This is a genomic window from Paenibacillus sp. Root52, assembly GCF_001426865.1.
In the GTDB taxonomy this organism is placed as follows: domain Bacteria; phylum Bacillota; class Bacilli; order Paenibacillales; family Paenibacillaceae; genus Paenibacillus.
The window spans coordinates 115,344-173,014 of the sequence record NZ_LMFO01000034.1; the positions used below are offsets into that span (position 1 = coordinate 115,344).

The following is a 57,671-nucleotide window of genomic DNA, read 5'->3' on the forward strand; positions in this document are numbered from 1 at the left end:
CGGACGAAGGGATACTGCCTTTGATCACTTCTGCCAATATTGCCTGTGGATTTCATGCCGGCGATCCGGGAACGATGAGACGTACTGTAGAGCTTGCCATGGAACATCATGTCGCTATTGGTGCCCATCCGGGTCTACCTGATCTGCAAGGGTTTGGCAGAAGACGCATGGAGATCACGCCACGAGAAGCCTATGATATGGTGGTTTATCAAATGGGTGCTTTGGATGCATTTGTCCGTGCCCAAGGGGGGAAGATGCATCATGTGAAGCCGCATGGAGCTCTGTACAATATGGCAGCCGTAGATGCTAACTTGGCAGAGGCGATTGCTGAGGCTATCTATCAGGTTCAGCCTGAACTGTATCTATACGGTTTGGCAGGCAGCGCCATGATCGATGCAGCGGATCACATGGGTTTGCGGAGTGTGAGCGAGGTATTTGCAGACCGAACCTATGGAGCAGATGGTATGTTAACCCCGCGCAGTCAGGTTGGAGCGCTAATTCAGCATACAGAACAATCGCTTGCTCAGGTACTCCGTATGGTGAAGGAAGGGCTTGTTGATACTACTGCAGGAACGAGCGTACCTATTAAAGCGGAGACGATATGTATACATGGTGACGGGGCACATGCCCTTACGTTTGCACGCCAGATTCGTGCTATGCTTGAGACCGAGGGGATTACCCTGTCTGCAATAGGAACAAATGGATGAGTAGGAGAGATAAACATGACTAAACCGATACGTAATTCAGCGAAAGCTGTGATTGTACAGGATGGACGATTGCTCGTGATTCGTGTGGAGGATCAGTATGGTACAGCTTATATTTTCCCTGGTGGGGGACAAGACAAATATGAGGAGTTGAAGGACACCGTACTGCGGGAATGTCTCGAAGAGATTGGACAGGCAGTTACGGTGGGTGATCTGATGCACATTCGGGAGTATATCGGTAAAAATCACGAGTTCGCCGAGTGGGATGCGGATTACCATCAGGTCGAATTTTATTTTGCATGCAGTTTAAACGATCCGACAGCTACGAACTATGAAGGTTCTAATCCGGACAACCATCAGGTGGGTGTGGAGTGGATCGCGTTTGAAGACTTGTCTAAGGTTCGTTTATATCCAAAAAAAATCGGAGAGATGCTGCTCGCACAGGATTCCTCCAAGATCTATCTTGGCGATCTGAATTAACAGTAGCTAATCGAATAGATGCGCCCGTATTGATATGTAAACATTTTTATAAATAAAATTTCCAGTATTGTCACGTTTGCAATCCGGTTCATGGATTCACCAATGATGAGGTGGGTACACTATAAGTACAGGCTTATATACAACTATATCGTTATAAGCGGTACTTCAATTGAGGAAGAATTACTAAAGTGCTTGGGTTCTGATATGTCTTTTCTTAGTGATGACGCATTGTTTCACTTGCACTTTATATTCAATCCCCCAGTTGAAGAACTCTGAAAGTAGTGAAGGGAACGGAATCGATTCTGAAGAAGCGAAGCGCTCGCCTTTGTTTCTGAATTTTATACCGATAAAAACTTTAAATGAAAAATTCAGAAGCAACAGCGATCGGAAGAACGATCCGTAACCGTAACGGCCACAAGAGGTTGTACAACTCCCCAAACCCGAAAGGAGCAACTCCCATGAACCGGACTGAATTGGAAGAGAACATTGTAAAGGCATTAGAAAACAATCCGTTTTGCAGCTTCTCAACGGTGGAAAATGGCAAACCTAAATCTCGTTACATGGCTCTGTTTAACGATGGAATGAACATTCATCTCGCAACGAATCGTCGTACACATAAGGTAGAAGAACTGGAGAACAATCCGAATGTAAGCCTTCTACTTGGTTATGAGTCGGGTGGCTCCAAAGAAGTCGTAGAGGTTGAAGGAACGTGTGAAATCACGAAGAATGAAGCTTTGCGTGAGCAGGTGTGGAATGATGAATTGAAGGCATGGTTTGACGGTCCTCAGGATCCGAATTATGTCATTCTGGACATTACGCCAACGCGGATTGAATATACAGGGAAAGATCATGAACATCAAGTGTGGGAACAATAAGATTCGTACTTATGAATCACCTTTTGCGAACGATGCTTCAATGCACTGTTTCGGAAGAGGTTTTAACCGTGAGGCCATGTGGCTTCGCGGTTTTTTGAGGTTAGACATAATCGTTCTAAAATGGATATACATGTAAGATAGGTGTAATATACGTATTTGGCACGGTAAGTAAACTGTTTTTACATAAAAACGCGAGAAATTTGTCGAAATTACGCATGATTATGTAAAGTGATGCAGGTATGTGCGGATAACGTAAAAAAATAAAGCTTTTCAATGACTTCACATTGCGGTATTATTTGGAATGTAAACGACACGCACAGATATGAATAGATGTTCATGTGAGATAAACTAACCTGAGGTTTTGATGGGTTCATCAGAAGCTCAGCACGCACAACCCATGGAATCTATCTTGGTCTGCGCTTGTTCGTTTGCGTACTAATGCATGATTAATGTACATAACCGGGAGGGGTTATTTTGAAAAAGAGTAAGAAAGTATTATCAAGCCTGACTGCCGCTTTGATTGCATTTAACGTGCTTGCGGTATTTCCAGTACCTGTATCGGCTGCAGACGCTGCCAAAGTTAAATTGCGGATTATGGAAACGACAGATATTCACGTCAATCTGCACAACTACGACTATTATTCTGACAAGGAAACCGATCAGTATGGACTGGCTAAGACAGCAACCCTGATCAAAAATGCACGTGAAGAAGTGAAGAATAGCCTGTTGTTTGACAATGGTGACTTGATTCAAGGGAACCCACTGGGGGATTATGTTGCCAAGATTGATCCGCTGAAAAAGGGTGAAACTCACCCTGCTTTCAAAGCCATGAATCTGCTTGATTATGATGCAGGAACCTTAGGGAATCATGAATTTAACTACGGTTTAGATTTCTTGGATAACACACTGGAAGGTGCTAACTTTCCAATAGTAAATGCAAACGTTTATGTTGATGATGGGGATGATGATGAGACGAATGATAAAAACTACTTCACCCCTTATCAAATTATGGATAAAAAAGTAACGGATGAAAACGGTAAGGAACAAACAATCAAAGTGGGCGTTATCGGATTCGTGACACCACAGATTATGCAATGGGACAGCGCTCATCTTGAAGGTGAAGTCATTGCTAAAGATGTCGTTGAGACCGCCAAAAAATTCATTCCTCAAATGAAGGCTGAAGGCGCCGATGTAATCGTTGCGCTAGCACATACTGGATATGAAGATGCTCCGCAAACGGAAGGTATGGAAAATTCAGTGTTGTATCTGAGCGAGATTGAGGGTATTGATGCAATCCTGTTTGGACATGCTCATAAAGTTTTCCCGGGTGCTGAGTTTGCTGGTAAAAAAGGTGTAGACTCAGAAAAAGGTACGATTAATGGTGTACCATCTGTTGAACCAGGATTCTGGGGAGATCATCTCGGAATCATTGATTTGAACCTTGAGCAAGTAGATGGCAAATGGAAAGTGGTTGACTCCACAGTAGAAGCACGTCCAATCTACGATGCAGCGAACAAAAAGTCTTTGGTAGAAGCTGATAAGGAAATCATTGATGCAGTGAAAGAAGCTCACGAAGGTACGCTTGAATATGTTCGTGGTCCGGTTGGTGAGACAACTGCACCAATTAACAGCTACTTCGCACTGGTTCAGGATGATCCATCCATTCAGATCGTAACCAATGCACAGAAATGGTATGTGGAGAAGCAAATGAAAGGAACGGAATACGCTGATATTCCTGTGTTGTCAGCTGGAGCACCATTCAAAGCAGGCGGCCGTTCAGGTGCTTCGTACTACACGAACATTCCTGCAGGAACAATTGCTATCAAGAACGTAGCGGATCTGTACGTGTATCCAAATACGGTACATGCCGTTGAGATCAACGGCGCTGAACTTAAAGAATGGCTCGAATGGTCTGCGGGACAATTCAATCAGATCGACCCTGCCAAAGGTGGACAACAGCAATTGATCAATATGGACTTCCCAACGTATAACTTTGACGTTATTGATGGGGTGACGTATCAGATCGATGTGACACAACCGGCGAAATACGATGCCAAAGCAACAGTTATTAATGAATCTGCAAGCCGGATTAAAGACCTGAGTTTTGAAGGGAAACCGGTTGATCCAGCGCAAAAATTCATTGTAGCTACCAATAACTATCGTGCTTCTTCATCTAAACTAGCAAATCCAGATGGTAAACGCATCGTTCTGGCTGCACCGGATGAGAACCGTCAAGTGATTATTGATTATATCCGTGAGAACAAAACGATCAACCCAACAGCTGATGGGAACTGGTCTTTGGCTCCAATCAAACCATCAGCAGGTGTGACTGCAGCAGCATTGAATGACCTTGAAGTGGTATTTGCTTCTTCTCCAGATGCAAAAGCTCTGGTTGAAGCTAATCCAGCGATGTCTTTCATCGGCACGAACGAAGATGGTTTTGCTGAGTATGGTTTGAAATTGACGGGTGACGCTGCAACGACTCCTGGAACAGGAGTTGAACCTGCTATAACGCCATCACCAACGCCAACGCCTACTCCGGCTCCAACACCTAAGCCACAACCTGAAAAACCTGCTAAGGACAACGTTGTATATGTGGTGAAAAAAGGAGATAACCTGTACCGCATCGGTTTGAAATATGGTGTGGACTGGCGCAAACTCGTAACGGCAAATGCAATTAAAGATGTGCACAATTTGAAAGTTGGACAGAAAATCATAATTCCTGCTTCCTAATATGCAGCATTACGACCGACAGTCTTGAGACTGTCGGTCTTTCTGATTGCTCGTAAGTTCAATTCCCGTCATAGAGGAAGTCACCAAAACAGTAGAGATTAATTTCAACACCCGTGCTATAATATTTACAAACTTTGGGTATATACTAATAACATTAATGAATGGCAAGGGGGTCCTACATGAATTGCAGTGGCTGCAGTCCAATTTATCCGATTGAGGATCAAGGTACTCTGTATCTGCGTCCGTTTTCCCCCATGTTGCTGGAAGCGCTGCAAACGCAGGGGATGAGTATCGAGCATTCAGACCACTATATCTGGGTGCATTTTGACAATCTTGATATGCTGCAGAGTGATCTGGAGAAGATCGGGAGGCTGGATTCATCCGTATTGGAGGCTATTTCGTTTCAAGTAAGAGCGATGCAAGAGCAGGCAGACCTGGAAGACTGGATTAGTCTGGGGCTGCTGGAGAATCGGTTCAAGCATGCAGATATGGTTTCCGTTATTTTAGAGAAAAAATTCAGTAGCCACATGCAGCCCATTGTGGATGCTTCACAGCAAATTATTGGATATGAATTCCTCCTTCGTCCTGCTGAGAATGGAAGATCATTTAATGCCTATGAATTGTTTGAGATTGCTCGGGATACGGGCTTGCACTCCTTTCTAGACCGGACAGCACGGATCTCCGCCATCGAGACGAGTTCCGTTTTTTTGCCACAAGGAATTAAGCGCTTTGTTAACTTCTTGCCTTCCTCTATATACAACCCCGAATACTGCTTGACACATACATTTGAAGTGATTGAACGATTAGGACTTGACCCTAAGGACTTTGTCTTTGAAGTTGTCGAAACCGAGCCGATTAAGCATATGGATGCCTTACAACATATTTTTCAGGTATATCGGAATCATGGGATGTCTGTAGCGCTGGATGATGTGGGAGCCGGGTTTTCGACGATCGAGCTGATGAATCGATTGGAACCGGATTTTGTCAAAATTGATCGGAGTCTCATTGATCATTGTGACGATGATCCTGTGAAACAGCAGAAGATCATACATATTGTCGAAATGTCTCGTCGATTTGGCGGCCAAGTGCTTGCTGAAGGCGTTGAACGTATCGAAGAGTTTGATTTTTGTCGTTCTGCCGGTATAGAGCTGGCACAGGGATATTATTTTGGGAAACCTTCGGCACAGCCTCCAACCTATTCGAATTGAAAATATGATCAATACTCAATATGGCCTTACACCTCGAACAAGTCACTTCGTCTAGAAGCTGGCTTGTTTGGCATGTAACGTCCATTTATATATCAAATAATTACCCCCATCTAGCCGATATATAATATAGGCCTTTAAGAGTAGTCCATACATAAAAGAGAATGAGGGCAATTCAGATATTTGAGGGGGAGAAACGTGATGAGCCAGGATCAAAAGCAAACCAAAGCGGCTAAACCGGCCAAACCAAAAAATAGTAAAAAGAAGACTAAAAAGAAAGGCTTTGTCTGGAACATAAGGAACAAACTATTGGTTTCGTTCTTGGCGGTTCTGATTCTGCCTAGTATAGCGATCGGCTTCGTGACGTTAATTATTGCTGAGGACAGCGTGCAAGAACAAATGATGGATAGTGCTGTGCAAAGTGTGAGTACAGCGAATTCCATCGTGGAGAGCCAAGTGAGTTATAAAATCAACGACATTAATTATTTTGCCGATTCTCTTGATTCAAGCCTTATTAAGGGAGAGAACGATAGCACTGAGCTTCAGGCGAAGCTGGAACAATACCTGGGTTTACACCCGGATGCAAATAATATTTTTGTAGGTACGACAGAGGGAGTCATGGTTCGGGGAATACCGACGGAAAGTAGCTTGCGGGGCGATGCCTACGATCCAAGGGAACGGGAGTGGTACAAGCTTGCGATGGCGAAGCCAGGCACTGCCGCTGTATCGAATGTGTCCCTTAATACGGATGGAAAAGCTGTTGTATTTATCTCCAAAACGTTGAGCGATCAATCTGCTGTAATTGGTCTCTCCATGGACCTGACGGATCTACGTGAACAGGCATCCATCAGGGTAGGTAAAGAAGGCTATGTCATTATTATGGATGCCAACAAAAATTATGTCGTTTCTCCAGTTGTGGAAGCTGGAACGCAGGAGGAAAGCGACACCTTAAATGAGATGTACGAGAAGCAAGAAGGACAGTTCGATTACGTTTACAATGATCAGTCGAAAATGATGATATTCTCAACTAATGAAGCAACAGGCTGGAAAATTGCCGGCACGATGTTTAAAAGTGAGATCACCGAAGCAAGTAAAGATATTCGCATGGCAACATTTATTGTCATTCTGGCAGCAACCTTCCTTACCCTGATCTTTATTATTTGGTTTACGCGCTCCATGTTGCGTCCAATCAAACGACTGCAAGAATCAGCTAGAGCGGTAAGTAAGGGTGATCTGACTGTCAAAATGGAAACAGGTCGCAAAGATGAAGTGGGTGACTTGGCGAAGTACTTTGAACGGATGGTTGATAACCTGCGCATGATGATTCTTGGTGTACAAGAAACGACAGAGCAAGTATCAGCTTCTTCACAGGAGTTATCCGCTAGTGCAGAACAAACAACCAAAGCGATTGAGCACTCTACGCTGGCGGTACAGGAGCTTGCCGAAGGTGCAGAGCAGCAAGTGAAGAGTGTCAAAGAAGGTTCAGGCCAAATGAGCCGTATGGCGGAAGACGTACGTCTTATGTCTGAGCGTGTACAATCCATTACTACGAACATGCGTCATACTTCGGGTGCAGCTCAATCAGGCAACGAGGCAGCAAGCCAAGCGATGGAACAGATGAATAGCATTCAGGAAACGGTGGAACAACTGGCGACGGTAGTACAATCCTTGAATGCTCGCTCCGTAGAGATCGGCAGCATGGTCGATGTCATTGCATCTATCTCGAAACAAACCAACTTACTGGCGTTGAATGCGTCCATTGAAGCGGCAAGAGCGGGTGATGCAGGTCGAGGCTTCGCGGTTGTAGCTGGAGAAGTGCGTAAGCTTGCTGAGGAATCCGGAAGCTCTGCGGCACAGATCGGGGAATTGGTTCATAACATCCGAACGGATATGGATGCAGCCCTTCATGCGATGAATGCAGCTCAGACTCGTGTAGGCGATGGTATTCAAGCGGTAAATACATCAGGGCAATCATTTGCTCAGATTCGCACTGCCGTAGAAGACGTTGTTCATACACTTGATGATCTATCCGAAACAACGAAACAGATGGAGCACGGTGCATCTCAAGTAGCGCAAGCGATGAATGATATTTCCATCGTAACGCAAGAATCGGCGGCGAACACCGAATCCGTATCGGCTTCGTCTCAAGAACAATTAGCATCTGTTGAAGAGATAGCATCATCTTCTGCACATTTGAACAGCATGGCTGAACAGCTCCAAGGACTCTTGGGAATGTTCAAAATGGTAGAAGATACGCCGAAGAAAAGCGACAAATCCTAAGTGATAACGGATTAATGTTCTAAACCATTTACTGCAAGAAAATAAAGATAGACAATCCTCTTGTTGCCCTGTATAACTAGATCGTCTGGTTATTCCGTACCGGTTGCGGTGTAATCGTATAATAGAAGAATTTAGGGGCGCAGGAGGATTCATGACATATATAGCCATCTTAATATTTATTTTAACCATTACACTGGTTATCTGGCAGCCGCGAGGGCTGGGGATTGGTTGGTCTGCTATGGGTGGAGCGATCCTAGCGCTGCTCTGCGGTGTTGTCAGCTTAAATGATGCATCGGATGTCGCTTCCATCGTATGGAACGCAACGCTAGCCTTTGTCGGCATTATTATGATCTCATTAATTCTTGATGAGACGGGATTCTTCGAGTGGGCAGCGCTACATATGGCTAGACTTGCTGGAGGCGATGGACGCAGGTTATTCATATACGCGATCTTGCTGGGAGCGGCTGTGTCAGCACTCTTTGCCAATGATGGCGCAGCACTTATTTTGACACCAATCGTCTTGGCTATGGTAAGGGCTCTCAAGTTTGATGAACGCATGGTGCTGGCTTTTGTCATGGCCAGTGGCTTTATTGCGGATACAACATCACTGCCTCTCGTCGTCAGTAACTTAGTTAACATCGTATCTGCTGATTATTTTGGCATTACGTTTCTGGAATATGCGGTGAAGATGATTGTGCCCAATATATTTTCCATTGTCGCGAGCACAGTGATGTTATTTTTGTTTTATCGTAAAAGCATACCGCTCCGTTATGATATCACCGCTGCGCGTGATCCAAAGGAAGCTATTCGCGACCCACGTGTGTTCCGCATTGCATGGTTCATGTTGGTGCTATTGCTGGTTGCGTATGCGCTAAGTGAGTTTCTTCCGATTCCAGTTTCGGTTATCGTAGGTGCTGTAGCACTACTATTTGCTTGGCTTGCGCGTAAGAGCGAAGCAGTTAATTTGAAACGGGTAGTGATGGAAGCACCGTGGTCAATCGTTGTATTTTCCGTTGGGATGTATATCGTCGTATACGGGCTGCGTAACGCAGGCTTGACCGACCACTTGAGCCGCTGGCTTGATGCAATCGCAGAACATGGAGTGCTGGCTGCATCGGTTGGTATGGGTGTCATTGCTGCAGTATTATCCTCGGTGATGAACAATCTGCCTACCGTGCTGATTAACGCATTAGCGATTCATGGTGCGAATGCCGAAGGCGTTGTACGAGAAGCATTAATTTATGGTAATGTGATCGGTTCTGATCTTGGTCCCAAAATGACGCCGATCGGCTCGCTTGCAACCTTACTATGGCTGCATGTGTTATCACGTAAAGGTGTGAAAATCACATGGGGATATTATTTCAAGGTTGGCGTGATCTTAACCATACCGACATTGCTAATTACGCTTGCGGGTCTGGCATTATGGTTGTGGATCCTAGGTTAGTAGAAATGATTTAACATTAATAGCTTCTATACAATCTGATCAATTGTAAAAAAAATCAAAAGAAAACTGCTCACAGTAGGTGCTGATGCACTCACTTGAGCAGTTTTTTTTATTTCCCTCTGCATTTCTTATCTTTCTCTGCTTCAGTTTCTTCTATAATATCTTTTCGTTTTCTTCTTATAGAAGAAACAGATCCTCAGAAGGAACAAATTCTCTTTCTTTCTAATCAAAAAGCATATACACAAGACCAGTCTCTCCTGAATTCCATCGCCCATTGTTAAACACGATTAACAATGGGAAGTGAAATAACTCATTGTAGGTCTGCTCTTTTTTGCCCTCCTCCTAGGCTGTAGATTGAAATGTTTTGGGATTTATAATGCGTACAGCAGTGGAGGGAACGGAATCGATTCTGAAGAAGCGATAGCGTTCGCCTTTGTCTCCGAATTTTAACAGTTAACAATATAATCGAAAAAATTTGGAGACAACAGCGATCGGAAGAACGATCCGTACCCGGAACGACCGCTCTGAGCAGTGTAATCAGCTCAATTAATCCCAAATAATTTCCAATGAACAGCCTACATTTTTAACATTGCGTTTACAAAACAATGATTTTGAGATGACATACCGACACTACAATGATTAAAGAGTTGATGGTGAACAAACAAATTCACAAAACGCCATCACCAAATTGGGGGAGGAAAACAAAACTATGTTTAAAAAGTTGCCGTTTATTTTGATGACCTTAACGTTCGTACTGGTACTCGCAGCATGTGGATCGAAAAATGACGCTGGTACAGAGGGTGCTGCAAGCAATGGATCAGGCGAAGCTGCTACTGAACTTAGTGGTAACATTCTAGCTGTCGGATCAACAGCATTGCTACCTCTGGTAGAACAAGCTGGACAGAAATTTATGGCAGTTGATGAATATAAGAACGTAACGGTTCAAGTGCAAGGTGGCGGTAGTGGTACAGGTCTGACACAAGTATCCGACGGACAAGCTACAATCGGTAACTCTGATGTATTTGCTGAAGAGAAGCTGGAAGACGAAGCTAAAGTAAAAGAATTGGTTGATCATCAAGTAGCCGTTGTCGCTATGGCGCCAGTTAGCAACAAAGATACAGGTGTAACCGATTTAACTAAGCAACAGCTTGTCGACATTTTCTCCGGTAAAGTGACCAACTGGAAAGAAGTTGGCGGTGCGGATCTGAAGATCGTTATTGTGAACCGTCCGAGCAGTTCAGGTACACGCGCCACTTTTGAAAAATATGCTCTCGGTGCAAAAATGGATGATATCCCAGGTTCAATCCAAGAAGATTCTTCTGGTAACGTAACTAAACTGGTATCCGAAACACCAGGCGCTATCGGTTACTTGGCACTGTCTTACCTGAATGACAGCCTGCAAGTATTGAAATACGAAGGTGTAGAAGCAACGGTTGAGAACGTAGAAGCAGGAACATATCCGGTATGGGCTTACGAGCACATGTACACAAAAGGTGAGCCGGATGCAGCAACAAAAGCATTCCTGGATTACATCTTGAGTGATGAAATTCAACAAAACGATGTAACAGAGCTTGGATACATTCCAATGTCTGGCATGAAAGTAAAACGCGATGCAGCAGGTAACGTGATTCAATAATCTTTGAACTTGCGCATACAGCGAAAGAGGCGGACTTAGGTCCCGCCTCTTTACGCGGTTTGCTCTGATGTAATCCCACATTTTGCATTAATTCTACTATAGAAGGATGGTTGTTATGGAACAGACCGAAGGGGGAACGGTGATGAAGAATAAGTTGAAACCTCGCCGGCCCTTGAAAGAGAAGCACTACTGGGAAGAGTGGACGGGACGGATCTATACGTCGATTTGTGTCGTTTTCCTTATCGTTGTTATGTTTTCCATCGTTTATTTTGTAGCGTCCAAAGGCTTATCTACATTTTTCACAAATGGAATAAGCGTAAGTGAATTTCTTGGCGGAAAAACGTGGAATCCAACGGGGGAACCTGCATTCTATGGAGCATTGCCGTTCATTACCGGATCTTTCATTACAACCTTACTTGCAGCGTTGATTGCAAGTCCACTTGGCCTGTGCGCAGCACTCTTCATGACAGAGATTGTACCGGGTAAAGGAAAAAAAATATTGCAGCCTGCGATTGAGCTTTTGTCCGGAATCCCGTCCGTGGTTTACGGATTTATCGGTCTCAGTGTTATCGTACCTTTGCTGCGTAGTATCTTTGGTGGAACAGGTGTAGGGATTGCAGCCGGATGTCTTGTTCTTGCTGTAATGATTCTTCCTACGGTGACAAGTATAATGGCGGATGCACTATCTGCATTGCCAAAAGGGTTACGTGAATCTTCATACGCTTTGGGTGCTACCCGCTGGCAAACGATCTACCGCGTTATTATTCCAACGACATTGCCCGCTTTGTTAACAGGTGTTGTACTAGGGATGGCTCGTGCGTTTGGTGAAGCGCTGGCTGTGCAGATGGTTATCGGTAACGCACCACATGTACCGACGTCCCTGCTTGAATCCGCTTCAACCTTAACAAGTGTTATCACGCTAAGTATGGGTAACACAACAATGAACTCGGTTCATAATAATGCGCTCTGGAGTATGGCACTGGTATTGCTCGTAATGACCTTTGTATTCGTTATTCTGGTTCGCTTGCTTGAAAGGAGGAACCGGGTATGAAGATGAAGGCCAAAACAGTAGATAAAATTGCGACATACGTCATCGTCGTATTAGCATTATTCATCGTTGTATTGTTGCTTGGATTACTTGGGTTTATTTTGGCAAGGGGGATCGGCCAGGTGAACTGGCATTTCCTGACCAGCGCACCGCAACTGCTCAAAGGTGGAGGCGGTATTGGACCACAACTCTTCAACTCGATATTCTTGCTTGTGTTAACACTCATTATTACCATTCCGCTCGGTTGGGGCGGAGGAATATATATGGCGGAATATGCCAAACCAGGACGGATCACAAGCTTCATTCGTTTAGTTGTTGAGGTATTGTCCTCCTTCCCGTCGATCGTTATCGGTTTGTTCGGACTTTTACTCATTGTAAATACATTCGGCTTAGGCTTCTCCTTGATCTCGGGTGCGTTAGCCCTTGCTATTTTCAATTTACCGCTTATGGTGCGTACAACGGAGCAAGCCTTCCGTGCAGTTCCTAAGGAACAGAAGGAAGCTGGATTGGCACTTGGATTGTCCAAGTGGAAGATCATCACATCCATCTTGCTGCCTGTAGCTCTACCGAGCTTGATTACGGGTACCATTCTCGCTTCTGGCCGGATCTTTGGTGAAGCGGCTGCCCTCATGTTTACAGCAGGGATGAGTAGTCCGCCGCTGGATTTCACAGATTGGAATCCTACGAGCCCTAGATCACCGCTCAATCCATTCCGTCCAGCAGAGACGCTGGCCGTTCATATCTGGAAAGTTAACAGTGAAGGCATTGGCCCAGATTCCAAGGAAGTTGCAGCAGGTGCATCCGCAGTCCTTGTCATTCTCGTGCTGGCTTTCAATCTAAGTGCACGCTGGATCGGTCGGGTTGTATACCGTCGCATGACAGCTTCGAAATAAGGAGGAATCCCACATGGCCATACCTTTTGGTACGGAACAGTTAAGCATATATTATGGGCATTTCCAGGCGGTTAAACAGATTAGTCTGGCATTCCCTGAAGCGAGCGTGACGGCCCTTATTGGTCCGTCAGGTTGCGGTAAATCGACGTTCCTTCGTTCGTTGAATCGAATGAATGATGAGATCGCCGGATCTCGTACAGAAGGTCATATCTGGATGGACGGTAATGACCTGAACGAGCCGGGTACAGATGTAATCAAGCTTCGCCAGAAGATCGGCATGGTGTGGCAGAAGCCCAATCCATTCCATAAGTCTATTTATAACAATATCGCGTTTGGCCCCCGCTATCGCGGTACGAAGAGTAAAAAGGCATTGGATGAGATTGTGGAAAAAAGCCTGCGCCGTGCAGCCCTTTGGGATGAAGTGAAGGACAGACTTAACGAGTCGGCCTTGTCACTATCTGGTGGACAACAACAGCGTCTGTGTATCGCACGCGCACTGTCGGTTGACCCGCAGATTTTGCTGCTTGATGAGCCGGCATCTGCACTTGACCCGGTATCTACGGGTAAAGTGGAGGAATTAATTTCCGAACTGAAGAAGGATCTACGGATCGTTATTGTAACGCACAACATGCAGCAAGCAGCACGGATCTCAGATTTTACCGCGTATTTCTATTTGGGCAGCATGATTGAACACGGGAATACAGAGCATATTTTTACTAACCCGGACAATCGCCTGACACAGGAATACATTATGGGACGTTTCGGTTAATGACAACTGGAGTGGTTGGAGAACATCGGAACTAACGTTGGATAGAACATATAGAGAAATAAGAGGGCATAATTCTTGGGCGAACGCGCCAGGGGTTATGCTCTCTTTTACATCTATAGGATAGATATCTTCAATAATTCAAGTAAATATAATATGGGAAAGTTTGCCACAGTCAAAACAATCATGCTACGATAATAAGCTGGAAGAGGGGCATCTTTACCAGTGAGGACTTTGGCCTGATTCGGAAAACGTTCGAGAATGGCAGTATCTTCTTGAATTATATATGTATAACACAGAGATGAAGACATCACGACAACGTGCGTCAACCAATGTAATTGGGGCGTCCTGAACTCAGGAGGCTCTTTTTGCGTACGTATTGTTTCATATATTGAAGAACGCAATTATGAAGAAAGTATAAACTCTGCGGAGAGGTATATGGATTTCGCTACAATACAGTCATGAGAGGATGAAACAGCGATGAGAGACAATGTGAACATATTGCTGGTGGAGGATGATCCGGAAATCGCCCGCATTTTGATGGACCATCTTCGGCGTGAGGGATATGGAGTGACTTGGGCTTCGAGCGGTCTGGAGAGCTGGGAAGATTTCAGGGAGGGAACGTATCAAATGGTCTTGCTGGATCTGATGCTGCCGGAGATGGACGGGTTCACGGTATGTAAAAATATCCGCCTGATCAGCGACATTCCGCTGCTTATGATGAGTGCGCGCATCGAAGAAGAGAGTAAGGTCAGGGGTCTCGGTCTGGGCGCTGACGATTATATTACCAAGCCGTTCAGCCTGGCAGAACTTACAGCCCGCATTAAATCCCACTTGAGCAGATATCGCAGATACCAGGGTGTCAAGCCGGAATCGACCCATCAACAATACAACGACGAGTTGTCGATCGACCCATTCAATCAACAGGTCCAGATTCGTGGGGAAGATGTCGTACTGACAAGCAAGGAGTGGGCTTTACTCACGCTACTATCCTCTCATCCAGGCCGTGCATTCACCAAAGCTGAGCTGTATGAACATGTGTGGAATCAGCCAGTTGCGGGAAGCTCGGGTACGGTTACCGTCCATGTAAAGAGCTTGCGAGCCAAGCTGGGTGACGAACCTCATCAACCACGCTGGATTCAGACTGTGTGGGGCAGCGGATACCGATTTATAGGAGAGATAGTGGAATGAAGCTGAAGTACTGGTTGATGATTGCCTTTCTTATTGTGATGCTGCTCCCTGTCGCTGCAGGATGGGCACTAATTTCCCTGTACAACTACCATAGCGACCAGCGCTCCGTAGCGGAATATATAGAGTTATCCGGACGGCTGGCTCCCATTGAGCAGAGGTTATCTGACCCGGGTCTGTATCGGCTGCAATCTTCGGATGCCTATGCTTCGCTCTCTGGACTGGCTAGTGATCAAGTGAACGTAGACCTCTATTTACCTTCAGGTATCCGGGTGTACACATCCGGCGGGGATGCCTTGTCTGCTGGAGCCTATACCGTCAGGGGTTCGGAGCTATATCGCAATTTGTACGACATGCAGATTCGTCATCGTACGTTTACGCTGAAAAAGCCAGTATGGGAAAAAGGCAAGCTGATTGGGATATACGAGATTACCATGCTTCGCAGAGAGTGGCTGGAAGGCATCTCGATTCGGACAACCTGGGTCATTGGGTTCGCCGGTGTTTTCTTTATCCTATTATATGGCACGGTGCTCTGGCTGCTATCCAGAAAGCTTTTTCGTCCGATGAGACATCTGATGGATCGAATGCATGCATTTGCGCGAGGGGAAATTCCCATGGATGACGGACCGGCGGCACGTCGGGATGAAATGGGTATGCTGCTAGAGCAATTCGATGCGATGCAGGAGAAAGTCAGGCAGACTCAGACAGAGGTGGAGAAGGAACAAAAAGAGAAAGAGCTCATGGTCGCTTCGCTGTCTCATGATCTGAAGACTCCATTAATGTCCATCAGTGCCTATGCGGAGGCACTTAGTGTTGGCACTCCACTAGAACCTTCAGAGAGACGGGACTACCGGGATGTGTTGTTTGGTAATGTGAACCGGATGAAGCACATGATTGGTGAACTTGAAATGTATACGGCGCTGGGCTCCAGTGAATTGGAGATGGCCATGGTTGAGGTAGAAGGAGAGGAGTTCTTCGATATGCTTCTCGGAAGTTATGGGGGACTCGTCGAGCATGGACAGATTGATGTGAAAACGGTTGTCCGCACAGACCGCCTCTACTGGCTCCATCCCGAGCAACTGATGCGTCTGACAGATAATTTGATTAACAATGCACTGCGTCACACAAGTACAAACGGTGTGGTGGGCCTGGGTGTTATTGCTTCAGATCAGCAGCTTCCAGAATGGATCATATCAACACTGGTGTTGGAGCTAGATAACTTCAGAACGGGATCAACATTAATTCTGGTGCAAAATGAAGGGCCTGCTATTCCCGAAGAACAGCTGAATCGTATTTTTGAACCTTATGTTCAACATCAGAACCAGGAAGAGAAGGCGTACGCGGGCAGTTCGGGTCTGGGATTAAGCATAGCCAAACGGATTGCCATCAAGCATGGAGGTGAGATGCGCATGTGGTCGGCAGAAGGATTAGGTACGCTGGCTGTATGCCGATTGCCTGAGATGTAAAGCCCTTAAACGAAATGAGAGAGGATGAATGACAATGATGAAAAAAGGATGGATGATGCTCGGTACAGCCCTACTTGCAGGGTCACTGCTCGGAGGTTGCGCGGAGAAGGATCTGGTTGGCCTGTCAGGAGATGAGATGATCGAGAAAGTTGTCCATGCAGAAACGAAACCTGCCTCATACTATGCCGAAGGTGTAATGAAAATGTGGTCGGATGACAAATTGAGTCACACGATGCACATAAAGGAATGGGTCGATGGAGAGACAGGACGTAAGCGCACAGAAACAGAGGAGAATGGCAATATCAGCTACGCGGTCAATGACGGAACGAACATTACCATTTACGAAAAAGAGACGGGCACGGCGTATTCAATGAACGTATCTGCCATGGGACAACAGCCTGAACAGACTCAAAAACAGATGCTGGTGAATCAGCTGGAAAGGTTGCGGAATTCCCATGATGTGGATATGATGGGACAGGAAGAACTTCATGAACAGGGAGTCATTCACATTAAGCTGACGCCAAAAGAAGAGGGTACCTTATCCATTTCCTCCGAGTACTGGGTAGACCCTAAAACATGGATGATTGTTAAAGTCATCAGCACATATGGTGATGAAAAGTCAGAAATGGTCTATGATCCGATACAATATGATCCGGAATTTTCTGAGGATACGTTCGTGATTGACATCCCCAAGGAAGTCGATGTGAAGGATCTGAACGATCTGACCCAGAGTTCGGAAGTGAGTCTGGAAGAAGCTGAGCAAGCTTTGGGACAACCCTTTTTGCAGGATCTGAACGGTGAGTTGGAGCTATCACGGATTGAGATGTATTCATCAAGCGGAGCGTTCGGCAGGAATGAAGTGACCTTGTATTACATTAACAACGATAAGGTTGAAGTGAGTCTAACGGTATTCAATGCGCCGGATGAAAATGTTGATAATACACTGCTGCCCGATGAATCCAAGGTGGAAGTTCGGGGTACCGAGGGTTCGTATATGAAGAGCATACGAAACATATCATGGACTGAGAATGGATTGCGTTACTCCATTATGGGTGAGAACGAAGAATGGACGATGGAGAGGCTTCAGGCTTGGGCGAAAGAACTGAAGCTTTCAAATTAGATTTAATTTGAATTGTAGGAGAGTGTGAGTCACGCAATGGATAACACAGAGCTTAACAACAGAGAACTGCGGCGTCTCCACCCAAAAGTCAAACAAGCTACAGCCCTGACGACCCTTATGGTCAATGGGCTGTTGACTCTTTTGGCCATTGGATATCTGATTGTCGCATGGGCTAGAGATTGGACGTTGTGGCCAGGCTGGGCTGCACTAGGGCTGTTCATCGTGTCTTTCATGTGGTTTGGCTGGGCTCTGCCAGCTCTTCAATATCGTTATTTCAGTTTCCGAGTTGCTGAGGATGAGCTTGAAATTCATTCCGGCTGGCTGTGGATCACCGATACGATTGTGCCTATGACACGTGTGCAGCAGGTAGAGTTGGAGAGCGGCCCGTTGCTGCGTAAATATGGATTAGCCAAGGTTAGCATCGTTACTGCGGCAGCAACACTTGTCATCGCTGGTCTGGAGCGGGAGGAAGCGGAGCAACTCAAACGAAATATCGGGCATTTAGCCAAGGTGGAAGATCGCGATGAATGACATGAGTGAACTGAGGCATCTACACAAAAGTTACATTTTATTTCCCTTATTCAGTGTCCTGAAATCGTTACTACCGTTCTTCATTCTATTGGTACTCAAAAGGCTTAATTGGAGCGCAATTCCCTGGTATCTCTACGCAGGAGGAATCGCGGTAGTATTGCTGCCCTCTCTTCTATATGGCTGGCTGAAATGGCGGAAATTCAGCTATACCTTGCAAGAGGATCGTATTGTGCTACGGCGGGGGATGTTTGTACGGGAAGAGAGATCTATCTATTTCAGCCGGATCCATGCTGTACAGACACAACAGCCTCTAATTCAGCGAATGCTTCGAATCGCACAGCTTAAGATTGAGACGCCCGGTGGCAGTAAAGAGGCGGATGGTGTGTTACCGGCGCTCCGTGTTGATGAAGCGAAGCGAGTGGAGCGGTGGTTGTATCAGAAGCGGAGTGAGGCTGTGGTGAAAGAACCTGCTGCGGTCACACCCGGACAACAGATGGAGACTTCTGATACCGAGATAGGAATCCATGGTGAGTATGCCGGAATTGAAGGTGAGCCGGGTACAGAATCAGGTTTAGCTCATCAGCCGGGTGCAGATTCTAGACCAAGCAGGGTGGAACGCTTAGAAGTTCCAGAGTCTGTTGAAACGGAAGTGCCTGTGCAGCAGGAACCGCTGCTACGATTGTCGGCGGGTAGACTGTTCGTGGGGGCATTAACAACCATGAATCTGCCGCTTCTTCTCGTTTTTGCTACAGGGACCTATTCCTTCGCAGATGATTTGTTACCAGATCATTTTTATCGACGTCTAGTGGAGGAAGCGGGGAGTTTGCCGGCCATATGGTGGCTGGGTCTTATTCCTCTCATGTTTCTACTCGCTTGGATTCTATCAGCGGTGTTATTTACAATTAAGTATGCTGGGTTCACGGTAGAACGCGAGGGTGGGAATATCTCCATTGTCTCGGGTCTGCTGGAACGCAAAAAGCATGTGTTTTCACCTACCAAGGTGCAGGCAGTAGCTATTCGAGAAGGACTGCTGCGTCAACCGTTCGGGTATGCGGAGGTTGAGATTTATGTACTGACTTCTGAGAAGGAGAAAAAAATGATGCTTCACCCGCTGCTACCCATGCGTGAGGTGAACGAACTGCTTGCAAGCATCGTGCCACAATATGAATTACAAGCAGATATAGCGAAGCCGCCGTCACGGGCGCTCTGGTTGTTTCTCCGTTGGAAACTGCTGATTGCCATGCTGGTTGGAGTCGCTGGAACGATATATTTTGGCATGGTGGGTATGGGGTTATTCCTACTGCTGCCTGTGTTCGGTTGGTGGGGATATGCACGCTACAAGGATGAAGGGCTGAACATATATGGGAAGCAGTTGTTGATCCGCCATCGGCAGATCTCCCGTTTAACCGTGTTAATGCGCCGCCCCCATGTGGTTACGGTGAATGCCATAGCAACATCCCGTCAACGTGCTAGGTCATTGCTAACCGTAGAGGCAACATTGATGGTAAACCGTGGCGGCTGGAAGGCTACCTTCTTGGATCAAGCTCATGCAGTTGCCGTCCAGAATTGGATGCATCAAGCTGCTCAACACGCTGTACGCAGTAAGCCGTGACTAATCAACGAATAGGTACTTCTTCTTTCTATTAAAAGTCGAGGGGGAAACGACAGATGGAGAACAGCCAGGGGCGGGTAGAGCAGCCTGGTAACAAGCCTGGTGGTTGGAAGCATGCTGGACTGTTATTGGGTGGGGTTGGCATATCCAATCTGGGTGATTTCATCTACATTGTGGCTATCAACCTGATGGTGTTGAACATGACGCAATCTCCAGCGGCTGTAGCGGGGTTATGGATCATCTCGCCAATCGCTTCAGTATGCACCAAGTTCTGGTCAGGCAGTGTTATTGACCGCTACGATCAACGCCAGTTGATGATTGGTGCGGATATCGTGCGGGCATTGCTGGTAGCCACACTTCCCTTATTTTCAAATCTATGGATGATGTATGCTGTGATGTTTCTAATTAGTATGTCATCCTCAATATTTGTACCCTCTTCCCAGGTGTACATTACTCGGCTGGTACCGGCTGAGCGGCGCAAACGATTCAATTCGTTGCAGGCACTCATTAGCTCAGGAGCTTTTATTACAGGGCCTGCTGTGGCTGGCGTATTATTGTTCTATTTATCCCCTGCAGCGGCGATCTACGTGAATAGTGTTTCGTTTGCCGTGTCCGCACTGATTCTTATGCTGTTACCGAAACTGGGTATAGGTGAGCAGAGTGGTGGGAAGTCGAGATTGTCACCACGGATCATCGCTCAGGACTGGCAAGCCGTGCTGAGGTTTAGTCGCAAGAGCGGTTACGTTGTCGGGATATACGTCATATTTCAGATTGTTCTCGTCATTGGCATGTCGCTGGATGCGCAGGAAGTTGTGTTTATTCGTCAGGTGATGAACTTGTCTGAATCTCAATATGGGGCATTGATGAGTGTTACCGGCATCGGTTATCTAGTCGGTTCGTTGCTTGTCACCCTGCTCGCCAAACATATTCCGATCCGTCATATGATGGGGATTGGCGTGCTTATGGTCTCGCTTGGTTATTTCCTATTTGCACGCTCGTTTTCCTTCGAGCTGGCAGCGTTCGCATTTATCCTGCTTGGATTGTGTTCGGCACTTGCCAACACAGGTCTGGTCACCTTTTACCAAAATAATATTCCAGTAGATCTCATGGGCAGGATGAGCAGTGTCATTGGACTGATGCTGAGCGCGCTTCAGGTAGCTTCTATTTTGATTGCAGGGGTAGTGGCAGAGTATCTATCTCTTCGTCTGGTGTATACGGTTGTCTCGGCGGCGATGATGTTAGTGGCACTTATCTTATGGATTACCAGTTTGCTTCCTTCAAGAAGTTCGTATTATCAAGAGGCTGTAACAAAGAGTGCGACGATGAAGTAGGTTAGACCGAAGCTGGGAACGAACTGCATAAGTGAGATAGCTCGCCAAGAAAGAAAGAAAGAAAGTAAGTAAGTAAGTAAGTAAGTTGGAGCAGGGGTGTGTCATATGGGGTGTTTCGGAGAGAAGTTTGCCTGAATACCCGAAACTTAGGACACACCTGAACATACATAGAATTAACAACAGAGATGCAGATAAATGAGCAGGTTGAATACCGATGTGACAAAAGTTCACAGTAGTTAACGCTTACATGTGGTGGGGAACCAACAAATCGTTAAGTTTATTGACATGAAACTTCCGGTCGATTAATCTTAATGAGTAAGATTATGTTTTCGTCGGATGACTAAATGTTTTTTAATTTTAATACAGCGAATGATAACGAGCGGGAGAGACCTGGGCGAGCTGAGTAAGATGGCCTGCGATCAGGCACCGAAGGAGCAAGCTGCCTGCGCACCCGGCGCGGCGGTTAATCTCTCAGGTAAATGTACCATCGTTGGACGCAACTCTGGAGAGTGCGCATGATGCGCCACCCAAGGGGTATATGATTAAACAGCCTGGTACAGTATGTGTAAGAACAAGGCATGCACTGTATCGAATGAACGCTGTTGATCATGAAACTCTCAGGTATCGAGGACAGAGAGAGGGCTTAAGGCCTTCTTCTGTCCTTTTTTGATGTCATCATTCAGTAATAATGGAACATTATGGTTGAGTATCTGGATGGACATGACGAATACAAATGGAGGGTTTTTGGATGCGTTTTAAAGATGTTTTCTCAATTATTGGTCCGTCGATGACAGGGCCTTCAAGTTCACATACGGCTGGAGCGGCGAGGCTCGGCAGAATAGCTCGTCAGTGGTTGGGTTGCACGCCAGAGCGCGCCCGGCTGACATTATACGGATCGTTTGCCGATACGTATCAAGGGCACGGCACAGATCTTGCTCTAATTGGTGGATTGCTTGATTATGCGACAGACGATCCGCGAATACCGGATGCTGAAGAGTATGCAGAACAGGCGGGTATGGAGGTTGAGTTTTTCACAAGTGGCTTGCCTGCTCCCCATCCCAATACGGTCAAAATTGAGTTGTGGCAAGGTGACCGTGAATGCTCATTGATCGGTGCGTCCATTGGCGGCGGCAGTGTGTCTGTGCATGCCTTGAATGATTTTCGCGTCCAGATCAGCGGGGAGTTCCCAACATTGGTGCTGCGTCATGCTGACAAAGCAGGGGTGCTCGCATCTGTCACGTCTACGATTAGCTCCTCAGGCGTGAACATCGGCTATATGCAGGTAGACCGGAAAGCTCGGGATGGTGAAGCTTTGACTGCAATGGAGATGGATGGAGCACCAGACCCGGATATGTTAAGCCGCTTGAAGTCGCTGGATCATGTGCTGGATATTCGTGTAATAGATTTGAAGAAGGGAGTGAGTCCAGATGCGATTTAAGCATTTGCATGAACTGAATACGATCTGCACGGCTGAATCCAAGACTATTGCTCAGTTGATGATTGAAGAACAAGTCCAAGAGACGAATACGCCGGAAGCGGATGTTGTGCAACAGATGTCTGAATATTATCAGGTGATGAAGGAAGCGGTTCATAAAGGGCTGAATGAAGATACGGTGTCCCGTAGTGGTCTGACCGGTGGAGACGGTAAGAGGATGGCGGAATACATTCGTAAAGGGGAGACTTGCTCAGGTGATGCTTCGGCTCTTGCAATGGCATACGCCCTGTGTGTCTCTGAAGTCAATGCATCTATGGGGCGAATTGTCGCTACCCCGACAGCGGGTTCGTGCGGCATCATCCCGGGTGTGTTCATCAGTTCCCAAGAGCGTTTTGGCTGGAGTGACGAGCACCTGGTCTACGGACTGTTCTGCGCTGGAGCGATCGGTTATGTAATTGCGAACAATTCGTTTATCTCCGGTGCTGAGGGTGGCTGTCAGGCTGAGGTAGGTTCTGCGATTGGTATGGCGGCAGGTGCTATGGTGGAGTTACGTGGAGGCACGCCGGAGCAGGTCGTTCATGCGGTTGGTTTGGCGTTGAAAAATACACTCGGTCTCATCTGCGATCCAGTCGCAGGACTCGTCGAAATTCCTTGCATCGTCCGTAACGGACTAGGAGCCGTAACCGCTCTAGCCGCTGCTGATATGGCGCTTGCCGGAGTACGTAGTGCCATTCCGTCAGATGAAGTCATTGATGTCATGCTTGAAGTAGGTAGTGCTATGCCAAGCAGGCACCGGGAGACAGCTCAGGGGGGACTGGCTCAGACCCCGACAGGTCGGAAAATGATGGAGAAGCTTGCTAAACCGAAGGCAAAACGTGCACCGGAACCAGAGTTAGAAACAGACGGGGAAGCGGATTCTGCTTCAGAATAACATAGGAAGAGGCGCCTAGCAGCGTAGTAACCTTCTGCTGGCGCCTCTTTGGCGTACATGGGTTCGAAACGAAAAGCTGGCATAAGGGTAGTGTTGTACTGTGTCTAATTCGTACCGTGTGCCAATTGTAGCATCCGCCCCGTGCCGAGTGCTGACATCATGCAAGGCTTCTGGATGAAGCTTCGCACGAACTTCATATTATTCCAGAGCCAGGCTTAACACCGCATATCCGTAAGCAGGAAGCTCGATCGCAAGTATCCCATCCTCCAGCGCGATTCGGTGCTTCTCGCCAAACAGCTCATTCCAATCATCTGTATCCGTCTCCAGCTCAACGATGGCAGTTTCTTCTGAGCGATTGAACAGGATTAGAATGCGTTCTTCTTCATTCTGACGTTCCATGACAAGCTGGCTACCGCCTTCGCGGGCTTGTAGGAATCGGATGGTACCGTCTGCGCGTAGAGCGGGATGAGCATGACGGAGTGCAATAAGTTTTTGATAAAAGTCGAACAGTTCGCGGTCTTGCTTCGCCTCATCCCACTCCATACATTTGCGACAATCAGGGTCATGATCACCGTCTAGCCCAATCTCGTCTCCGTAATAGATACATGGCGCACCCATAAAACTGAATTGGAATAACGCAGCCAGCTTCATCTTCCGTTGATCCCCTTCACAGAGAGTGAGCAAGCGGGGCGTGTCGTGGCTGTCTAACAAGTTAAAAGCGACCTCGCTCGCCTGATGAGGATAGCGTGATAATTGACGACCAATGGAATTGGCAAATTGCTCAGCATGCATTGTATTTTTGACAAAGAAATGATTGACCGCTTCGGTAAACGGATAATTCATCGATGCATCGAACTGATCGCCCTGCAGCCAAGCAGACGATTCGTTCCACACTTCGCCCAGGATGTAGGCTTCCGGATTGGCAGCCTTCACGACACGGCGGAAATCTCGCCAGAAGGCATCATCTACTTCATCAGCGACATCGAGCCGCCAGCCATCGGCGCCAACCTCTTTGATCCAATACTCGGCAACCTCCAGCAGATAGGCTTTCACCTCAGGATTCTCTGTATTCAGCTTCGGCATGTGGGCTTCGAAGCCAAAGGTCTCATAAGTGGGAATGCCGTCCTTCACATCCAACGGAAATTCATGAACGTGGAACCAGTCCTTATACTTGGATTCTGCTCCGTTCTGCTGTACATCGACGAATGGTGCAAATGTCTTCCCAGCATGGTTGAACACTGCGTCTAGAATGACACGAATCTCACGATCATGGCACAGCTGTACAAGCCGTTTAATGGTCTCTGCATCTCCAAAGTGCCGGTCTACCCGCATATAATCTTCGGTATCGTATTTATGATTGGTTGTCGCTTCGAAGATTGGCGTAAAATAAATCGCATTAATGCCAAGCTCGCTGAGATAATCGAGATGGTCAATGACGCCCTGTAGATCACCGCCGAAGAAATTAAATGGTGTCGGTTCTCCGCCCCAAGGCTCCACCTCCTCTGGATTAAGTTCAGCATTGCCATTCGCGAAGCGTTCGGGGAAGATCTGATAAAAGACAGCATCTTTCACCCAAGCAGGTGGCGTAAATACAGCACCTTCATGAATGTAGGGGAACTGAAACATTCGCCCCGGCTCATCCGGCTCTTCCTCTTGGAAGTCGGTTTCGGTCATCCAGATTTGTTCCGTTCCACTTTTGAGGAGGAAAGCATATTTCAGACGGTGATAAGGAGGGCGTACTTGCCCTTCGTAATAATCAAACATCGAATCCGACGTATACTTTGTTAGAGGAATTAATTCTTTCGTTTGTTCCCAAGCGTATTTGTCCCCAGTCAAGGCGTGTACCTCGGTGAGATCATTCTTTTTGGCGCGTAGACGCAAGCGAACAGTATCCTTGTCATAGGCGTAGGCCCAATTGCGTTTCGGTTGATGATAGATAGCTTCCAGCAGCATAGTAAGTATCCTCCCGTCGTAACACACAGCGTATGTTGGCATGTTGGATCGTAATCCCTCGAATGTGGCCGACTACTCTACATGATGCAGAGCACCACGTGCTTATGTAACATTTCCCAGATGAGTGATTAGGTTATAATGGAATGTAGAGGGGTCGCAGTACCCCGATGTCATGCGTTTGTATTGATTGAATACAACAAGCTTGCCCTAATCGTGCAGGTTCAAAAAGTAGGCATGTTGAACATTCTTTAATATGCTTCAAATATATATTTAACCCAAAGGGTAAAGAAGGGAAACGAATCGAGCGTATGAAGCAGAAACTATTATACATTGAAGATGAAGTCGAAATTGCGTCATGGGTTAGAGCAGATCTAGAAGAACGTGAATATGAAGTAATCTGGCTGGAAAGTGGTGAAGGTGCAACGGAGGCGGCCAAAGGCTGCTCTCTAATTATCCTTGACGTCATGCTTCCGGGTCTGGATGGATTTACGGTAGGACAGCGACTCAAAAAAGAACATCCTACCATTCCGATTGTGATGCTCTCGGCCAGAACGTCGATTGACGATAAGTTGCACGGGCTTGATTTTGCCGATGATTATGTCACGAAGCCCTTTCATCCGGATGAACTAGCAGCTAGAATCGAAGTCCAACTACGTAAGGCTGGGACGAATATTGCTGCGGATGAAGTTGTGAAACTTGATCATCTGTCGATCTATGAGAAGGATAACCGGATTGTGAATGAGCTTACGCAAGAGGAAGTCATTCTATCTGGGAAACAGTTTCATATCTTTGCGTACCTGCTCCGGCACATGGGCATGATTCGAACGAAGGAGCAGATCTATGAAGCAGTCTGGAATGAGTCTTATCTGGATGGGGACAAAACGTTAATGGTACATATTCGTCATCTGCGTGAGAAATTGGAGCGTGATCCAGCTAATCCGACCATCATTCAGACGATCCGTGGTGTCGGTTACCGCGTGAAGAAGCCATGACGTGGCGATTAAGCTCACGTAAGGTCAAGAAGCAACAAGAGCAGAAGTCTGTGAAAAAGAAAAAGCTCCGTTTCGGACGATCTTTAATGTCCCGTTATATGTTTCTTATTTTGGCAGCCATTTTATTCGTGCCTGTCGTTCTTCCAATCACATCTATTATTTATGTGGTTGTGGTGAACAACAGCTCTAACAATGATGCACCGTATGGTGACGTTAACCACATTAGCAACCTCTGGTCTAAAGAAGCGATGAAATTAGGTGATGCCACTTCAACCGAGGTTGATCAACGGATCAAGCAGCTACACAAGAAGTATCCGAAGTCTTCCATGTATCGCGTGGATGAACGTGGGGATACGGTTTTTATGTTAGTCGGTGAGGGAGTAACGCTGTCAGAAGTGTCGGCGGGCAATATGGTCATGAAGACGCTGAGATGGACGATGGATGACGAGAAGACCATCGTGACGCAAGTGCCAACGGTGTGGGATGCGGCGAGTACGTTGCAATTTATGAAGGAAGCGACGTATCGAGATCCGCTCACGGTGGTTTCTTTTATAGAAGGCGGCGATCAGGATAAGGGGAAAGGTTTCATGGTGATTGAGGTTCCTCGGTACTTGATGCAGAAACAACAAAATAACTGGCCGATGGAGCTCCTATACTTAGGATTATTCATGGGCATCATCTTTCTGTTCTTCATTCTGATGTCGATTCTCTTCTTCGCTCGCATTCGCAAACGGTTAGTCCGCTTACAGACGGCAATGATGGCACCGGGCAAGGAAGGCATCCCGCTACCTGTCGATATCCGAAGAGAGGACGAGATTGGTCATCTGGAAGAGTCATTCAATGATATGGTACGTCAGCTTACGGATAGCCGACAGCGGGAGAGAGAAGAAGAGCAACTGCGTAAACGTCTCATTGCAGGTCTTTCCCACGATCTTCGTACACCTTTGACAGTTATTCGAGGACATATGCATGCTCTGCACAAAGAGGAGCTAAGTCATACGGGCAATAGTTCATTACTGCGAATGGAAGCCAAGATGGAGGATCTGGGTGGACTTATCGACAACATGTTATCTTACAACTTGCTGACGAGTGGAAAGTATACATTGAAGCTGGCGGAGAAGGATATGCTGCGGATTGTTAGGGAGGCGGCTGCGGCATGGTATCCAGTATGGGAAAAGGAACAGTTTGATATCGACATTGATCTACCGGACGAGCCTCTACTCTGGCAGGTAGATGAACAAGGCGTGCGTCGTATCCTCGACAATCTGTTTCAGAACATTATTCGTTATGCGGCAACCGGCAAATATATTGGCATCTCGACAGAGCAGATTCAAGGACAGACGGCTCTGCTTATTCAGGATCATGGCCCGGGCATGCTAGAGGATACAGGAACGAAGGGAACAGGGCTTGGTCTATCCATCGTTGATCTGCTGGTTCGTGAGATGGGCCTTCGCAAGAAAGTGGACAGTTCAGCCCAAGGGGTTCGAATCTATCTATATAGCGGTACAGGAGTGAAAGGCGACAAGACTCATTTTTAAACTAAACTTAAACTTCAGATAACGTTGATTTTAACCTTGGCGGGTTACGATGTTATCCGAGGTGATTAAACAGTGAGTGATAACATTATTCAAACGGCTAATCTATGGAAAACATATCGTAATCGTGCAGCAGTACGTGAGCTTGATCTGCATATCAAAAAAGGAGATATCTACGGCTTCTTAGGTCCGAACGGTGCGGGTAAAACAACAACGATTCGCATGCTACTAGGCTTAATTAAGCCAACAAAGGGCGTTATTCGAGTCTTCGACCAAGATATTCGCAAAGATCGCATGGATATTCTGCGGCGTATAGGATCACTTGTCGAGTATCCTTCGTACTACGGTCATCTGAATGCGGTGGAGAATCTGGAAGCGTTACGCCGGATCATTAACGTGCCGAAGTCGAGAATTGCGGAGGTGCTTTCCATCGTTGATCTGACTCGGGATGCCAAACGTCCAGTGAAAGGATATTCCCTGGGGATGAAGCAACGTCTGGGTATCGCGAGTGCCCTATTGGGTGAGCCTGAGTTATTGATCTTGGACGAACCTACGAATGGGCTTGACCCAGCAGGTATTCAGGAGATCCGAGAGTTAATCAAACGTATGCCGCTGGAACATGGTATTACGGTTCTTGTATCCAGCCACTTATTAAGTGAAGTGGAGCAGATGGCGAGCCGAGTCGGCATTATTCGCGAGGGTAAAATGGTGCTGCAGGATACCATCGCTAATCTACACAGTCAAACGGGCAGCTCAATTCAATTGACGGTGTCCGAACCGGAAGACGCAATCAAGCTCGCTAGAGAGCAAGGACAATTCGGTCAACGACAAGGTTCCGTGCTGACGTTCCCGTACATGGATAATAGCGCTATCGCATTATTAGTAAGGCGTCTGGTTGAGCAAGATCATGCCATCTACCGCGTGGAGGAACATCGCCAATCATTGGAACACCTGTTTATGCGGGTGATTGGTGAGGGGGCGACCGTATGACGGGGCGTGCTTTATCATCGGATTGGCTTAAGATTCGTGGCAAGGGCATTTGGTTTCTTATATTCCTAGCTCCGATTGGTCTTACACTGATGCAGGCGTTGAATTTTGGATTACGATTGGACTATCTAAAAGGTATTTATGGCGGTGACCTATGGGAAGGTCTGCTAGAGAATGTCATCGTCTTTGTACCCCTGGCGCTCATGTTAGGAGCAACCATTATCAGTTCCATGATGGCGAATGTGGAGCATGAACAGGGCTCGTGGAAGCAACTATTGGCCTTACCCATTTCAAGACCAGCGGTGTACTTAGCTAAGTTCATTATGACATGTGTGCTGCTTATCATTTCTTGTTTACTGTTATCCGTTGGTACTGTCGGTCTAGGATTAATCTTTGGGTTCGACGCAAGTGTGATTCCGTGGATATCCATTGTTAAATTAGGTATTCTGCCGCTGGCGGGGGCACTACCTGTATTATCGGTCGAGTTATGGCTGACCATGGTTTCTAAAAATCAGGCTTTACCTGTAACGTTTGGTATTGTTCTTGCAGTAACAGGCATGTTTTCTCTGACGATCTCACCACATTTCCCCCTTGCCTGGTCGATGATGGCATGGAAAGGCTCCTTGATCTATCCTGCATTGGGCTTAGGTGTAGGTATCTTGATTATGCTGATGGGCATGGTGCATTTCAGTCGGAAGGATGTGGCGTAGATGGGCTTTGCGACAACCTATTTCCGTATCTTGTCTTCTGAACGATTAAAAATGGGAAAATCACCTATCTGGCTTCTAATCTTGCTTAGCCCGTTAATCGCGTTACTCATCGGGCTGCTGGCGACGCCTTCGGGGCAATGGGAAGTACTAATGAGTACGATGGTGCTCCTGCATGGTTTATTGTTGCTCCCGATTCTGACCGGCGTATTTACTTCATTTGTCTGCCGATTCGAACATTCGGGCGGAGGATGGAAGCAGATGCTGGTCTTACCACTTACACGCACTGGTGTATATGCTGCCAAGCTCACCATAGTGCTGTTACTCCTTGCGGGTACGCAAGTGTTGCTATTTGCAGCCATTATGCTGGCAGGTCTCGTTCATGGTATAACGGAACCATTACCGTGGGGATTAATTGCGGGTAAGCTATCACTTGGATTATTTGCCTGTGTGCCGCTCGCTGCTCTACAACTGCTGGTGTCCTTGATCTGGAGTAGCTTTGCCGCACCGCTAGCGCTGAACTTTGCTCTAACGGTACCGAATATTCTGATCGTGAACTCGGTGACATTTGGCCCTTATTATCCGTGGGCGCAACCGGTCATTCTTATGGCACCGATGGAGGGCGGGGGATTTGGAGCTTACAACGTTCCACTGGCGACGATGCTGACGGTTGTTGGTGGAAGTGCTGTTCTTTTTATCCTCGCAGGTATACTCTATTTCAAGAAAAAAGAGATCTGATGGAATGTGCTCCCTTGCTCCTTCTCGGTATATATAAGTTCAACTAAAGAAGGTTCACACTTACCACTTCGACGACTGAATAACCTTTCGATCGCTGTTATCCCCAGATTTTTTGATTCCCTTCTTCCAAGGGGAAATCCCCTTCAAGCACAGCATGCAGATGTGATCTGCGTGAATGCCTGAAGGGGATCTTTGTTCATTTTATAGCACGAGCTTATTTTCTATCTTCTAATCCATCCGTCATGGATGGTTAGTTCTCGAATGACTTTGGCGGGTGCTCCGGCCACAAGGGTGTTATCAGGCACATCTTTGGTGACGGTGCTTCCGGCAGCGACCACGGCATTTTTTCCAATCGTTACACCAGGAAGAATGAGAGCTCCTGTTCCGATCCAGGCATTATCCTGAATTGTAATTCGCTGTGCCATCTCACTCCCATCATCCAGAGAATCAATACGGTGATATGCACTATCAAATATACTTGTGCGCGGTCCAATCATCACATTGTTACCAATGACAACCTCAATATTGGCTGCTATTCCTACGCCTGCGTTAATCAGGACATCGTCACCAATCGTTAGACGGGCTCCTTTGACGACTGTGAGCTGGGTTCCCCATGGTTTCCCGATGATGTTAAGTCGCTTGCCTACCTGTAGTTCTCCCGATCTGTTCAAATACACTTTGCCTCTTATTCTCGGCAGTAATCCAAGTGTAGGTTGTATTTTTCCGAACACAGCCCATCCCCGCATCTTACCATATGCAATCTTCACCTTGTTCGGAAATACCATGTTCAATTTCATCCTTTCTGGAGGTTTATCGAAAAGTCCACTATGGATTACGAAGTATGCCTAATGGCATGATCCGTCACTTCTATAATGAAGAAGAAAATTTCAATTCAGACCTGAATTGAAATCCAAATCTAAGCTTAGGCAGGTACTTCCCCTGTGGTGCTGCGCTCCACCTGAACAGGATTAGCACTTCGTCCCTTCCCAATCTGACCCACCACGAATTTTCCAACGCGAACACGATTGAGTAAATACACGGTGATGATGGAGAAAGTGAGAGCGCCTAGGAACAGAACAGGAATAGTGAAGTAACCTAATGATAAGGAAGCGGCTTGTAGTAACTGTGCCATCAGATGAAGATAGAACCAGTGAACAAGATAGATTCCGAAGGAGTAATCACTGATGAGCAGTAAGCTTCGTGGAACGCGCTGAAGACGGCTTGCGAATTGATATAGTCCGAAGAAGAGAAAGGTCGTGAGCAAGAGCATATCAATCCGTTTGGAATCAGAGACAGGAAGGATTCCGCTATGGTACAGGAATAATACGATTCCCATCAGAACAAATGGAAGCGTGTTGACCCAGATTTTATGTTTGGCAAGAAGAGCTTTGAATTGTTCTATATTTCGACCGCAGTAGTAGGCGAGTGAGAAGTAAAACAACCAGCCGACAAACGGCAGCCAATTAAAGCTACTCCAGATGATGCCAGATAGCGGGATGCTTTCGATTTTGCCTACAAAATTGAAAAATCCAAGATAAGCAATATTAATGATGAATGAGACTGTGATTACAGTTAAGGGGTTCCATTGGTCGAGATGTCTTTTGAACAGGTAGAACAGTATGTAGAATTGAAAGATAATCACTACGAAGTACCCGTGGAATCCTGCTAGGAAGATATGTTGGAACAATACGCTGGGTAGGCTCCCGAAGCTCCGATTCTCGGCGTCAAGAAATCCAGATACAGCAAGTCCGCTGTATATTCCGCTGAAAATAAGAAATGGAATGAAGATGTACTTGAAGCGTTTGAAGAGAAATCCCTTTCGAATTCCGTCGCGGTATGAGTAGGAGAGTAGGAGAATGGAGATAAAGACAAACATTGGGGTGCCGAATTTGAGAAGAAGGTTCAGACTATCCAAAATGTTTCTTCCAATGACGTGCGATGAATGTAATAGGTCGGCATAAAACTTGGTGGAGAAACCGATCGAGTGTGTGAGTACGATGGCTAGACATGAGATACTTCGGAGAAAATAAATTTCAATTAATTTCTCTTTTTTCACTGACATATGCACATCCTTTTTTTGTATCCATTATAACTTGTTTGATACAAAATGTATCGTTAATTTTGTATAAATTTGGGGCAATCTTTTCTTGAGCAATAAACGTCTGTATATGAAATGACATTGCATTGAATGAATTTCCATTTTTTTATAAAGGAATTTTGAGGATTTAAGACGAGATATTAATTCAAAAAATATTGGAATCTGTTAAAATAAAAAAAGTTGTTTCTAGGCGTGTTCACATGGTTATTCGAGGGTAAGCCTAGTTATAACCAAATCATTATTTATCGTTGTTATAAGAAGCTTTGGGCTAAGAAAAGAGGGGTAAGCCTTGGAAATGAATAAAACGGAAACCCTAAAACGAATTATTTCTGAGGGAAGTTCACACCAATCCTTGTTTTTTAACCACCCGGATGCCATCTATGTTATGGATATCCATGGAAACTATATTGATGCTAATCCCTCCGTTGAGCGGATTTCAGGGCACACACTCGAAGACTTAATTCGCATGAACCGGGAACATCTCTGTCCACCGGATAGCGAGAAATCACGTCAACAATGTATTGATGAAGTGTTGGCTGGACGTTCAGTCAGTAACTCTCTCAAGTTCTATCATAGAGATGGCTCACTGAGGCAGGCGGATATTACCTATGTGCCGATCACGGCAGAAGAGGAAGTCGTGGGCATATATGGCATTGCCAAGGATGTAACCGAGATCATAGAAGTGGAGCGTAAGCTTCATGAGACACAAGAAAAGTATCAGATACTGGCTGAACATGCACAGGATCTTATTACGAAATGTTCGCTAGATGGAGAGTTGTTGTATGTATCTCCCTCGGTGTATCCTTTGCTTGGCTATCGACCAGAAGAGGTGATGGGTAAGTCCTTCAAAGACTACTGTTATCCAGGGGACTACCCTGATCCATTAGATGTATCCGTAATCGGCAATGGCTGTACAATGCGGGTTATGCACAAAAAAGGGCACTACATCTGGATGGAAACGTTGGCGAAGCCTGTATCAGGCAGAGAAGGTGAAGATACGCAGGTTGTAAGTATCAGCCGAGATATCACACAGCACAAGGATGCAGATCGACGCTTAAGAGAGAGTCGTCAGCGGTACAAATCATTATTTGAGCATACCCCGGCGGCTGTGTATTCGCTGGATCTGGAAGGTAGATATAGTTCGGTTAACCGTAATCTTGTTCAATTACTCAATATTCCGCGCAGTGAATTGATTGGGCGCTCCTTTCTGAACAACTTAGATAAAAGTGAAGTGCAAAATGGTAAGACCTACTTTGAACAAGTAAAGCTGGGGAAGCCACAGCACTATGAGACCTGTGTCGTGAATGCTAGAGGCAGGAAGATTGATGTATCGATCATGAATGTACCTATTATTGTGGATCAGGAATTGGTCGGAGTATACGGTATTTTATCTGATATTACAGAGCGGAAGGATTATACGGAACGGATTCAAGAGCTTAGTAAGCAGCATACGCTTATTCTAAATTCGGTTACCGAAGGTATCTATGGTCTAGATGCAGACGGGATTACAATGTTCATGAATCCCGCAGCGGCATCCATGTTTGGTTATGAAGTCAAGGAGCTTGTGGGTAAAAGCTCCCATCCAATCATGCACCATTCCCGAGCGGATGGAAGTTATTTCCCGGTAGAAGAGTGTCCTATCCATATGACTGTAATGGATGGACAGCGGCGGTTGATCAAAGAGGATGTATTCTGGCGCAAGGATGGCAGTAGCTTCTTGGTGGAATACCAGGTGACGCCGATTATAGATCAAGGTCAGATTCAAGGAGCTGTTGTCGTATTCAACGATGTTACTGGCGAACGTGAAATTGTGCGTGCCAAGGAGACAGCGGAGTTGGCGGCGCAGGCTAAGTCTGAATTCCTATCTATGGTGAGCCATGAGATTCGAACACCGATGAATGGAATCGTTGGTATGACAGAGCTTCTAATCGGAACAGATCTGTCTGAGGAACAACGGGAGTATGCCCAGATTATTCAAGAGAGCGGCGACGCACTGCTGAATATTCTTAATGATATTCTGGATTTCAGTAAGCTGGAATCTGGCAAGATGGCGCTAGCCTACGAACCTTTCTCGCTACGCAAAATGTTAGAACAGGTGGCGGAGCTGTTCAAGTCTCGGGCCAATGAGAAGCAACTCAAAATCAGATATCGCCTCAATCCTAGCATTCCGGAATTCATGGTCGGTGATGCGATGCGGATTAGACAGATCCTCGTGAACCTTGTTAGTAATGCACTCAAGTTCACGGATCAGGGAAGTATTGATGTCACGGTAGACATTATTAAGGGACGCAGACCTGAATCTAGCGTGCTTGATTTTGCTGTAAAGGATACGGGTATCGGTATTCCAGCAGATAAGCTGGATCAGTTGTTCCAGTCGTTCTCCCAATTGCATCCGGTCATTAACCGGAAGTATGGAGGTACGGGGCTTGGACTCGTTATCTCGAAACGCCTTGTGGAGATTATGGGTGGTAGCATCGGTGTAGAGAGTGAGGAAGCGGAAGGGTCTACCTTCCGGTTCGCCGTTCCTGCCACAAGTGTCGATGTACCGGAGGAGGAAGCTGCACGCCAATTCTCACATGATCGTACACGTCAAGGTGACAAGATACCGATCAGTATACTGGTTGCTGAGGATCATCCGGTGAATCGGAAGATTCTAACTGAATACCTAGAGAAGCTTGGATACACACCGGATGTATGTACCAATGGTGTTGAAGCGATCGAGGCTATATCTCAGAAAACTTATGATATTGTACTCATGGACATTCAAATGCCTGTTATGGATGGGCTTAAGGCGACAGATCTTGTACACCGATTGATTCCACAAGATCGCATTCCAACGATTATTGCGGTCACGGGCAATTCGAAACGGGAGGATAAGGAGGCTTGCCTGGAGATTGGTATGCGCGACTTCATCAGCAAGCCCGTTATGCTTAGTGAGTTGAAAAGGGTGCTCCAGCAATGGGGTCCGGCCGATCAGCCGCAGCTTGCACCTAATTAATTGAGATAAATAGATAAGTATACAATTAAAGACGCCAGTGAATTCCTCTCGGGAATAGTCACTGGCGTCTTTGAGTTCCTTTTTCACCAAGTTATACCATGGTAAGGCGATCTATACTTCCGGATAACACAGCGCAGGAGCGTTCGAATTTCTCACGTTCGGATGCATCCAAATTCAATTCGATGATCTCTTGGATGCCATTGCCGCCGATAATCGCGGGAACGCCCGCACATACATTGTTCTGTCCATACTCTCCTTCTAGGATCGCGGAGACGGCGATGATCTTATGCTCGTCATTGAGGATGGAGCGTGTAATATAAGCAAGTGCATTACCGATGCCAAACTGGGTGGAGCCTTTGCGAGTGAATATCTCCCAGCCGGCGTCCTTTGTTTTACGAGCAATATCTTCCAGATCGAGATGTTTGAAACGATCCTTGTGCTGCTCCATAATGTGCAAGATCGGCTTGCCACCAATGGTAACGTGCGACCAAGCGACGAACTGGGATTCTCCATGCTCACCCAGAGCATAGCCGTGCACGCTGCGAGGATCAATGGAGAAGACTTCGGACAATAGCGTTTTGAGTCTGGAGGAATCAATGGAAGTCCCTGTGCCGATGACGCGTTCACGCGGAAGACCAGACAGCTTCCATACCATATAAGTTACTATGTCAACCGGATTCGCTGCGACGACAAAAATCCCGCTAAAACCACTTTCCATGATAGGCACAACAATATCTTTGGCAATGGATTCGGCTTCTTCTAGAATATCTAGACGTGTCTGACCAGGCTTAGGGTTCGCCCCAGCCGTAAGCACGATTACGTCCATACTGCCACAGTCAGCATAAGTACCCGCGTATACTTTGGTGCGGTTATGTGTGAAGTCCATACAATGGGAAAAATCTAAAGCCTGCGCTACAGCGCGATCGTATGTCCGATCGACCATCATAATTTCTCTACAGATCGACTGATTAATCATTGAATATGCACAACTTGAACCAACAAGACCTGCCCCGATTACCGCTACTTTACCTGATTTGCCTAACACAGCCGTTCATCCCCCGTATCCTTTTGAATTTTCCGATTATCATGATCCTATGTTAAGTATTGTCCTATAATTTATGCTGAGAATGACTTCTACGTTACATAAGATAACACATGAAAAAGCGATACAGCAATGATATCCGTTATCGCGGGAGCGTATTGGAGCAACGGAGTTAACAAAATTGACATGAATAGTGGTGCCTCCAAAATTTTGACGGCATTTGCACGGACCGCATTCGACATGACACCATTCTTGTAGGTTGTCGGATCATCAGGGATTTATGCGAATAAATGGTCTGACAAAAGTTCTTATGAATCCACAGAAACAGAACTAAAGCGTCAAAGGGTTCACAAGCAGAACTGACGAATACATAAGGGCAAGCGAATCATAATGCAGTGCATGTGTAGGTATTGTGCATGTATATGCAGAGTAGACAAGTTGCCCCGATCCGATGGTTGTTACAAAAGGTAGACGCTGAAGTCACGACCTTGAATTACAAAAGACTTCATTCCGGGAGGGAATAATAATGATTGAAGAAGCAGGAGCTACGACGGAAACGGCTAAGAGTCTGGGCATTGGAGCCAGTACACTTCGAAAATATGCAGCAGCACTTGAGGAGCAGGGCTACCGGTTTGAACGTTCTGCCAACAAATCTAGACTGTTTCGATCCGAGGATGTGGAATGCATTGAGCGGCTGATGACTGAGCTTAGAGAACATAATTTGCCCTTGGTGGATGCTGTGGTCACCGTTCTATCTCCAGAAGCATCCACAGTTGAGATAGGTGATACGTCAGAAAGCGAATGCGCGGCAACGATTATGCCCGCGTTATTCCCGGAAGAAGCTGAGCTGCCGAATAGCTTGAGATCATATGAAGGATTAGGACAATTAGTTACTGAAGTGACGGCTGGTGCAGTGGCGCCGCAGGATGATCGAGTACAGCAGCTACAGCACCGAGTGGATGAACTAGAATTAACCCTGAAGCATCTTGCCGATACGCATCAGGCTCTCCAAGAGCAGATGGAGAAGCAGCGTTTATGGATGAATGAAAAGTTGGAGGAAGAGCGCGACCGTGAATTGGTGACCAATTTACGCAGCTACCAGGGAAGAAAGCGCAAGCCTAAGGGAACCACACTCCGCATGTTATTTGGTCTTTTGCCGAAGAAGCATAAAGAGGCGTAAAGAGGTATAAGTGCGCATAAAGCATCTGTCCACTGCCGTTCGTGCTATGATTGCCCATCGCCCTGCTGTTATAATAAGTTCCATAACAACAAGAAAATCAGCAAACGAATCTTGCTCTGCATGATTATGATGGGGTGGTAGCAGTCGTATGCTAGTGGGGGAGAACAAGTGGAGCTGCAACGAAGCTGGCAAAGACTGCTGGGACTGTGGACAGATCGACCCTTGCCAAAGGGGGCAATAATAGCAGAAAGATACACGATATGTGAAATGCTTGGTATGGGAAGTTACGGACTGACATACCTCTGTATAGATGAACAAACAGGAGATGAGGTTGCGTTAAAAGGTTCGAAGCCCAGCAAAGGTAAGTTATCCGCCCGACTGCTGAGTAGAGAAGCAGATGTGATGAGCCGGCTGCAGCACCCGGCGATTCCCAAACTTTTGAATGCATTTATATATAAGGGAAGAAGTTACATTGCCATAGAATATATTCGGGGAGAGACGCTGGAGACGTATATCTTCGAACAAGGCAAGCAATATAGCGAACGAGAATGTATTGAACTGGCGAGCCAGTTATTATCTCCAATCGCTCATGTTCATCAGCAGGGCTATATTCATGGGGATGTACGGATTCCCAACGTGATTATGAAGGATGGGCACTTGCATCTCATTGATTTTGGCCTGGCGCGGCAAATGGGGGAGCCGTTGTTGCCAGAGCTGAAACGGCGTATGCGCGAACTGCCCGCACCTGAAGATGAAACTGCAACGCCTGATCAGGATTTGCAGGATCTCGGTCATTTTCTTCTGTTTATGCTGTACTCCGCCTATGAACCGGAGAAAGGGAAAGCACCTGCAAGTTGGCAGGAGGAACTGGATCTTCAGCCGGATCTGGTCATTATGCTGGAGAGATTGCTGGGGCTTAGACCTGGGTATGAGGCGGGGGCATCCGAGTTGCAAGCTGAGATGCAGCGAATTCTGCCCAAGCTGCATTGATGAGCTTAACATCGGATATAGGGCGAAGATGGTGATGAATGACCTCTGTAAACATCATGGCGGAGGTCCTTTTTGTTGTCTACATGTATGGATACATAACGCAGGGTGTCACGCTGGCATGAGAATATCACCAGCATGACACCCTTTTATTCGTTAGCACAACATTCCAAATGTAGTTTTACAATCACTGATTTGGAGTCCTATTGTGCATATATTCTATAGGTTTATGGCGCACTGCTCGATTAGCTTGAGCTATACTTTCTGCTCTTATAGTAACCAGAGCCATGACGGCTATCCCGGTACTTCATATCTGATGAGGAGTGGCGTCTATAGGAACGTTTCCCTGATGAACTGCTGTAACGTTTATAGGAGTGTCGTTTGTCAGAAGAGCTGTAGCGCCTTCGGTGTGATGAAGATTTGGAGTCGAGAAGTTTGCCAAGAATTTTTTTGAGCATGAGCTTTCATCCTTTCGTCTTCGATCTTTTTTAGCATATACGCACAGCCGAGGAAGAGGGTTTCGGGTTTCTTCAGAAAAATGTATTCATAAAGATTGAGCCAGGCGTATAATAGATTGTTGGTGTTTACGAGGTTATGTACAAGGTTACGTATAGAGGGTGTTCAAAAAGTTCGCTTTTGATTACGAAACATGCCTAACGGCATGATCAACATCGAATATGGAATTCAGCCGAAATGTCCGTTGCTCACGTAGCTCTATCTACGCTCCGCTACTCCATTTCTAGCTTCATCCCATCTTCTTGATACTGAAAATCGCCCTTTTTGAACATGTACTTATACTGAATTTTTTATTTTGAGTGATTCGCGTTACAGAATTCTGAATGAGAAAGCCCGCTTCTTTACATTTGGGATGAAAATGAGGTCGGAGAAGTGCATCAATTATCCGAAATGTCTGTGTTCCAATTTTTCAATAGCGTGTTTCAATTCAATAGGTGAACTGATATAATATAGACATGAACGAATATAGAAGAACACACACAACCGTATCTTTATTGAACTATCATTTTGTGTTTTGCCCACGATACAGGAGAAAGATATTTCTCAAATCAGAGGTAGAACAGCGCTTCAAGGAATTGGTGCATAACGTATGTGCAGAGCTTGAAATTGAGATTGTTGCCATGGAGTGCGACAAAGACCATACACATATGGTTCTCCATGCACTTCCCACACTAAGCCCTGCGGATATTATGGCAAAAATAAAAGGAGTCACATCAAAAAAACTACGAGAAGAGTTTCCACACCTTCTTCATTTGCCCAGTTTGTGGACACGCTCCTATTTTGTTTCTACCGCAGGAAATGTATCAAGTGAAACCATCAAGCGTTTTGTTGAACAACAAAAGACAAGGGGGTGAAACCTATGTCTCAGACCCTAACGGTTAAGGTAAAGCTTCTGCCGACGAAAGAACAGATCCAACTATTGCAACAAAGTAGTCATGAATATATCCGAGTTGTGAATACACTCGTTGCCGAGATGGTCGAAGAAAAGAAAATCTTGAAGAAGACAACAAAAGACGTTCCTGCTAATCTACCAAGTGCAGTGAAAAATCAGGCGATTAAAGATGCGAAAAGTGTGTTTTCTACCAAAGTTAAGAAAAGTAAATACACCATCATACCCACCCTAAAAAAACCGATTTGTGTATGGAATAACCAAAATTATTCGTTTGACTTCACGCACATTTCCATTCCATTGATGGTAGAGGGAAAATCCAATCGTGTAAAAATTCGTACATTGATCATCGACAAAGACCATCGAAACGTTGAACTTTTGAAGCACAAACGGGGTACGCTCCGTGTCACGAAAAGCTCAGGTAAGTGGGTAGCCCAAATTGCAGTCACCATGCCAATAACTGAAAAAACAGGTATGCGGGTTTTGGGCGTTGATTTAGGGCTAAAAGTCCCTGCCGTAGCCGTTACAGATGATGATCAAGCTCGCTTCTTTGGGAATGGACGAGAAAACAAATACAAGAAGCGGAAGTTTCGTAGTGTTCGTAAAAAGCTAGGAAAACAAAAGAAAGTGAACGCTATTCGCAAGTTAGATCATAAAGAACAACGATGGATGAAAGACAAAGACCACAAAGTTAGTCGTGAAATCGTGAATTTCGCCATCGAGAATAAGATTTCTGTCATTCGTTTAGAGCAACTAACGAATATTAGGCAGACGACAAGAACAAGTCGTAAAAACGAAAAGAATCTACATACATGGTCATTCTACCGTTTGGCACAGTTCATTGAATACAAAGCAAATATGACAGGGATCAAAGTAGAATATGTGAACCCTGCATATACAAGTCAAACCTGCCCAGACTGTTCAAAAAAGAACAAGGCGCAAGACAGAAGATATACGTGCCCATGTGGATTCAAGAAACATCGAGATATCGTTGGGGCGATGAATATTCGCTACGCAACTGTGATTGGCGGTAACAGTCAATCAGCCTAAGATGCTATATGCACTGTCTTAGGAGGGGTACTGGCATACCCTATTCTTAACATCTGTCCAAAGCAGAAATGAATTGAGGACGTTAAGATAGCTAAGAATCCCAGTCACTTTAGTGACCTTGCCCCTTTAGGGGTGGGAGTGTCAAAATAGAGGACAAGGTAAGATCTTAACGGACAAGGAGAAGTCGTCATGATTATATTGAAAACAAAAGAGCAGATTGAACAGATGAAAAAAGCTGGTGAGATTCTTGCCGCATGCCATAGAGAAATAGCGAAAATGATTCGTCCAGGGATCACAACCAAAGAGATTGACCAATTTGCAGAAGCTTTTATGAAGAAAAATGGCGCAACGCCGGAGCAAAAAGGGTATAACGGATACCAATTTGCGACATGTGCTTCAGTAAACGACGTAATCTGCCATGGTTTTCCCGGGAAATATGTGTTGCAGGACGGCGATATCGTAACGATTGATATGGTCGTGAATCTGAACGGATGGCTTGCTGATTCTGCATGGTCTTATGCGGTAGGGCAAGTTACACCAGAAGCACAACATCTACTAGATGTGACCAAGAACTCGCTATATAAAGGCATTGAACTCGCTGTAGTCGGCAACCGGATCGGTGATATATCACATGCGATCCAAACGTATGCTGAAGGCGAAGGGTTGTCGGTTGTTCGTGAGTTTATCGGGCATGGCATTGGCGAGAAAATGCATGAAGAGCCGCAGGTGCCTCACTATGGCCCGCCTCATCGTGGACCACGACTCAAAGAAGGCATGGTTATTACCATTGAGCCTATGTTGAACATCGGTACGTTCCGTAGTAAGCTTGATTCAGATGGTTGGACGGCGCGTACAATGGATGGAAGCTTGTCTGCTCAATATGAGCACACCATTGCCATTACAGCAGATGGTCCGGTGATTCTGACGGCTCAATAAGGAAGTATGGCTGAGACTCAATCACTATAATTTTAGTAATTTCAAGGCGGCCCACGTTTGTGATCCGCCTGTTTCGGTTTAAAATATAAGAGTGTGTTCAAAAAGTCCTGTTTTCAGTACTGCGGACGATTTGAACTAATTTCTATGAAGAGGCAATAACATATCGTGCCGGTGGTAGAGTATGAGCGTAAGCGAGAGTTTAATTCTGATCCACTGGTTACAAGGAGGTCATTAAGATGTCTGAAAATGAACAGATCGTACTTGCATCTCGTCCGGAAGGTGCACCATCCCGTGACAATTTCCAATTTATAAATACACCACTTCCTGAACCGGAAGCAGGACAGGTTCTGGTTCGTACATTATATTTGTCGGTTGACCCGTATATGCGAGGTCGGATGAAGGATACAAAGTCCTATTCACCACCTTATGCGCTGAACGAAGTGATTAAAGGCGGAGCAATTGGTCAAGTGGTGGAGTCCTCGGAGCCTAATCTGCGCAAGGGTGACCTTGTGACGGGTATGTGGGGCTGGCAACGTTATGCGGCAGTTAATACGGGAGATCTTTCACTGATCGATACCGAGGAAGCTCCATTGACTGCATATTTGGGTGCGGTTGGTCTAACGGGGCTAACGGCATATTTCGGGATGGAGGATATCGGTAAACCTAAGGAAGGCGAGACTGTCGTTGTATCCGGCGCAGCAGGTGCTGTAGGGATGATCGCAGGGCAGATTGCCAAGATCGTAGGCGCTCGTGTCATAGGTATTGCTGGTTCTGATGAGAAATGTGCATACCTCAAAGACAAATTAGGATTCGACGTGGTATTGAATTATAAACAAGAGAGCGATATGTCTGCTGCCATTGAACGGGTATGCCCGGATGGTGTAGATGTATATTTTGATAATGTCGGCGGCGAAATTTCCGATGCGGTGTTACGCCACATTAATCGAAATGCGCGTATTCCATTGTGTGGACAGATCTCTTCCTATAACTTGGAAAAGCCAGATATCGGTATGCGTCCGCAGACTCTGCTGTTAACCAATACAGCACTGATGAAGGGATTCCTCTTGGGTGACTACGCCAAGTCCTTTAAGGAAGGTCGTGCGAAGTTAGCCAAATGGATCAAAGCAGGTCATATTCAATATGAGGAAAATATTGTGGAAGGTTTCGAACAGACACCTGAAGCATTTATGGGTCTCTTCTCAGGGGATAATCTGGGTAAACAACTGGTGAAGGTTGCCGATCCGGAGTAAATGTAGATGAAATGATGAAATGAAGTGTACTTCCATATTGGTTCTGTGACTGAATTCCGATGGAATGCAGCCCTATAGAACGCCTATCCCAAAAAGACACGTTCTTCCGCATAGCTATGCAGAGAACGTGTCTTTGGTGTGTTTATATGTGTGAATAGAATGGAGCAGAGAGGGTTTAGGCTTCCTCTGCACTAAGCACTTCTTTATAGTGCTTGTACATGTACACACGCCAGCGCACGATCATACCGAAGGCGAGCAGGAAGAATAGTCCACCTGTCTGTGGAATGGATATATAACGCTGGATGACTTCATGCAATATGAGCCGCACAGCGAGCAGTCCAAGCAGGATAAAAGCGAAGCTGCGCGAACGCGTTGCGAATATTTCACCGTTAATCCGCTCGAAGCGAGTACTGCGAATAAGCGGATACGAGAAAATAAACCAACCAACAAGCAGTGCAATGGCTGCCCACAGCAGTGGGACATGCGTTTCAGGAACGACGAACATGAGAAAACCTGTGCTCATACCAAGCGGGGGGATCAGGATTTTACGAATCGTGACTGGGCGATGGCTGGCTTTCATGCGAATGAAAATGGCAAGCAACGCCATGATGAGCATCCCTAGAGTTGCACCGATCTGAAGGTAAAATGGACTAATTTGAGCCACGAAGATATCCCTCTTTCTGGAATAATATATTGCTGAAGCCATTCGGATCATTATGTGAAATCTCAGAATTTTCTTTCCCTATTATATCACAAACGTAGTTTGCCGATAGAATGCTTAGTAAGCATTTTGACCGTATCTAAGGACGGCTAATAATCAGCAGATCATAAGTATATCGCACCGGTTGTAAGACGAACATTGTGCTTTGGAAATGGTTACTAGTGTAACCAATGGTGGGCGGTTTATTCGATTGAGGGGATAAGTCATGAGTGAGTATATGAGAGACAAAATGCAGTGGTTCGGAAGATCCATGTCCGGGTGGACGGAAACGGGAAGTAACTATTTGGTTCAGGCGACCGGATTAATCTGTGGAGGCGTATTCGTGATACTTCTCGTCATTTATCTCATCTTGTTGTGGAGAAATCAGATGAAGAAACGAACGCTAAAACTCCAAAAAAGAGCATTCCGCGACCTAATCGCTGATGATTCTGCACTTCGTCATTATTTTGCAGGAGGTGAGATTACACCTAAGCTGCTGGATATGAGGAAAGTTCAGCAAGAAGCGTTACAGGAAGTGTTACTGCAACAATTAGAGGAAAGTACGGATGATCTCCAAAAGGAAAAGGTTCGCCACCTCGCAGGCCAGGCATTTGGTGCGTTGTACCGGACCAAGCTTAGTTCGATGAAATGGAGTCAACGTATTAATACATTGCTCTACATAGAGCAGTTTCAGATGACGGAACTCCTGCCTAGGCTGGAAGAGATGATGCGTTCTTCGTTATGCACGAATCAGGAGCGATTTATTATTCTGAGAATGTACGCTAGGACAGGCTATGTACGCTTAGTGAAAGAGTTGCTCAGGCAAAACACAGCGATGTCGGATTCGCAATATTTGCAGATTATGCTATTAGTTACGGATAAGATCTGGGAGAAAGTCATTGATCACTATGAGCAGCTTCCTATGCAGGCAAAGTATAACGTCGTGGATGCGATGCGCATTCGGAATGTGCAAACGACGAGAGAGCTGGCATTACTAGAACGACTGCTATTCGAAGACCACGTAGAGCAGCGCATCTTTTCGCTTCGTGCTCTAGCCCAGATCGGTAGGATGAGTGATGGGACCAAGGAAAAGCTACTGCTGGCTTGGCATGAAGAGAGAGGTATTCGATCACGTCTAGAACGACTCATGTACGCTAGGTTGTTGGGACGTGTTCACACAGAGGGATTTATTGAGCATCTGAATGGGCTTATGGGTGATCCCGCTTACGAAATAAGGCAGGAAGCTGCTAACTCTCTCGCTCAATATGATCAAGGAATCGAGAAATTACGCTGCGTAGCACGGGTACATCCGGACAAATACGCGAGGCAGATAGCGGAAGAAACGCTGGAAAGGAAGCAGTATGAACGAAAGATGGCTTGAGCTGCTGCAGAGTTTAATTCTGTTATGTTATAAAGGCATATGGATCTACCTCGTTGTTGTGATCATCGCATGTATTTGGTTATTTCTAGCGGCGGTTCGTACGATGGTGCGAAAAAAGGATCTAGATCTGCTTCACTATGATGAAGTGCTTAATGAAGCACTCGCTCCTCCGGTATCTGTACTTCTTCCCGTACATAATCGAGAGAAGACTATTATTGCGGACGTATCCCATCTCCTTGATATCCACTATGGATGCTATGAAGTGATTGTTATTAATGATGGATCAACAGACGGTACGATGGAACGCTTAATGGAAGTGTATGAGCTGTCTACCGTGAAGAGCAAGATCCATTACTCCAGTATTGGGCAGGCGGTTGGAGAGATTAGAGGTGCATATCGATCACTGCGATATGACAATCTTGTCGTGGTCGACAAGCAATATGGAGGACACTCCGATGCGTTGAATGCGGGGATACGTGTGTCTCAGTATCCGTATTTTGCATCCATTGGCCCTACGACCATGCTAGACAAATATGCATTTGTAAAAATGATGAAGCCCGTTATGGCTGCGTTGCCGGGTGAAGAGATCATCGCTTGTGGCGGGCGGTTAGAGCTTGCGAACTCGCAGAGGATGTCCTGCTCCAGATTTCATATTCAAGGAGAGAAGCCGGCTGCAGCTCTTCCAAGAAGTCCACTGCTTATGATGCAGAGGATAGAGTATATCCGTGCATTTCTCATCAGTGGAATGGGCTTGGTTAGATACAATATCAATACGTTATTGTTTACGTCAGAAGCTTTTGGTTTGTTCAAAAGAAGTTATGTTATGGAAATCGGAGGATTTAATCCTGATCCAAGAATGGCTCATCTAGAGCTGATCATGCGTCTTCATAAGCACATGAAACAGATCAAGGGCAGGGGACGAATCGTATATATTGACGACCCTGTATGCAGTATGAAAGCACCCGAGTCATGTACTGGGCTGCACCAGCAGCGTATACGCTGGCATCGTCAGTTGACCAATACGATGTGGGAGCAACGGGAGATGGCAGGCAATCCGAAGTATGGTTGGATGGGCATGGTGACGATCCCGTATTTTATCATGGTAGAGTTAATTGGGCCTGTCTTGGAGATCGGGACGTTGTTGCTATTATGGGTAGGTCTGCTGCTGCCATTTGTGGAGAACAGTCTACTGGTTGTGCTGGGTATGCTCTTAGTGCTCTATGGTTCACTTCTATCTGCGGCAGTCATTCTATTCGAAGTATGGCTGGCACGCAAAAGGTACACGGCACGTGAAGTCACGCGTCTGTTCTTGTATGCATTATCTGAATCGTTCTGGTTCAGACCGATGAATAATATCTTCCGTATTCATGGACTTATCAAGGCGATTTGGAGTCTAAGAGGGCATGGCGGATCAGGAGGTTCGGCTTATTCGGAGCTTCACGCAGATAAGTAAACGGGTCATGCAGTGACACACTATAATGGAGTTGAACTGTATGTGTATCGTGTAGGATAGGGTCATGTGCCCAGAGCCTAGGTAGGCCACGATCATATGGAACAAGAGGGTTGCAGGGATTATGCTGCAGCCCTCTTGCGCGTTATGAGGTAATGGGCGGAGCAGTTAACTGTCTTTACTGCGTTGTTTTAGCCCGTCTAGGAAGGATGAAATGGTGAAGTGCAGGCTCTCGCTAGGTTCAAAATTCATGGCAAACCCACCTTGTGCGCCAATGGAGGCAAAGCCATGGCACAAACTTCGTAGGCCACGCACCGCATGTAGTGCATCGGCTTCGGACAGTCTATACGGCTGTAAAGAGTTCAGCAACAACTGTAGCGCTACAGTGCTGGCCGCGGCGAGCTGCGGCTCATCCCGATCAGGGGCATGGAAGGAAGCCTCGTAAAGCCCGGGATGTTGGCGTACAAAATCAATATAGGCGGTAGCGATATCCTGAATGGCTTCGCTACCGACACGTCCTGCGGCGGCCACGGTTAGTGCCTGGCCGAGCTGCTCTACTGACATCAGCGCAAGCTCCTGGCGAAGCCCGGGTAGACCGCTGATGTGGTTATAAAGCGACGGGGAGCGCACATCGAGCCGCTGGGCCAATGCGGCCAGCGTCAGCGAATGGAATCCGTCGCTATCAGCAAGCTGGGCCGCGGCATTCAGCAGCATGCCGCGATCCAGCCCTTGCCGCGGGCTCATCGAAGCCCTCCGGCAAGGCGCAGCCGTTGCTCTGCGTCAGCCGTTGCCGCGCGCATCGCCGCTGCTGGCTGACGTAACATTCGTCCGTGGCCTACAGCCAGCACGGACGGTTCTAGCTCAGCCAAGCGCTTAGCGCTGGCAAGAGCAGTCTCGCGGTGCCATGTGGCTAGCGCGGGAAATGGAAAGAGGGGGCGCAACTGTCCGGCAACGGCCAAGCCGCCTTGCAGTTGATAGGCATCGCCAGCGATGAGAACACCGCTGCGCGTATCCATAAATGCCATGTGCCCTGGTGTATGACCAGGAGTAGCAATCGCCAGTAACGATCCAATGCGATCACCATCTTCCAGCATGTGATCTGGGCGGGTGTGAATGTTCTTGGGTACACTGCCGCGTACCGGCGTCTGTGGTTCATCAGGCAATAGCGAAGCATTTCCAGTGAGTAATGCACCCCCTAATGTAGAGATTAGCACCTCTACATTAGGGGGTGCATTCTTAAGACTGTCTAAGGCGCCAACATGGTCGCCATGGGCATGAGTTAGAATCACCTTAGTAATGGGTTTGTTAAGAGATTGGGCGGTGGCTAGGATACCCTTGAGACTGAACGGCATTCCTGCATTGATCAGAGTTAATTCAGCGTCCTCTTCAACAAAATAAACGTTCACAGGGAAGAGTCGGGGTAGGAATGAAACTTGAATGACATTATATTCACGCGTAATACGCATCGTAATTCCTCCTTAAAACTAATGGTATTAGTAATATAACTAATGGCATTAGTTTTTGCAATACCCTTTGCAAAAATAACAGAAGATACGAAATATTTATTTTAACAAAAAAAGCGTTTTCAAAATAAAGATTACCGATTATAATAATCAAGTAAGCCCTTTCATATGTCTATCTTATTGGAGCCTTTCGCGAAGCGGAGGGCTCACTTTTTGTTTTCTTATATAGGTTAAGCACATGGTGACCAAGCAAAGGTTGGCTTGCATAGGAGGCTGTATATATAGACACATCAAGGGATATCCTGTGTTCAAGCACTGCCGTAGAAGAAGTTGACAAACATAACTGTCATTCATATAATAACAGTTGTACTTACCTTGGATTGAAGTCCATCGGTGTTTTTTGCCGGGAAGGGAGTAAGTCATGAACAGCGAATTTACCATTGCCGTCCATTGTCTTGTGTTTCTATCCATGAAGGAAGACTGTATGGCCAATAGTGAAGATTTGTCTCATAGTGTGGGTACACACCCTGCCAGAGTTCGTAAGGTGCTAAGTGTGCTGCGGAAGCATGGGTATTTGACGACCAAAGAAGGCGCTCACGGAGGGTACTTGCTTAATCGTCCAAGTGATGAAATCAAGCTTGGGGAATTATACAGACTGGTTGCTGGAGGTTCACTTGGGCCCAATTGGTGTTCTGGCGAGTCAGGTTCGCCATGCGTTGTGTCCTCTAACATGAGGGATGTCATGGGAGGCATATATGACGGAGGCGAGGAAGCGCTGAGCATCTATTTTGATCGCATTTCCATCGAGGGTGTGAAGCATCGGATCGGGAAAAGTGAAGGGATCTCCAAGTCCATGAATGAGTTACTGAGACAAGATAAGGATTAATTCTGGCTACAGTTTACGTGGTTACAGTTTATATGTATACATTTCATATTTAGACTTAGACACCCTGTGTTTTCGGGGAGACTGTAGACTGCTTATATAACAGAACAACGTTGCCCCGGTTTCACGATTCATAAAGGCTTCAAGATTATTCCGGGCATAACGTGAACACAGATAGAGTCAATCTTCTGCGCTGATGTTATTTTCGGAAGGTGGGTATGTCACTACACCACTTATCATGGTTGTTGGATTAGAGCCTTGCGAAATTAAAAGCGAAATAAACTGCAATGATATTTACAATAATCAATAGAATTAGGAGTGGAGAACATGTCTAACAATGAAACACTTCGCGTAATTAGCGAACGTCACGCTGTCAAAAAATACGAAAAAGGTTTTGTAATGCCTGAGGCTGACTTGAATGCAATCTTGACTGCAGCTTCCGAAGCACCGTCTTCTTGGAACCTGCAACACTGGAAATTCCTCGTGATTGAGTCCGAAGCGGACAAAGCTAAATTGCTGCCAATCGCTTATGGCCAAAGTCAAATCGTAGACAGCTCGGTTACAATTGCTGTTCTAGGCGACTTGGAAGCTAACCGCAATACCTTTATCTATGATCAGGCTGTTGAGGCTGGCGCATTGCCTGCTGAGGTTCGCGATGCATTGGTTGGTCAAATCAACGGTGCTTACCAAAGCGCGCAAACTGCACGTGATGAAGCGATCCGTAACGCATCGTTTGCTTCGCAAAACATTATGCTTGCTGCACGTTCTTTGGGTTATGATACTTGCCCAATGGGTGGTTACAATCCACAACAATTGGTTGAAACGTTCAACATTCCTGCACGTTACATCCCAACATTGTTGATCACTGTAGGTAAAGCTGCACAACCAGCTCGTCCAGCAGGTCGTTTCCCATTGTCCGAAACTGTAGTTAAAGGTTCTTTCTAAGATAGAGCCACGATAAGCACCGCCATATGGTGTGTATAAAAACAGCCGCATGTTCCTCAAATGAGAGGACATGCGGCTGTTTTGCATTTTAAATGAGTTGAATCGGGCAGGCACAGTTAGGCGGTTCAATTGTCTCTATTTTTTAAATAATATAATACAATTTATAAACTTATTGGGTATCATGCATGTGTATAGTTAGAACAAATGATTCAACAAATGGAGGATATATCTTGAGGAAGATCGTGATGGTAATGGCGGGGGCATTGTTGTTCTCTGGGTGTAGTGTTAATCAAGTCATACTTCCTAAGGGGAACTCAGTGGAAAATAGCTTGGAATCGGCGACAACCGCCCCAGATTTGCTTTTGGCTGAAAATAAGAATGATCAAGTTGCAATCTATGGTAGAGCACAGGGAGATGTGTTTTCTTCGCTCACTGTCCAAATAGATCAAGCGTCCCAAACGTATTCTTGGAGTAATGTGAGCAATCCGTCGTTTTATCCAGTCATTTATCGTGGTTCTCTTGGTACAGAAGGCAAGGACATAATTGTGATTGTACTAACCAAGGGAACGGGGACAGGTATACATGAATCAGAAGTACATGTTCTAAGATCTGATTTTACGGAGATTCCAGTCATTGATCCAAGGGAGTTTGTGTTGAAGGAGATACAACTTGAGCTTCATAGGGAAAAGGCACTTCGCCACTATACACTGAAAGTGAATGAACGCGAATATTCTTATGATATCGATGACCGTGATTCAAGTGACTGGTTTGAGCAACCTTCTGTTCAAAATATAATTAGGTATGATGTGCGAGACCAAGAGCTCGTTGCCGAATTGCCCATTCAGATTGCTATAGGTCAGTATTTAGGAAATGCCATAGTGAAGTATAGGCTTGTTAACGGAGAACTGCGGCCTAGCACGGTAGAATTGTCTGTGGAATAATCGAAAATGAACTTGATGTGATGATGTACTGTAGAACAGGTAGCTATCAGCTTCGAGATGAAAGGGAGATATAAGTTGAAGAAAATTCTAGCCTTATTGATGTTGGTAAGTGCAGTTTGTTTATCGGGGTGCGCATCCAATCAACTAGCAACCGATCTGAAGCAGGCGGAAGAGTCTTCGAATGAACTGGAGATGGTACAGCAACAGCCTGAGGTGGAACCCAAGTTCATTGCATCTTCCGAAGATGAGCGTGTGAAGCTATATGCGATACAAGAATCCAAGGGTGAGATTGAAGGTGTGACGGTCGATATCGAGGGCAGGCAGCAAAATTTTGATTGGAGTGTCCCGAATACGGGGACCGATATGAACCCCCAGGTCTTTTATACAGATCTTACGGGTGACGGTAGAGAAGAAGCGGTAATTATCATTCAGACGGGGAAAGGTACAGGGCTGGATCACTTCGATATGCATGTCATTCGAGCGGAAGACTTCTCTGTGATTAAAGTACAACAATATGAAGAGATTGTGGCAGATCAGATCGAATCTCACGTGACGGCCAACGAAGATGGTACTTTAGCAATTACGGTCAAAGTGCAAGGCCAAGAACATCAGTTTAATTCTAATGTTGAGCTAACACCGAACTCCAATCAAAACGAGCTGGCATTTGGCGGGGTAGTCATCTATGCCTTAGAGAATCAACGAATTATCTCTAGATTAGGTGCGAGTATTGGAACATCTCCGCAATATGTGTGTGATTTCAAAGTAACCTACACATTCGATCATGTTAAAAATGAATTTGTCGCCGATCAAATTGAAATCGGTACGTATGAGTAACATTTACTTTCTATCCAGCCAACATATGAGCCAACTATATAGGTTCAACTAAACTTTTTACACGAGAACGGAGAGGACAGAAATAACGTGGAGAAGCGTAGCGTTCGGCTGAAAGCTTTCTGAAAGAAAGCTACATCGGAAGCATGAGCTATTCCCGGATTTTTCCCTTTGAAGAAGGGAATCAAAAAAAATCTGGGGGTAACAGCGATCGGAAGGTTATTCTGTCATCGGAGTGGTAAGTGTAAATATTCTTTAGTTGAATATATATAGCTAATCATTTTCCATCTAACCAACACACTATGGCGACTATCCAAGCATCCATCGACCCAAGAAACCCCTCACCAACAGACAACGATTAGACAAAGTGCATCTTGCCAATGTCTTCTCGTGATCTGCGATAAGGGGATTTTTAATATCTGAATAAAATTGAAAGTATAACGAGACTTGCCTGTTAGCTCATAACAGTTACGGAAATAATGATCGAATTATTTTTCAGGTGTTTCCGGGACGACTGGTGCATGAAAATTATCCATATGTTCAATCGCATTGAACATCATCACGGCAGCTTCTGCGCGAGTAATAACCTCTTTAGGATGGAAATTGCCTTCGGCATCCAATGTGTTAATCTTGAATGCTAACGAACGCTGAACTGCTCCTTGATACTCAGGCGTAAGCTCTTGCTCATCTGTAATATCTACAGGTTGTAGCTTGATCATCGGTAGGCCGCCTTTGGCTTCGATCCCTTGCATGATGAACAGTGTGAATTGCTCACGAGTCATCGGTTTGGATGGATCGATATCATCAGCCATCTGGATGCCATTATATTTTGCACGAATGAAGGCATTGCTGTACCACACATGATCAAGCACCTTGGAGAAGGAATCACTTGGTAGAGGTTCTTTGACGAAACGGATCGTATCCAAATTCAGATCCAGGCCATCTGCAAGCAACTGTATGCCTTGAGCCGTGTTTAATTGTTGTTCTGGTTTGAACAAGTTATCGCTCACGCCTTTAATCAAACCATCGTGATGCAATGCTTCGATTTTATCTGCTCCGGCCACTCCCTGAAGATCTGTGAATCCGCCTTGCGCAGCATGAGTAGGTGTAGCACCAAGAGATAAGGTAAGTAATGCTCCCGCAGTCATCAAAGCAATTATATTTTTTTTCATATCAAGTCGCCTCACTTTTCTAGGAAGGGTATCCCTTTGTATTAAAGTTATTTGCCCCTATAGACGACCCTTCCATGCAAAAGGTTGCTGCAATTTTCCATATATATTTTTGGATATACAATAGAGCTACCCTTTGGACTTGTTCCGATAGTCGGTAGGTGATTGACCAATCATTTTACGGAACAGACGTGAGAAATAATAAGGGTCTTTGAAACCAAGCTTCGAGCTAATCTGCTTCACCGTCCAATCTGTAAAATCAAGATAGCGACAGGAGTGTTGGATCTTAAGCCGCAGAAAATAATCAATTGGCGAATGTCCTGTCGCTTGCTTGAACAGTTGTGAATAATGCGGGGCAGAAAGGCTGGCTTGCGCAGCCAATTCTTTGAGTGTTACTCCGCTCTCCAGATGCTCTAGCATGTACTGTACAGACTGCTCGGCAGCTCGTTTGCTGCTAATCATATTGCCCTCCGTACCATGTCCGTAAGCGAGCATGCCTAACATATATCCAACAATCTGTGAGGCGTACGTCATCGTTTGTAAGGAATAACCCGTCTCCAATGCTCCATAGCATTCATGATATAGTTCCAGCCACTTCTGAGCTTTCGCCGGAGCCATAGTTAACACGCCTCCAGCCAGCAGTGGTTCCATATAGGCAGCGGCATGTTCACCACGTAAGTGAATCCAATAGATACTCCAGGGATCGGCCGAGTATGCGCCATAGATATGAGCAACGTGGGCAGGGAGAACAACGAGACTACCGGCCTTAACATCCTGCCTCTTGCCGCCGTCCGTGGCGTACCACCCTGTACCTTCGGCACAATACATTAAAATATGGGAGGGGCAGCCCTCCGGTCGATCCCGGTAATGGTTCTCCGCCTCATGAAAGTATCCAATGTCGGTAACGTACAAACCGGAAGTTACGGGATAAGCCGCGGCTTCCTCTAGTAGCGGGTCAGGTAATACGATTAGTTTTTGCATACGGAATCCGTCGGATTTGCGTAAGGTAGATGAGCTGTTATATGGTTTCATACTTGTATTATGGTGAGGTAGAATAAACGAGTCAATGATTATGCGCAGGGCGTTAGCAAAAAGCATTCTGGAAGAACGTCTTACGATTAGAAGCTGAAGCAAAATAAGAGGAATTGGTTAAGTACATAACAGAGAGGCAATATGAACATGAGGTTTCGAGGTTAGAACATGAGCGTTGAAGTTAGAATGCAGGGCAATGTAAGCATACCTATTTGAGAGAAAAAGGAGCGATGGAGGAATGGGACAAGCTATGAGCAAGGATACGTTTTTCTATGTCGGAACTTATGCATCAGCGGATCAACCAGGTATTTATGTAGGTGCGCTGAATTCGGATACAGGCGAGATGCGGATTGCACATGATATTGCAGGGGTAGACAATCCATCTTACTTGGCTTTGAGTCCAGGTAAGAATTCACTATATGTTGCGAGTGAAACGGATGAGGGAGAGGTACTGGCCTATCGCCGGGACATGTCCACGGGTGAGCTGCACCTCATGGATCGCAAAAGCACCAAAGGGGCTTCGCCTTGTTATGTGTCCGTCACAGCGGATGGCAACTGGGTACTCGCATCCAATTACAGTAGTGGGAGTGTCAACGTATTTCCCGTAGGTGATCAAGATACGTTAGGTGAAATGAGCGCGTTCATTGAGCATACCGGAAGAGGTCTGAACGACGACCGTCAGGAAGGGCCACATACCCACTCCATTCAGCCAGATCCATCAGGGCAATATGCGGTCGTGTGCGATCTGGGATTAGATCAGATCATTGTCTATCGTCTGGAAGAAGGGCGTTTGGTAACACACCGGGAGACGAACCAGCCTCCAGGTTCAGGGCCAAGACATCTCGTATTTCACGAGAATGGCAAATGGGCCTATGTCATTAATGAGCTCAATAATACGGTGACTGCATTCATGTACGATGCACGCAGGGGAGAGCTTAGTACAGTGCAACATATATCCACTCTACCTGAGAGACATACGGGAGAAGGCACGGCTGCGGATATCCGAATCTCCCCTTGTGGACGTTTCCTATACGCCTCCAACCGTGGAGACGACAGTATTGTGCTCTATCATATTGATCAGGAATCGGGTGAGCTCGAAGCTATTGATTGGACTTCCACATTGGGACAGACTCCGCGTAACTTCAATGTACTGCCAGGGGGAATATTGCTTGTAGCTAACCAGGACAGCAACAATATCGTTGCATTCCAGATGGATCGCGAGGATGGAAGACTGACACACACCGGTTGCAAGCTAGAAGTTCCACGTCCGGTATGTATTGTGCCTGTAGATTAAGATATTATCTGATGTAATCGACGAATACTGAACAACACATATAAGCTGTAAGATCATGTGTACGCACGTGATTTTACAGCTTTATTATTTATATAGCTATCTGACAACAGATGCAATTTGACTGAGTTTTCTTCGATTTCTTCTATAATCAAGCATTAGAATAATTACGAATAGAACAGCATAAAGGAAATACTGCTTCTTATCCTCTTGAATTGCATAGTAAGGGTATAACAATCCACAGATGAGCATCAACACTACGTTTAATGACATCATCACCTGATAGTAGATCTTCATAGAGGCTCTCCTCCTTCAAACTTAGAATGGATAATAATAGGAGTTCAATATAAATTGTAACACACATACATAGATCGCATAAATACAACGAACTATTTCCCCGCACAACAAATAATTTGATCTATCTATCAATGAAGGTGTCATTAGTTGGAGCGAAACGAAGTTGATTTACGCAAAACAAACTAAAATTACTAATTAAGTCCTATAGATGGGATTAAATGTTTAATTTAAAATGGTATATATTAAAGCGCTTACAAAATAGATGCGCTACAGAGCATCGGGCTTACCAACACATTTGGGGAGGCTAATCGTATGGTCAATCGATCGTCATGGAAGCGCACGTTGCGAACGGCAGGCATTACACTTCTGAGTTCAGCATTGCTTGTTACATCTCTAGGTCTAACCGCTCCGTCGGTGACTTATGCAGCAGGAGCACGTCAGATGGAATTTCTAGACCGCGGCGTTGTGGCGGTGAAGACGGGGAATGGGGTCTTTGTGAGTTGGCGCTTACTCGGTACGGAAGGTTCGAATGTTTCTTTTAACGTGTATCGAGATGGTACGAAGGTGAACGCTTCACCGATTACGAACAGTACTAACCTTCAGGATGCAAGTGGAACGAACAACTCCAAGTACACGGTTCGAGCAGTCGTAGGTGGGACAGAACAGGCAGCTTCCAAGGTAGCAAGTGTGTGGGGAAATAATTATTTGACGGTACCACTCAGTGTTCCCGCTGGTGGGACAACCCCGGACGGAGTTTCATATACCTATAGCGCCAATGATGCAAGTGCAGGTGACTTGGATGGAGACGGTGAGTATGAGCTCATTGTGAAATGGGATCCCTCGAATGCGAAGGATAATGCGCACAGTGGATATACAGGCGAAGTCTTTATTGATGCATACAAATTAAACGGAACCCGCCTCTGGCGGATCAGTCTAGGCAAAAACATCCGCGCAGGTGCACATTACACCCAATTCATGGTCTATGACCTAGATGGAGACGGCAAGGCTGAGGTCGCGATGAAAACCGCGGACGGCACGAGAGATGGCGTGGGTACAGTAATCGGAGATGGCAGTAAGGATTATCGGAATAGCAGCGGATATGTGTTGTCAGGGCCAGAGTTCCTAACGGTCTTCAATGGACAGACAGGTAAAGCGCTCTCCACGGTCAATTATGAGCCTGCGCGAGGGACTGTATCAAGTTGGGGGGATAATTACGGTAACCGTGTGGATCGTTTTCTAGCTACGATTGCTTATTTGGATGGAGAGCGACCGAGTCTAGTCATGGCACGGGGCTACTACACCCGGACAGTGCTTGTGGCCTACAATTGGCGGAATGGACAATTGACGAAGCAATGGACATTTGATTCGAACACTCCAGGCAATTCAGGTTACGCTGGACAAGGGAATCATAATTTAAGTGTGGCGGATGTGGATAACGACGGAAAAGATGAGATTATCTATGGTGCGATGGCAGTCGATCATGACGGCAAAGGGTTATACACCACAGGGCTACATCATGGCGATGCCATGCATCTGAGTGATCTAGATCCAGATCGGCCGGGGATGGAGGTATTCCAGGTTCATGAGACACCATCCAATGCAGGCATTGAATTCCGTGATGCGAGAACAGGTCAGTTAATCTGGGGGATACCAACAACGAAGGACATCGGACGCGGCATGGCTGCGGATATCGATCCGAGATATAGAGGGGCTGAGGTATGGGCGAATGGTGCGCTGTATACAGCGAAAGGC

General features: G+C 46.1%; 49 protein-coding genes and 2 riboswitches (2 of these 51 cut by a window edge). Of the genes, 39 read left to right on the forward strand and 10 right to left on the reverse strand.

Annotation, left to right across the window (positions count from 1 at the left end; genetic code table 11):
• The 19 genes from ASD24_RS29285 to sdaAA all read left to right on the forward strand — a co-directional run.
• A protein-coding gene (locus ASD24_RS29285; protein WP_056703873.1) for a LamB/YcsF family protein crosses the window boundary here: on the forward strand, positions 1 to 707 show its 3' portion. The gene continues 61 nt to the left of window position 1, outside the view; only the last 707 of its 768 coding nucleotides appear in the window; its start codon lies off the left edge, out of view; its stop codon occupies positions 705 to 707.
• A gap of 15 nt (positions 708 to 722) precedes the next feature.
• Positions 723 to 1,184, forward strand: coding sequence for an NUDIX domain-containing protein (locus ASD24_RS29290; RefSeq protein ID WP_056703875.1), 462 nt, complete (start codon positions 723 to 725; stop codon positions 1,182 to 1,184).
• A 458-nt stretch (positions 1,185 to 1,642) separates the two neighbouring features.
• On the forward strand, positions 1,643 to 2,059 hold the full coding sequence (locus ASD24_RS29295) for a pyridoxamine 5'-phosphate oxidase family protein (RefSeq protein ID WP_056703881.1): 417 nt from the start codon (positions 1,643 to 1,645) through the stop codon (positions 2,057 to 2,059).
• 474 nt (positions 2,060 to 2,533) lie between these two features.
• Positions 2,534 to 4,792 carry a bifunctional 2',3'-cyclic-nucleotide 2'-phosphodiesterase/3'-nucleotidase gene (locus ASD24_RS29300; RefSeq protein WP_056703884.1) on the forward strand — a complete coding sequence of 753 codons (2,259 nt, stop codon included), beginning with the start codon at positions 2,534 to 2,536 and terminating at the stop codon, positions 4,790 to 4,792.
• A gap of 179 nt (positions 4,793 to 4,971) precedes the next feature.
• Positions 4,972 to 6,000: an EAL domain-containing protein gene (locus ASD24_RS29305; protein ID WP_056703887.1), complete on the forward strand. Its 1,029-nt coding sequence runs from the start codon at positions 4,972 to 4,974 to the stop codon at positions 5,998 to 6,000.
• Positions 6,001 to 6,198: 198 nt separating this feature from the next.
• Positions 6,199 to 8,277, forward strand: a complete 2,079-nt coding sequence (locus tag ASD24_RS29310; protein ID WP_056703890.1) for a methyl-accepting chemotaxis protein — start codon at positions 6,199 to 6,201, stop codon at positions 8,275 to 8,277.
• A gap of 151 nt (positions 8,278 to 8,428) precedes the next feature.
• A complete protein-coding gene (locus tag ASD24_RS29315; RefSeq protein WP_056703892.1) occupies positions 8,429 to 9,721 on the forward strand; it encodes an arsenic transporter in 1,293 nt (430 codons plus the stop codon).
• 709 nt (positions 9,722 to 10,430) lie between these two features.
• Complete coding sequence (locus ASD24_RS29320) at positions 10,431 to 11,357, forward strand: phosphate ABC transporter substrate-binding protein (RefSeq protein WP_056703895.1); 927 nt, start codon at positions 10,431 to 10,433, stop codon at positions 11,355 to 11,357.
• A gap of 115 nt (positions 11,358 to 11,472) precedes the next feature.
• Positions 11,473 to 12,408 carry a phosphate ABC transporter permease subunit PstC gene (gene pstC, locus ASD24_RS29325; protein ID WP_056703898.1) on the forward strand — a complete coding sequence of 312 codons (936 nt, stop codon included), beginning with the start codon at positions 11,473 to 11,475 and terminating at the stop codon, positions 12,406 to 12,408.
• Positions 12,409 to 12,410: 2 nt separating this feature from the next.
• Complete coding sequence (pstA, locus tag ASD24_RS29330) at positions 12,411 to 13,298, forward strand: phosphate ABC transporter permease PstA (protein ID WP_056704177.1); 888 nt, start codon at positions 12,411 to 12,413, stop codon at positions 13,296 to 13,298.
• A gap of 13 nt (positions 13,299 to 13,311) precedes the next feature.
• Positions 13,312 to 14,067, forward strand: coding sequence for a phosphate ABC transporter ATP-binding protein PstB (gene pstB, locus ASD24_RS29335; RefSeq protein ID WP_056703901.1), 756 nt, complete (start codon positions 13,312 to 13,314; stop codon positions 14,065 to 14,067).
• A 477-nt stretch (positions 14,068 to 14,544) separates the two neighbouring features.
• Positions 14,545 to 15,255: a response regulator transcription factor gene (locus ASD24_RS29340; RefSeq protein ID WP_056703904.1), complete on the forward strand. Its 711-nt coding sequence runs from the start codon at positions 14,545 to 14,547 to the stop codon at positions 15,253 to 15,255.
• Entirely contained in the window at positions 15,252 to 16,718 is a 1,467-nt protein-coding gene (locus ASD24_RS29345) for a sensor histidine kinase (protein WP_056703906.1), read from the forward strand. Before ASD24_RS29340 ends, ASD24_RS29345 begins: the two co-directional genes overlap by 4 nt.
• A gap of 34 nt (positions 16,719 to 16,752) precedes the next feature.
• Positions 16,753 to 17,838, forward strand: coding sequence for a LolA family protein (locus tag ASD24_RS29350; protein ID WP_056703908.1), 1,086 nt, complete (start codon positions 16,753 to 16,755; stop codon positions 17,836 to 17,838).
• Between the two features lie 36 nt (positions 17,839 to 17,874).
• The gene (locus ASD24_RS29355) at positions 17,875 to 18,369 is read left to right on the forward strand and encodes a PH domain-containing protein (protein ID WP_056703912.1); all 495 of its coding nucleotides are present in this window, start codon (positions 17,875 to 17,877) and stop codon (positions 18,367 to 18,369) included.
• Positions 18,362 to 19,981, forward strand: coding sequence for a PH domain-containing protein (locus ASD24_RS29360; protein ID WP_056703914.1), 1,620 nt, complete (start codon positions 18,362 to 18,364; stop codon positions 19,979 to 19,981). Before ASD24_RS29355 ends, ASD24_RS29360 begins: the two co-directional genes overlap by 8 nt.
• Positions 19,982 to 20,037: 56 nt before the next feature.
• Positions 20,038 to 21,312 (forward strand): MFS transporter, encoded by a 1,275-nt coding sequence (locus tag ASD24_RS29365; RefSeq protein ID WP_056703916.1) that lies wholly within the window; start codon positions 20,038 to 20,040, stop codon positions 21,310 to 21,312.
• 370 nt (positions 21,313 to 21,682) lie between these two features.
• Positions 21,683 to 21,808, forward strand: a riboswitch (glycine riboswitch).
• 4 nt (positions 21,809 to 21,812) lie between these two features.
• Positions 21,813 to 21,948, forward strand: a riboswitch (glycine riboswitch).
• 112 nt (positions 21,949 to 22,060) lie between these two features.
• The gene (gene sdaAB / locus ASD24_RS29370; protein ID WP_056703919.1) at positions 22,061 to 22,750 is read left to right on the forward strand and encodes an L-serine ammonia-lyase, iron-sulfur-dependent subunit beta; all 690 of its coding nucleotides are present in this window, start codon (positions 22,061 to 22,063) and stop codon (positions 22,748 to 22,750) included.
• A complete protein-coding gene (gene sdaAA, locus ASD24_RS29375; RefSeq protein ID WP_056703921.1) occupies positions 22,740 to 23,678 on the forward strand; it encodes an L-serine ammonia-lyase, iron-sulfur-dependent, subunit alpha in 939 nt (312 codons plus the stop codon). The genes sdaAB and sdaAA overlap by 11 nt, the downstream gene beginning before the upstream one ends.
• A gap of 198 nt (positions 23,679 to 23,876) precedes the next feature.
• On the opposite strand, the gene ASD24_RS29380 is transcribed toward sdaAA, so the two are convergent.
• Complete coding sequence (locus ASD24_RS29380) at positions 23,877 to 25,631, reverse strand: alpha-glycosidase (protein ID WP_056703924.1); 1,755 nt, start codon at positions 25,629 to 25,631, stop codon at positions 23,877 to 23,879.
• A gap of 308 nt (positions 25,632 to 25,939) precedes the next feature.
• Here ASD24_RS29380 and ASD24_RS29385 point away from each other — a divergent pair, with 308 nt between their 5' ends.
• The 5 genes from ASD24_RS29385 to ASD24_RS29405 all read left to right on the forward strand — a co-directional run bounded on the left by ASD24_RS29385 (position 25,940) and on the right by ASD24_RS29405 (position 30,590).
• Entirely contained in the window at positions 25,940 to 26,623 is a 684-nt protein-coding gene (locus tag ASD24_RS29385) for a response regulator transcription factor (RefSeq protein WP_056703927.1), read from the forward strand.
• On the forward strand, positions 26,620 to 28,161 hold the full coding sequence (locus ASD24_RS29390; protein ID WP_056703929.1) for a HAMP domain-containing sensor histidine kinase: 1,542 nt from the start codon (positions 26,620 to 26,622) through the stop codon (positions 28,159 to 28,161). Before ASD24_RS29385 ends, ASD24_RS29390 begins: the two co-directional genes overlap by 4 nt.
• Before the next feature lie 72 nt (positions 28,162 to 28,233).
• Positions 28,234 to 29,148, forward strand: coding sequence for an ABC transporter ATP-binding protein (locus tag ASD24_RS29395; RefSeq protein ID WP_056703932.1), 915 nt, complete (start codon positions 28,234 to 28,236; stop codon positions 29,146 to 29,148).
• Positions 29,145 to 29,855 (forward strand): ABC transporter permease, encoded by a 711-nt coding sequence (locus ASD24_RS29400; RefSeq protein WP_056703934.1) that lies wholly within the window; start codon positions 29,145 to 29,147, stop codon positions 29,853 to 29,855. The genes ASD24_RS29395 and ASD24_RS29400 overlap by 4 nt, the downstream gene beginning before the upstream one ends.
• Positions 29,856 to 30,590, forward strand: coding sequence for an ABC transporter permease (locus ASD24_RS29405; RefSeq protein WP_056703938.1), 735 nt, complete (start codon positions 29,856 to 29,858; stop codon positions 30,588 to 30,590).
• Positions 30,591 to 30,811: 221 nt separating this feature from the next.
• On the opposite strand, the gene ASD24_RS29410 is transcribed toward ASD24_RS29405, so the two are convergent.
• Positions 30,812 to 31,375, reverse strand: coding sequence for an acyltransferase (locus ASD24_RS29410; protein ID WP_056703942.1), 564 nt, complete (start codon positions 31,373 to 31,375; stop codon positions 30,812 to 30,814).
• Positions 31,376 to 31,512: 137 nt separating this feature from the next.
• Positions 31,513 to 32,652 (reverse strand): acyltransferase family protein, encoded by a 1,140-nt coding sequence (locus ASD24_RS29415; RefSeq protein ID WP_056703944.1) that lies wholly within the window; start codon positions 32,650 to 32,652, stop codon positions 31,513 to 31,515.
• Between the two features lie 331 nt (positions 32,653 to 32,983).
• Here ASD24_RS29415 and ASD24_RS29420 point away from each other — a divergent pair, with 331 nt between their 5' ends.
• Positions 32,984 to 35,686: a PAS domain-containing hybrid sensor histidine kinase/response regulator gene (locus ASD24_RS29420; RefSeq protein ID WP_235540963.1), complete on the forward strand. Its 2,703-nt coding sequence runs from the start codon at positions 32,984 to 32,986 to the stop codon at positions 35,684 to 35,686.
• 91 nt (positions 35,687 to 35,777) lie between these two features.
• Here the strand turns inward: ASD24_RS29420 and ASD24_RS29425 are convergent, their stop codons facing one another.
• Positions 35,778 to 36,731 carry an L-lactate dehydrogenase gene (locus ASD24_RS29425; protein WP_056703949.1) on the reverse strand — a complete coding sequence of 318 codons (954 nt, stop codon included), beginning with the start codon at positions 36,729 to 36,731 and terminating at the stop codon, positions 35,778 to 35,780.
• Positions 36,732 to 37,254: 523 nt separating this feature from the next.
• Between ASD24_RS29425 and ASD24_RS29430 the strand changes: the two genes are divergently transcribed.
• The 6 genes from ASD24_RS29430 (at position 37,255) to ASD24_RS29455 (ending at position 43,536) form a co-directional block, all read left to right on the forward strand.
• On the forward strand, positions 37,255 to 37,908 hold the full coding sequence (locus ASD24_RS29430) for a hypothetical protein (RefSeq protein ID WP_056703952.1): 654 nt from the start codon (positions 37,255 to 37,257) through the stop codon (positions 37,906 to 37,908).
• A gap of 168 nt (positions 37,909 to 38,076) precedes the next feature.
• Positions 38,077 to 38,898 (forward strand): serine/threonine protein kinase, encoded by an 822-nt coding sequence (locus tag ASD24_RS29435; protein ID WP_156395587.1) that lies wholly within the window; start codon positions 38,077 to 38,079, stop codon positions 38,896 to 38,898.
• Positions 38,899 to 39,866: 968 nt separating this feature from the next.
• On the forward strand, positions 39,867 to 40,265 hold the full coding sequence (gene tnpA, locus ASD24_RS29440; protein WP_056703960.1) for an IS200/IS605 family transposase: 399 nt from the start codon (positions 39,867 to 39,869) through the stop codon (positions 40,263 to 40,265).
• 5 nt (positions 40,266 to 40,270) lie between these two features.
• A complete protein-coding gene (locus ASD24_RS29445; RefSeq protein WP_056703963.1) occupies positions 40,271 to 41,350 on the forward strand; it encodes an RNA-guided endonuclease InsQ/TnpB family protein in 1,080 nt (359 codons plus the stop codon).
• Between the two features lie 189 nt (positions 41,351 to 41,539).
• The gene (gene map / locus ASD24_RS29450) at positions 41,540 to 42,286 is read left to right on the forward strand and encodes a type I methionyl aminopeptidase (RefSeq protein WP_056703966.1); all 747 of its coding nucleotides are present in this window, start codon (positions 41,540 to 41,542) and stop codon (positions 42,284 to 42,286) included.
• Positions 42,287 to 42,522: 236 nt separating this feature from the next.
• Positions 42,523 to 43,536 (forward strand): NADP-dependent oxidoreductase, encoded by a 1,014-nt coding sequence (locus ASD24_RS29455; RefSeq protein WP_056703968.1) that lies wholly within the window; start codon positions 42,523 to 42,525, stop codon positions 43,534 to 43,536.
• A 175-nt stretch (positions 43,537 to 43,711) separates the two neighbouring features.
• Here the strand turns inward: ASD24_RS29455 and ASD24_RS29460 are convergent, their stop codons facing one another.
• Positions 43,712 to 44,200 (reverse strand): CcdC family protein, encoded by a 489-nt coding sequence (locus ASD24_RS29460; RefSeq protein ID WP_200956224.1) that lies wholly within the window; start codon positions 44,198 to 44,200, stop codon positions 43,712 to 43,714.
• A gap of 262 nt (positions 44,201 to 44,462) precedes the next feature.
• On the opposite strand from ASD24_RS29460, the gene ASD24_RS29465 reads away from it, so the two are divergent.
• Entirely contained in the window at positions 44,463 to 45,617 is a 1,155-nt protein-coding gene (locus ASD24_RS29465; RefSeq protein WP_056703971.1) for a HEAT repeat domain-containing protein, read from the forward strand.
• Positions 45,598 to 47,070: a glycosyltransferase family 2 protein gene (locus ASD24_RS29470; protein ID WP_056703975.1), complete on the forward strand. Its 1,473-nt coding sequence runs from the start codon at positions 45,598 to 45,600 to the stop codon at positions 47,068 to 47,070. Before ASD24_RS29465 ends, ASD24_RS29470 begins: the two co-directional genes overlap by 20 nt.
• 165 nt (positions 47,071 to 47,235) lie before the next feature.
• Here ASD24_RS29470 and ASD24_RS29475 read toward each other — a convergent pair whose 3' ends face one another.
• Positions 47,236 to 47,811 (reverse strand): TetR/AcrR family transcriptional regulator, encoded by a 576-nt coding sequence (locus tag ASD24_RS29475; protein WP_056703978.1) that lies wholly within the window; start codon positions 47,809 to 47,811, stop codon positions 47,236 to 47,238.
• Complete coding sequence (locus ASD24_RS29480) at positions 47,808 to 48,533, reverse strand: MBL fold metallo-hydrolase (protein WP_056703981.1); 726 nt, start codon at positions 48,531 to 48,533, stop codon at positions 47,808 to 47,810. The genes ASD24_RS29475 and ASD24_RS29480 overlap by 4 nt, the downstream gene beginning before the upstream one ends.
• A gap of 418 nt (positions 48,534 to 48,951) precedes the next feature.
• On the opposite strand from ASD24_RS29480, the gene ASD24_RS29485 reads away from it, so the two are divergent.
• The 4 genes from ASD24_RS29485 to ASD24_RS29500 all read left to right on the forward strand — a co-directional run bounded on the left by ASD24_RS29485 (position 48,952) and on the right by ASD24_RS29500 (position 52,133).
• A complete protein-coding gene (locus ASD24_RS29485; RefSeq protein ID WP_056703983.1) occupies positions 48,952 to 49,416 on the forward strand; it encodes an RrF2 family transcriptional regulator in 465 nt (154 codons plus the stop codon).
• Positions 49,417 to 49,740: 324 nt separating this feature from the next.
• Positions 49,741 to 50,358: a nitroreductase family protein gene (locus ASD24_RS29490; protein WP_056703986.1), complete on the forward strand. Its 618-nt coding sequence runs from the start codon at positions 49,741 to 49,743 to the stop codon at positions 50,356 to 50,358.
• A gap of 230 nt (positions 50,359 to 50,588) precedes the next feature.
• On the forward strand, positions 50,589 to 51,299 hold the full coding sequence (locus ASD24_RS29495; RefSeq protein ID WP_056703989.1) for a hypothetical protein: 711 nt from the start codon (positions 50,589 to 50,591) through the stop codon (positions 51,297 to 51,299).
• Positions 51,300 to 51,374: 75 nt separating this feature from the next.
• On the forward strand, positions 51,375 to 52,133 hold the full coding sequence (locus ASD24_RS29500) for a hypothetical protein (RefSeq protein WP_082560624.1): 759 nt from the start codon (positions 51,375 to 51,377) through the stop codon (positions 52,131 to 52,133).
• 485 nt (positions 52,134 to 52,618) lie between these two features.
• Here ASD24_RS29500 and ASD24_RS29505 read toward each other — a convergent pair whose 3' ends face one another.
• The gene (locus ASD24_RS29505; RefSeq protein ID WP_056703995.1) at positions 52,619 to 53,302 is read right to left on the reverse strand and encodes an S-layer homology domain-containing protein; all 684 of its coding nucleotides are present in this window, start codon (positions 53,300 to 53,302) and stop codon (positions 52,619 to 52,621) included.
• 126 nt (positions 53,303 to 53,428) lie between these two features.
• Entirely contained in the window at positions 53,429 to 54,331 is a 903-nt protein-coding gene (locus ASD24_RS29510; protein WP_235540965.1) for an AraC family transcriptional regulator, read from the reverse strand.
• A gap of 238 nt (positions 54,332 to 54,569) precedes the next feature.
• On the opposite strand from ASD24_RS29510, the gene ASD24_RS29515 reads away from it, so the two are divergent.
• Positions 54,570 to 55,625 carry a lactonase family protein gene (locus ASD24_RS29515; RefSeq protein ID WP_082560626.1) on the forward strand — a complete coding sequence of 352 codons (1,056 nt, stop codon included), beginning with the start codon at positions 54,570 to 54,572 and terminating at the stop codon, positions 55,623 to 55,625.
• A gap of 96 nt (positions 55,626 to 55,721) precedes the next feature.
• Here ASD24_RS29515 and ASD24_RS29520 read toward each other — a convergent pair whose 3' ends face one another.
• The gene (locus ASD24_RS29520; protein WP_056704000.1) at positions 55,722 to 55,919 is read right to left on the reverse strand and encodes a hypothetical protein; all 198 of its coding nucleotides are present in this window, start codon (positions 55,917 to 55,919) and stop codon (positions 55,722 to 55,724) included.
• Positions 55,920 to 56,231: 312 nt separating this feature from the next.
• Here ASD24_RS29520 and ASD24_RS29525 point away from each other — a divergent pair, with 312 nt between their 5' ends.
• A protein-coding gene (locus ASD24_RS29525; protein WP_056704004.1) for a rhamnogalacturonan lyase crosses the window boundary here: on the forward strand, positions 56,232 to 57,671 show its 5' portion. 435 nt of this gene lie beyond the right edge of the window; 1,440 of the gene's 1,875 nt are visible here — the first part of the coding sequence; its start codon is at positions 56,232 to 56,234; its stop codon lies off the right edge, out of view.

What these genes read in the sequence shown, in the direction of transcription:
- ASD24_RS29360 (WP_056703914.1), top strand. Translation starts at nt 18,362, where the DNA reads ATGAATGACATGAGTGAACTGAGGCATCTACACAAAAGTTACATTTTA.
- ASD24_RS29490 (WP_056703986.1), top strand. Translation starts at nt 49,741, where the DNA reads ATGTCTAACAATGAAACACTTCGCGTAATTAGCGAACGTCACGCTGTC.
- sdaAA (WP_056703921.1), top strand. Translation starts at nt 22,740, where the DNA reads ATGCGATTTAAGCATTTGCATGAACTGAATACGATCTGCACGGCTGAA.
- ASD24_RS29475 (WP_056703978.1), bottom strand. Translation starts at nt 47,811, where the DNA reads ATGAGCCCGCGGCAAGGGCTGGATCGCGGCATGCTGCTGAATGCCGCG.
- ASD24_RS29415 (WP_056703944.1), bottom strand. Translation starts at nt 32,652, where the DNA reads ATGTCAGTGAAAAAAGAGAAATTAATTGAAATTTATTTTCTCCGAAGT.
- pstB (WP_056703901.1), top strand. Translation starts at nt 13,312, where the DNA reads ATGGCCATACCTTTTGGTACGGAACAGTTAAGCATATATTATGGGCAT.
- ASD24_RS29510 (WP_235540965.1), bottom strand. Translation starts at nt 54,331, where the DNA reads ATGAAACCATATAACAGCTCATCTACCTTACGCAAATCCGACGGATTC.
- ASD24_RS29345 (WP_056703906.1), top strand. Translation starts at nt 15,252, where the DNA reads ATGAAGCTGAAGTACTGGTTGATGATTGCCTTTCTTATTGTGATGCTG.
- ASD24_RS29470 (WP_056703975.1), top strand. Translation starts at nt 45,598, where the DNA reads ATGAACGAAAGATGGCTTGAGCTGCTGCAGAGTTTAATTCTGTTATGT.
- ASD24_RS29350 (WP_056703908.1), top strand. Translation starts at nt 16,753, where the DNA reads ATGATGAAAAAAGGATGGATGATGCTCGGTACAGCCCTACTTGCAGGG.
- ASD24_RS29505 (WP_056703995.1), bottom strand. Translation starts at nt 53,302, where the DNA reads ATGAAAAAAAATATAATTGCTTTGATGACTGCGGGAGCATTACTTACC.
- ASD24_RS29315 (WP_056703892.1), top strand. Translation starts at nt 8,429, where the DNA reads ATGACATATATAGCCATCTTAATATTTATTTTAACCATTACACTGGTT.
- ASD24_RS29445 (WP_056703963.1), top strand. Translation starts at nt 40,271, where the DNA reads ATGTCTCAGACCCTAACGGTTAAGGTAAAGCTTCTGCCGACGAAAGAA.
- ASD24_RS29380 (WP_056703924.1), bottom strand. Translation starts at nt 25,631, where the DNA reads ATGCTGCTGGAAGCTATCTATCATCAACCGAAACGCAATTGGGCCTAC.
- ASD24_RS29295 (WP_056703881.1), top strand. Translation starts at nt 1,643, where the DNA reads ATGAACCGGACTGAATTGGAAGAGAACATTGTAAAGGCATTAGAAAAC.
- ASD24_RS29400 (WP_056703934.1), top strand. Translation starts at nt 29,145, where the DNA reads ATGACGGGGCGTGCTTTATCATCGGATTGGCTTAAGATTCGTGGCAAG.
- map (WP_056703966.1), top strand. Translation starts at nt 41,540, where the DNA reads ATGATTATATTGAAAACAAAAGAGCAGATTGAACAGATGAAAAAAGCT.
- ASD24_RS29405 (WP_056703938.1), top strand. Translation starts at nt 29,856, where the DNA reads ATGGGCTTTGCGACAACCTATTTCCGTATCTTGTCTTCTGAACGATTA.
- tnpA (WP_056703960.1), top strand. Translation starts at nt 39,867, where the DNA reads ATGAACGAATATAGAAGAACACACACAACCGTATCTTTATTGAACTAT.
- ASD24_RS29305 (WP_056703887.1), top strand. Translation starts at nt 4,972, where the DNA reads ATGAATTGCAGTGGCTGCAGTCCAATTTATCCGATTGAGGATCAAGGT.
- ASD24_RS29340 (WP_056703904.1), top strand. Translation starts at nt 14,545, where the DNA reads ATGAGAGACAATGTGAACATATTGCTGGTGGAGGATGATCCGGAAATC.
- ASD24_RS29520 (WP_056704000.1), bottom strand. Translation starts at nt 55,919, where the DNA reads ATGAAGATCTACTATCAGGTGATGATGTCATTAAACGTAGTGTTGATG.
- ASD24_RS29290 (WP_056703875.1), top strand. Translation starts at nt 723, where the DNA reads ATGACTAAACCGATACGTAATTCAGCGAAAGCTGTGATTGTACAGGAT.
- ASD24_RS29385 (WP_056703927.1), top strand. Translation starts at nt 25,940, where the DNA reads ATGAAGCAGAAACTATTATACATTGAAGATGAAGTCGAAATTGCGTCA.
- ASD24_RS29355 (WP_056703912.1), top strand. Translation starts at nt 17,875, where the DNA reads ATGGATAACACAGAGCTTAACAACAGAGAACTGCGGCGTCTCCACCCA.
- ASD24_RS29430 (WP_056703952.1), top strand. Translation starts at nt 37,255, where the DNA reads ATGATTGAAGAAGCAGGAGCTACGACGGAAACGGCTAAGAGTCTGGGC.
- ASD24_RS29420 (WP_235540963.1), top strand. Translation starts at nt 32,984, where the DNA reads ATGAATAAAACGGAAACCCTAAAACGAATTATTTCTGAGGGAAGTTCA.
- pstA (WP_056704177.1), top strand. Translation starts at nt 12,411, where the DNA reads ATGAAGGCCAAAACAGTAGATAAAATTGCGACATACGTCATCGTCGTA.
- sdaAB (WP_056703919.1), top strand. Translation starts at nt 22,061, where the DNA reads ATGCGTTTTAAAGATGTTTTCTCAATTATTGGTCCGTCGATGACAGGG.
- ASD24_RS29480 (WP_056703981.1), bottom strand. Translation starts at nt 48,533, where the DNA reads ATGCGTATTACGCGTGAATATAATGTCATTCAAGTTTCATTCCTACCC.
- ASD24_RS29515 (WP_082560626.1), top strand. Translation starts at nt 54,570, where the DNA reads ATGGGACAAGCTATGAGCAAGGATACGTTTTTCTATGTCGGAACTTAT.
- ASD24_RS29310 (WP_056703890.1), top strand. Translation starts at nt 6,199, where the DNA reads ATGAGCCAGGATCAAAAGCAAACCAAAGCGGCTAAACCGGCCAAACCA.
- ASD24_RS29410 (WP_056703942.1), bottom strand. Translation starts at nt 31,375, where the DNA reads ATGGTATTTCCGAACAAGGTGAAGATTGCATATGGTAAGATGCGGGGA.
- ASD24_RS29390 (WP_056703929.1), top strand. Translation starts at nt 26,620, where the DNA reads ATGACGTGGCGATTAAGCTCACGTAAGGTCAAGAAGCAACAAGAGCAG.
- pstC (WP_056703898.1), top strand. Translation starts at nt 11,473, where the DNA reads ATGGAACAGACCGAAGGGGGAACGGTGATGAAGAATAAGTTGAAACCT.
- ASD24_RS29320 (WP_056703895.1), top strand. Translation starts at nt 10,431, where the DNA reads ATGTTTAAAAAGTTGCCGTTTATTTTGATGACCTTAACGTTCGTACTG.
- ASD24_RS29465 (WP_056703971.1), top strand. Translation starts at nt 44,463, where the DNA reads ATGAGTGAGTATATGAGAGACAAAATGCAGTGGTTCGGAAGATCCATG.
- ASD24_RS29485 (WP_056703983.1), top strand. Translation starts at nt 48,952, where the DNA reads ATGAACAGCGAATTTACCATTGCCGTCCATTGTCTTGTGTTTCTATCC.
- ASD24_RS29365 (WP_056703916.1), top strand. Translation starts at nt 20,038, where the DNA reads ATGGAGAACAGCCAGGGGCGGGTAGAGCAGCCTGGTAACAAGCCTGGT.
- ASD24_RS29455 (WP_056703968.1), top strand. Translation starts at nt 42,523, where the DNA reads ATGTCTGAAAATGAACAGATCGTACTTGCATCTCGTCCGGAAGGTGCA.